This is a genomic window from Streptomyces inhibens, assembly GCF_003389455.1.
GTDB classification, from domain to species: Bacteria; Actinomycetota; Actinomycetes; order Streptomycetales; family Streptomycetaceae; genus Streptomyces; species Streptomyces inhibens.
The window spans coordinates 1-54,721 of record NZ_QUAC01000095.1; the positions used below are offsets into that span (position 1 = coordinate 1).

Consider the following 54,721-nt stretch of genomic DNA (forward strand, 5'->3'; position numbering starts at 1 on the left):
CGCAAAGGGGGCACCCGGCCACTACGGCCGGGTGCCCCCTCGTCGTGTCCCGGCGGCTCGCCCCTGGGGGGTGCCCTTGGGTGGTGCCCCTCCAGCAGCCCGACGCCCGGTTTGCCCGTAAAGTGAGGCCACCGGATAGCCCCTGCCGCCCGCCGGGTAAAGTAGGAGCCGCGTCAATGACACGCTAAGAAACTCTGGGTGCGCCGGGAAGTCTGGTCGGCAACTGCAACAGCCGTACACAGCTGCCGAAGGCCGGAGGTCACCCCCGTGAGCGCGCGAAGCAAGCGAACGATCAACAGGTGCGCGCTGCGCGAATGCCAGCCCGCCGAGCGCAGCGAGGCCGGCGCATGAGCGCCCCCAACAGCCGCCGTTCCATATTTCTCGGACGGATGTCCCTGCCCGAGCGGAACTTCATCGCGGATGCGCTCCGCGCCGAGACCGTGGGCGGCATTCTCCTCCTCGCCGCCGCCGTCGCGGCCCTGATCTGGGCAAACACCCTCGGCGCGAGCTACGAATCGGTCCGCGGCTTCCATCTCGGCCCGGCCTCGTTGGGCCTGGATCTGTCCATACAGCACTGGGTCGGCAACGGCCTGCTCGCGCTCTTCTTCTTCGTCGCCGGCATCGAGCTCAAGCGCGAACTCGTCGCCGGCGAGCTGCGCGACCGCCGGGCCGCCGCACTCCCCGTGATCGCCGCGGTCTGCGGAATGGCGATGCCGGCGGCCGTCTACTTCACCGTCAACAGCATCGGCGGCGGCTCACTGCAGGGCTGGGCGGTCCCCACCGCCACCGACATCGCCTTCGCGCTCGCCGTACTCGCCGTCATCGGTACATCCCTGCCCGCCGCGCTGCGCGCCTTCCTGCTCACGCTCGCCGTCGTCGACGACCTCTTCGCGATCCTGATCATCGCGATCTTCTTCACCTCGAAGATCAACTTCCTGGCGCTCGGCCTCGCCGTCGTCGGCCTGGCGATCTTCTATCTGCTGCTGCGCAAGGGCGTCCGGGGCTGGTACGTCTACGTCCCGCTCGCCCTGGTCATCTGGGCCCTGATGGAGAACAGCGGGGTGCACGCCACCATCGCCGGCGTCGCCATGGGCCTGATGCTGCGCTGCACCCGCCGCGACGGCGAGACCCGGTCCCCCGGCGAGCACATCGAGCACCTGGTCCGGCCGCTCTCGGCCGGTCTCGCCGTACCGCTGTTCGCCCTCTTCTCCGCCGGCGTGTCCATCTCCGGCGGCGCGGTCCATGACGTCTTCACCCGGCCGGAGACGCTCGGCGTCGTACTCGGCCTGATAGTCGGCAAGGCGCTGGGCATCTTCGGCGGTACGTGGCTCACCGCCCGCTTCACCAAGGCCGAACTCAACCCCGACCTCAAGTGGCCGGACGTCTTCGCCGTCGCCTCCCTGGCCGGTATCGGCTTCACCGTCTCCCTGCTCATCGGCGAACTCGCCTTCGCCAAGGACCTCGCACTGGCCGACGAGATCAAGGCCTCCGTGCTGATCGGTTCGCTGCTCGCGGCCGTCTTCGCGGGCATCCTCCTCAAGATCCGTAACGCCAAGTACCGGAAGCTGTGCGAGGAAGAGGAGCGGGACGAGGACCGGGACGGCATCCCCGACATCTACGAACTCGACAAGCCGGAGTACCACCTGCGGATGGCGGCGATCCACGAAGCCAAGGCCGCGGAACACCGGCGGCTTGCCGAAGTGGCCTCCAGCTCGCACGCCGGAGACGATGGTCCGGCATGATCTGAGAGGCTTTGCATCCGGGTGACGAGATGAGGGAGACGGCGATGAGCGCAGCCGACGACGGCGCGGACCGCAGCCTCGGGCAGCTGGTGGCCTCGGCCACCGCCGAGATGTCCGCACTGGTGCACGACGAGATCGCGCTGGCCAAGGCGGAGCTGCGGCAGGACGCCAAGCGGGCGGGCATCGGCAGCGCCGCGTTCATGGTGGCCGGGGCGCTGGCGCTGTTCGCGCTGCCGGTGCTGAGCTTCGCGGCGGCGTACGGCATCCACAACCTCGGCCTCGGGCTGGCCTGGTCCTTCCTGATCGTGGGCGGCGCCTTCCTGGTCCTCGCCGGGCTGCTGGCCCTCATCGCGATGGCCAAGATCAAGAAGATCAAGAAGCCGGAGAAGTCCATGATCTCCGCCAGGGAGACCGCGGCCGTGCTGCAGAAGGCCAAGCCGCACCCGCGCCTGGCGCCTGCGGAACACCCGGTGCTGGAGTCTGTGACACGCTCGTCGGTATGACAGCCCCTGACAGCACCGCCTCGGTCGTACGGCTCGGCATCCCCTGCGGGAAAGAGGTGTCGCACCGCGATGTCGCGGCCAATGGCGCGCGCTTCCACATCGCCGAGATGGGTGACGGCCCACTGGTGCTGCTGCTGCACGGCTTCCCACAGTTCTGGTGGACCTGGCGGCACCAGCTCCCGGCCCTCGCCGAGGCGGGCTTTCGCGCGGTGGCGATGGACCTGCGGGGCGTCGGCGGCAGCGACCGCACCCCGCGCGGCTACGACCCGGCGAACCTCGCCCTGGACATCACCGGCGTCATCCGGTCCCTGGGCGAGCCGGACGCCGCGCTCGTCGGGCACGACCTCGGGGGCTATCTCGCCTGGACGGCCGCGGTGATGCGGCCCAAGCTGGTGCGCCGGCTCGCGGTGGCCTCGATGCCGCACCCGCGGCGCTGGCGCTCGGCGATGCTCGCCGACGTCCGGCAGAGCGCCCAGAGTTCGCACATCTGGAACTTCCAGCGGCCCTGGCTGCCGGAGCGCCGGCTGGTGGCGGACGACGCGGCGCTGGTGGGCCGGATGATCCGCGACTGGTCCGGGCCCCGGCTGCCGGAGGACGACGCGATCGCCGTCTACCAGCGGGCGATGTGCATCCCCTCGACGGCGCACTGCTCGATCGAGCCGTACCGCTGGATGGTGCGGTCGATGGCCCGCCCCGACGGTATCCAGTTCAACCGCCGGATGAAGATGCCCGTACGGGTCCCGACGCTGCATCTGCACGGTTCGCTGGACCCGGTGATGCGCACCCGCAGCGCGGCCGGCTCCGGCGAGTACGTCGAAGCCCCCTACCGCTGGCGGCTGTTCGACGGGCTGGGGCACTTCCCGCACGAGGAGGACCCGGTGGCCTTCTCGACAGAGCTGATCAACTGGCTGAAGGACCCGGAACCGGACCGGTAACAGGCCGTTCGTCCCCGCTCGTTCGGGACGTCGCGCCCCGCTCAGCGGGCGGGGCGAACCGCTTGGCGGGACTGGTTCGCGTTCGGTTCGAACGTTCGTATGGCGAACGGCCACTTGCCCGGCGCATAGGCCAATTGGCGGTCCACGAGGCGGTTACGGACCTTGGGGCACGGGCAGAGTCGAGGGTATGGGCTGGACGCACGACTACCGTGACGTGGCACGCAACCGCCGCAGCAGTGCCGCTGCAGTGGGCACTCAGGACAGGGGCACTCCGGACCTCGGGCCCGGCGATTCCCCCGATCCGGGGCACCCGATGGGCATTCCGCGCATCCTGCGCCGCAGAGCGCGCTGGATGAGCGCGCGCCTGCGCCATCCCCGCACCTGAGCCACGGCACCGCCGGCAGGGCGCGGGAAGCCCTTCTCCCCGCGCCTGACGCGCCCCCGAAGACTCAGATCGCGCAGCCCTGGCTGTTGACCTGCTGCTGGGCCGTACGCCCCGTGAGAACGTCCTGACGGACCTCGTCGGCGGTCAGCGCGTAGCCGGTGCGCGAGTCGTCCAGCGACTTCGCGAAGACGACGCCGTAGACCTCACCCTTCGGGGTGAGCAGCGGGCCACCAGAGTTGCCCTGCCGGACCGTGGCGTAGAGCGAGTAGACATCGCGGCCGACCGTGCCGCGGTGGTAGATGTCCGGGCCGTTGGCCTGGATACGGCCGCGGATACGGGCGGCGCGGACGTCATAGCCACCGTTCTCCGGGAAGCCGGCGACGATGGCGTCCTTGCCACTGCTCGCGTCCGAGTCGGCGAACCGCAGTGCCGGGGCGTCCAGCGAGGGCACATCCAGGACAGCGATATCGCGCTGCCAGTCGTAGAGCACGACCTTGGCGTCGTACGTACGGCCCTCGCCGCCCACCTGGACGGTCGGCTCGCTCACGCCGCCGACGACATGGGCGTTGGTCATCACGCGGTGCCGCCCGAAGACGAAGCCGCTGCCTTCGAGGACCTTGCCGCAGCTGGGGGCCGTGCCGACGACCTTGACGATGCTGCGCCTGGCGTGCGCCGCCACCGGGCTGCTGGCCAACTGGGGGTCGGGCGCCGGCACATTGTTGATCGGTTCGTTGGAGAACGGCGTGAAGACCTGTGGGAAGCCGTTCTGCGCGAGCACCGAGGAGAAGTCCGCGAACCAGGTGCTGGCCTGTGGGGGCATCACCCGGGACACCCCGAGCAGCACCTTGGAGTTACGGACCTCCTTGCCGAGCGTCGGCAGGGACGTACCGGCCAGCGCGGAGCCGATCAGCCATGCGACCAGCAGCATCGCCAGGACGTTGACCAGCGCGCCACCGGTCGCGTCCAGCGCTCTCGCCGGTGACCAGGTGATGTGGCGGCGCAGTTTGTTGCCCAGATGGGTGGTGAGCGCCTGGCCCACCGATGCGCAGACGATCACGATGGCGACCGCCGCGATGGCCGCGAAGGTGTTGGGCGTCGCATCGCCGGTGATCTCGTTCCAGATCACGGGCAGCACATAGACCGCGATCAGGCCGCCTCCGAGGAAGCCGATCACGGACAGGATGCCGACGACAAAACCTTGCCGATAGCCGACGATCGCGAACCACACGGCCGCGACCAGCAGCAGGATGTCCAGGACGTTCACGCCGGACACCGTCTCACGAGCGCCAGTCGAGCGGGACCTGCTTGTCACGGTCCCACGGAATCTCCCACCCCGAGTAGTGCAGGATCCGGTCGATCACACCGGCCGTAAAGCCCCAGACCAGGGCGTTCTCGACAAGAAATGCCGGCCCGATGTGGCCACTGGGATGGCGCGTTGTCACACGATGGGCGGGGTCCGTGAGATCCGCCACGGGAACCGTGAACACCCGGGCGGTCTCGGCCTGGTCGACCGCGCCGACCGGGGTCGGCCGGCGCCACCACCCCAGGACGGGCGTCACCACGAAGCCGCTGACGGGGATGTAGAGCCGCGGCAGCACGCCGAAGACCTGCACACCGGACGGGTCGAGGCCGGTCTCCTCCTGGGCCTCACGCAGCGCCGCCCGCACCGGGCCGGGCCCGTCGGGGTCGCCGTCCTCCGGATCGAGGGCGCCACCGGGGAAGGAGGGCTGACCGGCATGCGAGCGCAGGGTGCCGGCCCGCTCCATCAGGAGCAGCTCGGGGCCGCGGGGGCCGTGGCCGAAGAGGATCAGCACCGCGGACTGCCGGCCGCCGCTCTCCGGCGGCAGAAAGCGGCTGAGCTGGCGCGGCTCGATCGTGCCGGCCGCGCGGGCCACCGGGGCCAGCCACTCGGGCAGACCGTCGGCGGTGACCGTGACCTCCCGGCCGGATGCCGCGCCGGTCGCCGCCTCGCGGACGCCCGCCTCCTCGCCGTACTGCTGCTCCCGTGCACTCCTCATACGCGCCTCTCAGGTCTGGCTTCGGTCGTCGGTCCCCCGAGGGGGTGTCGCGGCTGCCGTCATGAAGCGCCCACCGGGGGCGCCATCGGAGGCGCGGGCTGCCCCGGATAGTCGGCCGGTGGCTTCAGCCGCTGCCCCGGCTGGCCGCCCAGCTCGTACTTGAGCAGCTTCTTCGCCTTCTCCGGGTCCGTCTCGCCCTCGCCGTACGCGGGGCACAGCGGGGCGATGGCGCAGGCGCCGCAGGCGGGCTTGCGGGAGTGGCAGACGCGGCGGCCGTGGAAGACGACACGGTGCGAGAGCATCGTCCACTCGCTCTCGGGGAAGATCGCGGCGACATCCGCCTCGACCTTCTCGGCGTCCTCGGCGGTGGTCCAGCCGAAGCGGCGGGCCAGGCGGCCGAAATGGGTGTCGACGGTGATGCCGGGGACACCGAAGGCGTTGCCCAGCACCACATTGGCGGTCTTGCGGCCGACCCCGGGGAGCGTCACAAGATCCTCCAGGCGGCCCGGCACCTCGCCGCCGAAGCGGTCGCGCAGTGCGGCCGACAGCCCCAGCAGCGACTTCGTCTTGGCCCGGAAGAAGCCGGTCGGCCGGATCAGCTCCTCCAGCCGCTCCGGGTCCATCGCGGCCATGTCCTCGGGCGTCGGGCAGACCGCGAACAGGCGCGGGGTGGTCTGGTTGACCCTCAGGTCGGTGGTCTGCGCGGACAGCACCGTGGCGACCAGCAGCTCGAAGGGGTTGGTGAAGTCCAGCTCGGGATGGGCGTACGGATACAGCTCGGCCAGCTCGTGGTTGATCTGGTGGGCCCGCCGCACCATGGCGGCCCGCGACTCGCGCTTGAACGCGGGGGCCTTCTTGGCCGGGGTCTTCTTGGCGGGGGTCTTCTTGGCGGCTGTCTTTTTCGCCGCGGCGCTCTTGGCGGCCGTCTTCTTCGCCGCGGCGCTCTTAGCGGCCGTCTTCTTCGCAGCGGTCTTCTTGGCGGGAGCCGGCTCAGCGGCCACGGCGGTCTTCTTGGCTACGGCCTTCTTCACAGCGGCCTTCTTCGTGACGGCCTTCTTCGCCGCGGCCTTCTTGGCCGCCGCCGGCTTCTCGGGGGTTGCGTTCACGGCGGCCTTCTTCCCTGCCGAGGTCTTGCCTACCGGGCTCGTGTCCTGCGCCGCCGGCCGCGACGCGCCGGATTTCCGGACTGTAGGCTTCCGGTCCGGCATCACCCCGGAGGGCGATTTGTTACTTTTATCCGAATTCGAGGCTTCGCCGGACGGCTGTTCGCCCACAGCGGAATCACGCCCTGCGCTCACTCGTCCGGCCCCCCAGTCCTCTGCTCTCACCGGCGTATTGGACACTCGGCCAGACTAAGGCCACCCACTGACATCCGGCTTGATCACCAGGATTCGTGACCCCAATCGGCCCCCTGCCTTATGGCGCGGGGCACCGGTCCGGCAAACTTGTGATTGATCGCACTGTTTTGCATTCCGGCATGATGGGGACCACAGTCCCCCGGAGCATGTCGACAAGGAGAGATCTCGTGGACGACGTTCTGCGGCGCGCACCGCTCTTCGCGGCGCTCGATGACGAGCAGGCGGCTGAGCTGCGCGCCTCTATGGGAGAGGTCACGCTTGCCCGCGGCGACGCCCTGTTCCACGAAGGGGACCCCGGCGACCGCCTGTACGTGGTCACCGAGGGCAAGGTGAAGCTGCACCGCACCTCACCGGACGGCCGGGAGAACATGCTCGCCGTCCTCGGCCCCGGAGAGCTGATCGGTGAGCTCTCGCTCTTCGACCCGGGCCCGCGCACGGCCACCGCATCCGCGCTCACCGAGGTCAAGCTCCTCGGCCTGGGCCACGGTGACCTTCAGCCCTGGCTCAATGCCCGGCCCGAGGTCGCCACCGCGCTGCTGCGCGCGGTCGCCCGCCGGCTGCGCAAGACCAACGACCAGATGTCCGACCTGGTCTTCTCGGACGTGCCGGGCCGCGTGGCGCGCGCCCTGCTCGACCTGTCGCGCCGCTTCGGCGTGCAGTCCGAAGAAGGCATCCACGTCGTGCACGACCTGACGCAGGAGGAGCTGGCCCAGCTGGTCGGCGCCTCCCGCGAGACGGTCAACAAGGCCCTCGCCGACTTCGCGGGCCGCGGCTGGCTGCGCCTGGAGGCGCGCGCCGTGATCCTGCTGGACGTCGAGCGGCTGGCCAAGCGCTCGCGCTGACGCCGGCTCGTAGACAGCCGCGAAGGGCCCCGCTCCGGCGGGGCCCTTCGCAATTGGCTCGCGGGACCGCCCACCCCCTCGCGATAGTTGCGCCATGACCAACGGGACGGGGCTCGACCAGGACGGCTACTTCGTACGGGAAGGGTCCCTGGACCGCGTATCCGCGCGGTTCGCGCCCGTCGTGGCGGAGCTCCGCGCGCGGCTCACCGACCACTTCGGCCCCGACCGCCTGCACAGCAGCTATCTCTACGGCAGCATCCCGCGCGGCACCGCCGTCCCCGGCGTCTCCGACCTCGATGCGCTGCTCGCCCTGCGGGAGGAGCCCACCGACGCCGACCGCGCCGCCGCCCGCGCCATCGAGGACGCGCTGGACGCCGCCTTCCCGCAGGTCGACGGCGCGGGGATCCTGCTGTGCGGCGTGGACCACGTGCTGAGCGAGCTGGAGCGCTACGACGCGGCGTGGTTCGTGGCCTGTCTGTGCACCCCGCTCAGCGGCCCGGACCTCGCCGCGCGGCTGCCCCGCTACCGCCCCACCTCGCTCCTCGCCCGCGAGACCAACGGCGACCTCTTCCGCGGCCTGCCCGGTCTGCGCGAGAAGGCCGCGGCGGCCACCACGGAGGCCGAACGCACCCGGCTGACCCGGGGCGTGGCGCGTCGGCTCGTACGGACCGGATTCACGCTGGTCATGCCGCGCTGGGGCGGCTGGACGAGCGATCTCACCGAGTCCGCCGAGGTGTTCGCCCGCTACTACCCGGCGCACGCCGATCAGATGCGCGCCGCGGCGCGCGCCGCCCGGACGCCGGCCGCGTACCCCGCGCTGCTCGACGAGCTGCTCACCGGCCTCGCGCCCTGGCTGGCCGACACGTACCTGGCCGTCCACGGGGCGAAGGCCCCCCGCCCGTAGGGACGCTGACGGAGCCTCTCAGCCGCCCTCTGGGAGCTCTACGGCCCCGCCCCGGGATCACCCCCCGGACCAGCTCAGATCAGCCCGTGCTCGCCCAGATACTCCAGCTGTGCCCGCACCGACAGCTCGGCGGCCGGCCACAAGGAGCGGTCGACGTCGGCGTAGACGCTCGCCACGACCTCGGCGGGGGTGCGATGGCCCGCCTCGACCGCGGTCTCCACCTGGGCGAGCCGGTGGGCACGGTGCGCCAGATAGAACTCCACCGCCCCCTGGGCGTCGTTCAGCACCGGCCCATGGCCCGGCAGGACCGTCGACACACCGTCGTCGACCGTGAGGGAGCGCAGCCGGCGCAGCGAGTCCAGGTAGTCGCCCAGCCGCCCGTCGGGGTGCGCGACCATGGTGGTGCCGCGCCCCAGGATCGTGTCGCCGGTCAGGACCGCGCCGTCGGCCGGGAGGTGGAAGGACAGTGAGTCCGCGGTGTGGCCCGGTGTGGGCACCACGCGCAGTTCCAGGCCTCCGCTGGTGATGACCTCGCCCGCGTCGAGCCCCTCGTCGCCGAGGCGCAGCGCAGGGTCCAGCGCCCGTACGGCCGAACGGGTCAGCTCGGCGAACCGGGCGGCTCCGTCGGAGTGGTCCGGGTGACCGTGGGTCAGCAGGGTCAGCGCGATGCGTTTGCCGGCCCGCTCGGCGGTGTCGATGACGGCCCGGAGGTGGCCCTCGTCGAGCGGCCCCGGGTCGATGACGACGGCGAGGTCGGAGTCCGGCTCGGCGACGATCCAGGTGTTGGTGCCGTCCAGCGTCATCGCCGACGGGTTGGGCGCCAGCACACAGTGGGCGCGCGCGGTGGCCGGCCCGGAGATCACTCCGCCACGGGGCTGGCCGGGAAGGGCGGCTGCTTCGGTCATGTGGGGGTCCCTCCCGAGGGGCCGGGGCTGTCTGAGGGGCCGTCGGGTCCGCCGCCCCCAGGAGCACCGGTCGCAGCGTCGTTCTGCGTGATGTGCTTGGTGAATTCGTCGTGCCCAGGCCAGCTCAGCTCGATCGCGCCGTTCACGAGCCGCGCACGGGCCAGCACCGGCGTCAGGTCCTGGGCCTCCGCGGCGGCCAGCGCGTCCGCGGTGGTGGCGTACGGCTGGAGCCCGCGCAGCGTCGCGATCGTCGGCGGCATCATCAGCAGCTCACCGCGGTCGTAGCCGGCAGCTGCCTCCTCCGGGCGGATCCACACGGCGAGGTCCGCCTCTGAGGAGGCGATGGGGGTGCCCCCGGTCGAACGCAGTTGAGACTGGGGGATTGTCGGAGGTCCTTGGGGGAGGGTGCGCTGGCCCTCGGGCAGCGCGGCGACGAAGAACCAGGTGTCGTAACGCCGCGGCTCGAACTCCGGGGTGATCCACCGGGCCCAGGCGCCCAGCAGGTCGGAGCGCAGGACCAGGCCGCGGCGGCCCAGGAAGTCGGCGAAGGACAGCTCATGGGCGACCAGCGCCGCGCGGTCCCGCTCCCAGTCCTCGCCCGTCGTGTCCGCGACGACCGTGTCGGCCGAGGCGCCCGCGAGCAGCACCCCCGCCTCCTCGAACGTCTCGCGTACCGCCGCGCAGACGATGGCCTGGGCGGTGGCCGGATCGACGCCCATACGGACCGCCCACTGGGCCCGCGAGGGACCGGCCCAGGCCACCGGCCGTTCGTCGCGTGGATCGACGGAGCCGCCCGGATAGGCGTACGCGCCTCCGGCGAAGGCCATGGAGGCGCGTCTGCGCAGCATATGGACGGCGGGGCCGCCGGAGCCGTCCCGCAGCAGCAGGACGGTCGCGGCCCGCCGGGGCTCGGCAGGGGTCAGCTCGCCGTTCGCGAGTGCCCGGATGCGGTCCGGCCACTCCGGCGGGTACCACTGGCCATTGGTCGTGGACGACATGGCCGGATGCTATGCGCTCGCGCGCGGATGTTCGAGGGGCATTTTCCCGCCGGGTTCCTCGCCGGTTTCCTCGCCGGTTCCTCACCGGTCCTCGTCCGGTTCCTCACCGGGGGCCCCTGCAACGAGGGACCCCCTGGCGTGAGGCGCGCGCTCCGGGCGTGCCCGGCCTCGCGCACCGCCTATTCGGCGATCTCGACCTGGATCTCGACCTCGACCGGCGCGTCGAGCGGCAGCACCGCCACGCCCACCGCGGACCGGGCGTGCACGCCCTTGTCGCCGAGGATCTCGCCCAGCAGCTCACTGGCGCCGTTGAGGACGGCCGGCTGGCCGGTGAAGTCCGGCGCGGAGGCCACGAAACCGACGACCTTCACGACCCGCTGGATCTTGTCGAGGTCGCCGATGACGGACTTCACGGCGGCCAGCGCGTTGAGCGCGCAGGTCGCGGCGAGTTCCTTGGCCTGCTCCGCGCCGACCTCGGCGCCGACCTTGCCGGTGGCCGGCAGCGCGCCGTCCACCATGGGCAGCTGGCCGGAGGTGAAGACGTACGAGCCGGAGCGCACCGCGGGCTGGTACGTGGCCAGCGGCGGCACGACGTGCGGCAGCTTCAGGCCGAGCGATGCGATCTTGTCCTCTACCGCGCTCACGCCTGCTTCTCCCGCTTCAGGTAGGCCACCAACTGCTCAGGGTTGTTCGGGCCCGGCACGACCTGGACCAGCTCCCAGCCGTCCTCGCCCCAGGTGTCCAGAATCTGCTTCGTCGCGTGCACGAGCAGCGGCACGGTCACGTATTCCCACTTGGTCATGGGCCGAGCGTAATGCCTGTCCACGGCGGCGGTGGACGCCGTCCGCCGTGGCCCGCCCGCGCCCGCCCGACGCGGCGTACGGCCAGGCAGCCGCCGAGCCCCTACGGCGCATCCCTGACCGGACCCGGACCCCTCACGGGCGGATCTCCGGGTCATTCCAGGCGTATCCCGTGCGTAGCCGGGACGCGGACTGGTTAGGCTCCTTGGCGTGAGCAGGCTCCATGTCGTCAGCGGCAAGGGCGGCACCGGCAAGACCACGGTCGCCGCTGCCCTCGCCCTCGCCCTGGCCACCGAGGGGCGCCGTACCCTCCTGGTCGAGGTCGAGGGCCGGCAGGGCATTGCCCAGCTGTTCGAGACCGAAGCGCTTCCGTACGAGGAACGCAAGATCGCCGTAGGACCCGCGTCCGAGGACGCCTCGCGATGGGGGTCCCCCCGGACGGAGTCCGGCAGAGATTCCCCTCGGGGCGGTGGCGGGAGACGGGCGGGCGGCGAGGTCCACGCCCTGGCCATCGATGCCGAACGCGCCCTCCTGGACTACCTCCAGATGTTCTACAAGCTCGGCAGCGCCGGCCGGGCGCTCAAGAAGCTCGGCGCGATCGACTTCGCCACGACCATCGCGCCGGGCCTGCGGGACGTCCTGCTGACCGGCAAGGCGTGCGAGGCGGTCCGCCGCAAGGACAAGAGCGGCAAGTTCGTCTACGACGCGGTCGTGATGGACGCCCCGCCGACCGGCCGCATCACCCGCTTCCTGAACGTCAACGACGAGGTGGCCGGACTCGCCAAGATCGGCCCGATCCACAATCAGGCGCAGGCCGTGATGCGGGTCCTCAAGTCGCCCGAGACCGCGGTGCATCTGGTGACGCTCCTGGAGGAGATGCCGGTCCAGGAGACCGCGGACGGCGTCGAGGAGCTGCGCGCCGCCGGCATCTCCGTGGGCAGCATCGTCATCAACATGACCCGCCCGGCCCTGCTGGACAACGGCGACCTCGACATCATCGCCGCCCGTGGGGCCCGTACGGGCGTCGCCAAGGCGCTCTCCCAGGCCGGACTGGGCGGTGCCCGCCGCGGCGGCCTGGCGGACCGGCTGATCGACCCCCTGCTGGAGCAGGCGCGCGAACACGCCGAACGGGTCGAGCTGGAGCGCGCCGAGCACGCCGAGCTGACCGCAATCGGCCTGCCCACCTACGAGTTGGAGCTGCTCCCCGAGGGAGTGGACCTCGCCGGGCTCTACCACCTGGCGAGAGACCTTCGGAAACAGAGGCCCATATGACCTCGGACGACACGACGCTGGACGCCTCGGCCCCGTGGCTCGAGGTCGATGCGCTGATCGACAACCCGCGCACCCGCATCGTGGTGTGCTGCGGCTCGGGCGGCGTCGGCAAGACCACGACCGCCGCGGCGCTGGGTGTACGCGCCGCCGAGCGCGGCCGCAAGGTCGTCGTGCTGACCATCGACCCGGCCAGGCGGCTGGCGCAGTCGATGGGCATCTCCGAGCTCGACAACGTCCCGCGCCAGGTCAAGGGCGTGGACGAGACCGCGGGCGGCGAACTGCACGCGATGATGCTGGACATGAAGCGCACCTTCGACGAGATCGTCGAGGGCCATGCGGACGCCGACCGCGCCCGCGCCATCCTGGAGAACCCCTTCTACCAATCCCTGTCGGCCGGTTTCGCGGGCACGCAGGAGTACATGGCCATGGAGAAGCTCGGCCAGCTCCGCGCGAGCGACGAGTGGGATCTGATCATTGTCGACACTCCTCCGAGCCGCTCCGCACTGGACTTCCTGGATGCGCCCAAGCGCCTCGGCTCCTTCCTGGACGGCAAGTTCATCCGGGTACTGATGGCGCCGGCGAAGGTCGGCGGCCGGGCCGGCATGAAGTTCCTCAACGTCGGCATGTCGATGATGACCGGCACCCTCAGCAAGCTCATGGGCGGTCAACTGCTGCGCGATGTGCAGACGTTCGTCGCCGCGATGGACACCATGTTCGGCGGCTTCCGCACCCGCGCGGACGCCACCTACCGCCTGTTGCAGGCGCCCGGCACGGCGTTCCTCGTGGTGGCCGCTCCGGAGCGGGACGCGCTGCGGGAGGCGGCGTACTTCGTCGAGCGGCTGGCCGCCGAACAGATGCCGCTGGCCGGCCTCGTACTCAACCGGGTGCACGGCAGCGGCGCCGCGCAACTGAGCGCCGAGCGCGCGCTGGCCGCCGCGGAGGCCCTGACGGAGCGGATGGCGGAGGACGCCGACGCCGATCCCGACCGTGCCGAAAATAATCTTGAACCAACCGGCATTGTGGATCTCGACGGCGGGAAGGCTGGATCACGTAACGCCGGCGGCCTCTCCCCCGCTGCCGCGGCGGAGCATGTGGCACCCACTTCGGCCTCGGCGGCTCAACTGGCCGCCGGGCTGCTACGACTGCACGCGGAACGTATGCAGGTCCTCTCACGCGAACGCCGCACCCGGGACCGCTTCACCGCACTGCATCCCGAGGTCCCGGTGACGGAGGTCGCCGCGCTGCCCGGCGATGTCCATGACCTTGCCGGCCTGCGCGCAATCGGCGACCGCCTGGCACTGAACGGCACGGACACCGACGACACGCACAGCGACAACACCGACAGCCACGACGCACACAGCGACGACACGCACGGCAACGACTGAAGCCGTACAGCCGGCCCAGGCACCCCACCCACCGCACCACGGCGATGTGACGCACTCAACAGCGCACGCCCACAAGGGCACACACCCTCAACAGCGCACGCCCACAAGGGCACACACCCTCAACAGCGCACGCCCACAAGGGCACAGACCCTCAACAGCGCACGCACCAAACGGCGCACGCACTCGCCGGTGCGACCGTCCCGAACGCCGCGGCCGACCCCTACAACACAGCCGGCCGGTCGGCCTGCCGACCCCAGGGCACACCCCAGTCGCTGACGGCACCCAGCGTCTGACCGATCAGACCGCGCCACCAGCCGATAGCTTCTCGGCCAACTTCGGCCGCGGAGCCCTCAGTTATCCGACCGCGGCGTACTCGTCGAAGGTCTCGTCCTCGCAGTCCATCGGCAGAATGCCGGTGCTGCGCTCGTATTCCGTACGTGCTGTCTCCAACAGGCGACGCCATGACGTCACGGTCGGGCGGCGGCGCAGCAGCGCCCTCCGCTCGCGCTCGGTCATCCCGCCCCACACGCCGAACTCCACCCGGTTGTCCAGGGCGTCGGCCAGGCACTCCGTGCGCACCGGACATCCGGTGCACACCGCCTTGGCGCGGTTTTGCGCCGCCCCTTGAACGAACAGTTCATCCGGATCGGTAGTGCGGCAGGCTGCCTGTGCACTCCAGTCGGTTACCCAGCTCATGCTGGCGCCGTCCTCTCCCGAATCGAGGCTCCCCCACGGCGGCAATCGGCATATTCACCGTTGCCAGTTGAGGACGTTACGGAAGGCAGGCAGGGCGCAACACCCCCTTCGGGCCCAATCTTGAATGGCCCGAACGGACTATGCGTACGCGGCAGATCACCCAACGGAGTGACCGCACGACATACGTCACTTTGCTCACAAGGCAGGACGGTTCATCGTCCTGACGCGGGATTTCTGTCGACACACGCGGGCACGTGGGGGCGCGGTCCGCACGGGAGTAGGGGTTGACGAACTGACGCGTAACCATTCCGCTGTGGCAGCTGAGAACAGGCTAAACGAACAGGTGCGCCCCTGTCCGGCGATTGAGGACGTAGGCGCCTCACGTTGCCAAGCTGTCAAGTCTCCGGTGATCAGACCTCCATTGACCGCCCGCTGCCAGAGCCTGTGGTGCCATTCGTTGGCGTCGGGCTCGGGCTTGGTGACGAGCACCGGATTCGGACCGGTCTCGATGAGGTGCAGCAGTGACCAGGCGACGCCGTAGCAGTCGTCCGGGCCGAAGCACGCGACCAGCGCCCTGGCCTCTTGCGCCGTGACCGGCCTGGAGATCGCCTCAAGCTGGCGGACCCTCCTGTCTATCTCTTCCTCGCTCGCATCCCAGTCAGGGAGAGGGCCATCGGCAACGAACTCCTGCACTTCCGGTCTCATGTTCGAATGATCAGCTGCCGTCGCTCTCCACAGCAGGGCAGCCTGGATCTGCGTGCGGGTCAGCCGTGCGGCCCTTACGGGAGTCGGTGCGGCCTGTCCAGCGGGAGCGGGGAGCCGGCCGCGTCGTCGGTGACGGGGTGCTTTGCCGGCAGCCGGCCAAAGGCGTCGGCCAGGGCGACGTCGTGATGGCGTTCGGCCGGTCGATTCCGCCACAGATCACGTTGCCCCTCCCCAGGGTGCAGGTGTTTGCGCTGGTCACGAGCGCATGCGGGCCGCGCAGCGACCTGATCGCCGGCCTCAACCGCCACCACCATGAACCAGGACCGCGCAGCGATCTTCCTTCAGGCGTTGTTGCCTGCCCGGCTGCCCTTGGATGTCACGGTCCGGTACTCGAACATCCCGAAGAGCCCCTGCCCCTGCGGAACGTCGCCAACAACGGATTAGGCTGCCCTCATGCCTAAGAAGCGCGATGGCGGAGGTCTGTCCAAGACGCAGCAGGCCGCCAAGTTCCTCGGTGTCAGCGTCCTGGCCGGAGCGGTGCTTGCCGGCCTCGCGCTCCCGGCGGCCGGGGCGCTCGGCCTGACGGCCAAGGGGTCGGTCGAGGGCTTCGACGACATCCCGGCGAACCTCAAGACGCCGCCGCTCAGCCAGCGGACCACCATTCTGGACGCCGACGGCGGCGAGATCGCCAAGACCTACTCCCGCGACCGCACGGTCATCGGCCTCAAGGACATGTCGCCGTACATCCAGAAGGCGATCGTCGCGATCGAGGACGCGCGCTTCTACGAGCACGGCGCCATCGATATGAAGGGCATCCTGCGCGCGCTCAACAAGAACGCGCAGACAGGCGGCGTCTCCGAGGGCGCCTCGACGCTGACCCAGCAGTATGTGAAGAACGTCTTCATCGAGGAGGCGGGCGACAACGCGGACAAGGTTGCGCAGGCCACCCAGCAGACGATCGGCCGCAAGGTCAAAGAGCTCAAGTACGCGATCCAGATCGAGAAGGAGCTCGGCAAGCGCAAGATCTTGCAGAACTACCTCAACATCACGTTCTTCGGGCAGCAGGCCTACGGCATCGAGGCGGCCGCCCAGCGCTACTTCAGCAAGCACGCCAAGGACCTGAGCTTGGAGGAGTCGGCCCTGCTGGCCGGCATCGTCCAGTCGCCGAGCCGCTACGACCCGGTCAACGACCCGCAGGAAGCCACCCGGCGGCGCAACACCGTCCTTCAGCGGATGGCCGATCTCAAGGACATCACCCAGGAGCAGGCCGACGCCGCCGCCAAGAAGCCGATCAAGCTCGCGGTCAGCCGCCCCAAGAACGGCTGCATCACCGCCACCAACGGCGCCGGCTTCTTCTGTGACTACATCCGCAAGGTCTTTCTCAACGACAAGGCTTTCGGAAAGAACCGGAAAGTCCGCTTGCAGCGCTGGAACGAGGGCGGCATGACCATCCGCACCACCCTCGACCCGCAGACCCAGAAGTCGATCCAGGCGTCGATCAGCGATCACGTCTACGACGACGACCCGGTCGCCAGCGCCGCCACCATCGTCGAACCGGGCACCGGCAAGATCCTCGGCATGGGCCAGTCGCGCCCGTACGGCTTCCGCGAGAACCAGACCGTGATCAACCTCTCGGTGGACCACGACATGGGCGGTGGCGCCGGATACCAGCCCGGATCGACCTTCAAGCCGGTGATCGCGGCGGCCGCCCTCGAACAGGGGACGAGCCCGGAGCAGGAGTACCCCTCGCCGTACCGGATGCCGTATCCGAGCCCCGTCCAGACCTGCGACGGCGAGTGGCAGGGCACGGACACCACCAAGAACGAGAACAAGGAAGAGGTCGGCCCGTACGCCATGAAGGAGGCGACCGCGAAGTCGGTCAACACCTACTTCGTGCAGCTGATCAGCGATATGGGCATCTGCCCCGCGGTCAAGATGGCCCAGAAGATGGGCATCGAGCGGGCCGACGGCAAGCCGTTGCAGCAAGTTCCGTCGATGACGCTCGGCGTGCAGGAGATGTCACCGCTGACGATGGCGACCGGTTACGCCGCCTTCGCCAACGGCGGCCAGTACTGCTCTCCCGTCGCCATCGAGTCGATCACCGACGCGCGGGGCCGGGCGATGAAGGTCCCGCAGACCAGCTGCCACAGCGCGATGTCCAAGAAGACCGCGGACACGATCAACACCCTCCTCAAGGGCGTCGTCGAGGACGGCACCGGCAAGGAGGCCGGCCTCAAGGGCCGCGACAGCGCCGGCAAGACCGGCACCAGCGACAGCCGCTACGCCGCCTGGTTCGTCGGCTACACCCCGAACGCGGCCGGCGCGGTCTGGGTCGGCGACCCGCAGCACAAGCGCAAGATGTACAACATCACCATCGGCGGCGTCCCGCACGACAAGGTCTACGGCGCCGACACCCCCGGCCCCATCTGGCGCGATGCGATGACCGGCGCCCTGGCCAACCGGCCCGCGCCCGCCCTGCCCACCGTCCCGATCGACGACCCCGCCAAGGACACGGAAAAGAACCAGGGCGACGACGGCGACAAGGGCGGCAAGCACAAGCCCGGCCGCGGCGGCCACGGCGGCGACAACAAGCCGGGCGGCGGCTGGCACATTCCGGGCTGGCCCGACGTACTGGGCGGCGGCAACGGCGGCTGATAACCCGCTGGTTGGCCCGTACGAGCCCATAGCGCACGAACAAGCAGGGGCGCCCCCACACCACCGGGGGCGCCCCTCACCTTTCCCTGACGTCCCTCAAGACGTCATCCGACTGATCAGACGGCCAACAGCTTCTTCACCACCGCGGCCACCCGGCCGCCCTCGGCCCGGCCCGCCACCTTCGGGTTGACGATCTTCATGACGGCGCCCATCGCCCGCGGCCCCTCGGCGCCGGCACCCTTGGCCTCTGCCACGGCCGCCGCGACCAGCTGCTCCAGCTCGTCGTCGGTCAGCTGCTTGGGCAGATACTCCGCGAGCACCTCACCCTCGGCGCGCTCCCGCTCGGCCTGCGCGGCGCGGCCGCCCTTCTCGAAGGCGTCAGCGGCCTCGCGGCGCTTCTTCGCCTCCCGCGTGATGATCTTCTCGACCTCGCCGTCGGACAGCTCGCGCGCCTCGGTGCCCGCGACCTCCTCCTTCTGGATCGCGGTCAGCGTGAGACGAAGGGTGGAGGAACGCAGCTCGTCGCGCGCCTTGATCGCGATGGTGAGGTCGTCCTTCAGCTTGGACTTGAGCGTGGTCATGCCGTCGAGTATGCCCCCACCCACCGACAATCGCCGCGCCTTTTCCCCCCACGCCCCGCCGCGCCCGCCGCCCGCCCTCCCGCTGCAGCCACCCCCGCCACTCTGCGACGATGGGAACCATGCGCGCGCGATACGGAGTACCTCTGACCCTGACCGCAGTCGGCGCGGCCGGCCTGGCCTACGCCGCCGGCTTCGAAGTCCGCTCGTTCCGCCTCCGGCGCGTCACCGTGCCCGTACTGCCCCGCGGCATGCGGCCGTTGCGCGTCCTGCAGGTCTCCGACATCCACATGGTCAGCGGCCAGCGCAAGAAGCAGCGCTGGCTCCAGTCGCTCGCCGGACTGCGCCCCGACTTCGTCATCAACACGGGCGACAACCTCTCCGACCCCGAAGGCGTCCCCGAGACGCTGGACGCGCTCGGCCCGCTGATGGAGTTCCCCGGCGCGTACGTCTTCGGCTCCAACGACTACTACGGCCCCAAGCTGCGCAACCCCGCGCGCTATCTGATCGAACGCGCCCAGGGCCGGCACGGCCTCAACGGCAACGCGCCCGTCGTGGGCGCCGTCCACAACCCGTGGGAAGACCTGCGCGACGCCTTCGACACGGCCGGCTGGGTCGGCCTGTCCAATTCCCGCGGCCGCCTCAAGCTGGACGGCATCGAGATCGCCCTGACCGGCCTGGACGACCCGCACATCAAGCGCGACCGCTACGCCGAGGTGGCCGGCGGCCCGGAATCCGGCGCCGATCTCTCCCTGGCCGTGGTGCACGCCCCCTACCTGCGCACCCTGGACGCCTTCACCGCCGACGGCTATCCGCTGATCCTGGCCGGCCACACCCACGGCGGCCAGCTCTGCATCCCCTTCTACGGCGCCCTGGTCACCAACTGCGACATCGACACCGACCGCGTCAAGGGCCTGTCCACCCACACCGCCGGCGCCCACACCTCCTACCTCCACGTCTCCGCAGGCTGCGGCACCAACCGCTACACCCCGGTCCGCTTCGCCTGCCCCCCGGAGGCGACACTGCTGACACTTACGGCGCGGGGCTGAGGCGGGGCTAGGAGCCGACGGGCGGGTGGACCGGCTGAGGCGTAGGGGTCACGCGCGTACGGAGTGATGCGGCGAGGGATCTCCCAGCCCGGGCTCTCCTCCTGGCCCGGGGTCTCCTCCCGGCCCGGGGCCTCCTCTTCTGGCCGGGGCCTCCTCCCTGCCCGGGAAGGCTCGCCTCCCCCCGAGACTCGCCCCGATCGGAGCTCCCCACCCGCCGATCATCCCCCTAACGTGGAGGAATGTCCGACCCCACCCGGACCTCGCAGTCCGCACGCCACGCCACCGGCCCGGCCGGAGCCGCCGCCCGCACCCCGGCAGCAGCCGTAGCCCCTGCCATCCGCCGCCCCCGAGTGGCCGCCTTCCGCATCCTGATCACCCTGGCCGCCCTGACCGGCCTCCTCCTGGAAGCCCTCAGCACCCCCGGCGCGGCCCCCGCTCATCTCCTGGCCTCCTTCACCGTGCAGGCCAACATCGCCGTAGCGCTGGTCTCCGTCTGCTCCGCCCACCGCGCCTGGACCGGCCGCAGCCCCGTGAGCCCCCGCATCACGGGCGCACTCCTCTCCTTCCTCACCCTCACGGCCCTCCTCCACCACGCCCTCCCGGCCCCCGACTCCACCGCCTTCACGCTGCCCGCCGGCACCGGCCCCATCACCACCGCCCAAGCCATCTCCCACCAGCTCCTCCACACACTCACCCCCCTCGCCGCCCTCGCCGACTGGCTGCTGTTCACCACCCCCCGCGGCTTCCGCCTGCCCCACGCCTGGCAGTGGCCGGCCTACCCCCTCCTCTACCTCTCCTTCACCCTCGCCTTCCCCACCACCACAGGCACGCCCTCCCCCACCCTCACCACCGCCCTGACCATCGCCCTGGCGATCTGCCTCCTCCCCTTGATCACCATCGCGATCGACCAGGTCAGGCCCTCTCCCCGGCTCCACAACAACCGGATTTCGCCTACGGGGATCGGTCCGCTAAAGTAGAGCTCGTTGCTTCGGGGTGTAGCGCAGCTTGGCAGCGCGCTTCGTTCGGGACGAAGAGGTCGTGGGTTCAAATCCCGCCACCCCGACTGAAGGAACAACAGGTCAGGGGCCTGATCCGCTCAGCGGGTCGGGCCCCTGATTCGTTCCTGGAGATCGTTTGGGAGAAATCCGGGAGAAGATCTTGGTCAAGGTCTCCCAGTGCGCAATCACCGGGAAGGCGTGACGCACGCCTCACGCAACTGACCGCACCTGCGCGTTCGCAAACCCAGCCGCCAACTCGCCTCTGAGGACTGCTTGTGGACGAGGACTTAGCCGCTGAGGCCGCCAACGCCGCAGAGCCGGCGGGGCGCTCCTGCGCGATCTGCGGCACGGCGATGGAGTACTGGCGGCCGCGCAGCCAGAAGTACTGCTCCGACCCGTGCCGCACCGCGGCCGCCAAGAAGCAGCGGACGGAACGGCCGAAGGGGGACTCGCCGAAGGTGCGCCGCCCCAAGGCGACACTCACACCGGGTACGCCGCCAGTTCCTGACCCAGCCAGGACCCGCAAGGTCCCTGGAGACCCGCACTGGAATCCCATCCTGGCAGCTGCCGGGCGCGCCATCGGCGGCGAACCGTGCCGGATCTGCGGGGAGCCCGTGCCGAGGAAGGCCCACTGGGAACACCGGGACCGCCATGTCTGCTCCAGCCGGTGCAACGACAACCTCAAGCGCCTCACGAAGACCAGGATCCGGCGCGGTGAGATCGACCTCCTTGCCATACCCGAGCCGGCTGACCGGTCCGCCGCCAAGTCCGAGCAGCGCGCTCAGCTCAGCCAGGAGCGGGCGCCACAGGTCTTTCGTACGCGGGAAGCGGACGCCGACTTCCCGTACGAGTTTCGCGGGCTCGGCCCCATATCCGGCGACATCGTCGAGCGGAACGGGTCAGTCACCGCTTACGCCACTGCCGCCAGTCTGGCAGCCGACCACATCGTCGCTCTCGTACGAAACCACTCGGACGGCGACGAGGAGCCCATGATCGCGCTGCATGAGCAGAGCGGTTCCTGTCTCGCCTATACCGACAGCGTGGTGTGGTGGGGCGGAGCGGCTGACCACCGGGACCGGCTGCATCTGGGGCAGCGGTTCCGAGGCATCGACGGCAACAGCTGGATCTGGCAGAACGAAGCGATCCGTGATCTGGACTCCGAGGGCCGGAAGTACACGTGGGAGGCGTACGTCTGTCTCGCCGAGACGACCACGCCCATTCTCTGGACTCCGGCCTACTCGGCTCGCTCCGCCAAGCAGCTGCGCATCAGACGTGCCCGCAACAGCTACCAGGCCCGCATGCGGGAGCGAGGAGTGCTCAACGCGGCGGCGGACGGCGTCGACCCGTACGAGATCTACGAACGCGACCAGTGGATCTGCCAGTTGTGCCATCAGACCATCGATTCGGCCGTGCAGTGGCCCGATTTGAGGTCCGCCACTCTCGATCACATCAAGCCGGTCACGCTGGGAGGTGCACACACAGTCGTGAACCTCCAAGCCGCCCACTGGGTCTGCAACGTCCGCAAGGGGGATGCCTGGGGGCCAGGCGCGCAACAGGGCAGCGCAACGGGAACACCCTTTCAGGTGAGGGAAGTTGACTGATCAGTAGAGTTGCCAGAGCCTCGTTCCATTCGAGGCAACGGCGCCTGGAAATTGCTTCTCAAAGGAAGTGAGGATCACGGCTCATGTCGAGTCATCCACCCGCGAACCCTCGTGACCACGCTCGTGCGCACGCGCTGGCCCGCCGCGTACGCGCGCTGCGGGAGGAACACGGCTGGTCGCGTGAACGACTCGCCAAGGAAGCTGGTGTCGGGACCGGTACGCTCGCTCGGCTGGAGAGCGAGGGAGCAATCCAGCCAGGTTTCTTTACTGTAGGAGTGCTGGCCGAGGCACTGGGTGTCTCCCTCGATGCCTTGTTCCACGAGTCCACGTCGAAGTGCGTACCTGGGCTGTGGTCCGCCGGGTACGAGGGGCGCGACATCGACTCGTTCGTCGCTTCGCTGCTGGAGTCCCGTATCGACGTCGTGGCCGATGTGCGGCTCACGCCGATCAGCCGTAAGCCGGGCTTCAGCAAGACCCGCCTCGGGCTGGCGCTCGCCGAGGCCAGCATCGCCTATGACCACCTTCGCAGCCTGGGGAATCCCAAGGACAATCGGGCTCCGTTCTGGGACGGTCGCGTCGTCGAGGGGCGGGCACGGTTTCGGAGCGTGCTGCGTTCCGACGAGGCCCGATCGGATCTCGACCGTCTCGCCGAGCACGCCGGCCGGTCTCGGGTAGCGGTGCTGTGCTTCGAGCGGGACGAGGAGCGCTGCCATCGCCAAGTGGTCCTGGAGGCCGTCCGGAAGCGGCTCTCTGTGCCAGTGACGCCCCTGGCCTGACCTCGTCGCTCAAGGCAGTAGGCGCCCTTGCCCGGGTCAATTGGCTCCCCTCCAATCGGTTGGGTCCGAGTCTGATCAGGACGATCAGCCAGGGGGGCTGTCATGGGGGACGCCATGGCTCAGGCGTGGCAACGGGGACGGATCATGATCACGGTCAAGACGTATCCGGAACTGTCCATGAAGTACCGCGAGACCAGCTGCGTAGCCGGCATCCGTCTGGACCGCGGAAGACCGCACCACGTGCGCCTCTTCCCCGTCCCGTTCCGGCTGCTTGCAGGGGGCAGCCAGTTCGCGAAGTATGCGATCGTCGAGGTCGACGTCCGGCGGCACAGCCGAGACCGGCGGCCGGAGAGCCTCCGGCCCAACCTCGACACCCTTGAAGTCGTGGGCCAGGTCCCGTCCTCCAACGGGTGGAAGCAGCGCTACACATACATAGAGCCGCTCGTTGCGCCGTCCCTGTGCGCAATCAAACGGGATCAGGAGGAACGGGACACCTCCTTGGGCATCTTCCGCCCCGCCGAGGTCACGGACTTCCGCCTGGCTCCGGCCGAGCCCTGGCCAGCCTCCAAGGCTGCCCTCACCGACCAGTTGGACCTGTTCGACCAGGATCTCCGACGCCTTGAGTGGGTGCCGCTGGAGTTCCGGTACCGCTTCCGCTGCGCGGACAAGCAGTGCACCGGTCATGACATGGCGCTCAAGGACTGGGAGGCGGGAGAGTCCTATCGCAAGTTCCTGCGGAGGTACGGCGAGCACGCTCTCCGCGAAAAGCTACGAGAGCGCTGGTACGAGCAGATGTTCACCGCCGATCGTGCGGTCCATTGCTTCGTCGGCAACATCGCGGCGCACCCCAAGACCTTCATGCTGCTGGGGCTGTTCTACCCGCGACGCGACGTCGTCGAGTGCGTACAGGCAGAGCTCTTTTCGCTGTGATGGCGGCGTGCAGGGCGGTCCCCGGCGCGCCTCGCGCCAGGGACCGCATGACTCCTCACCCGCCTCGTCGCCGTGTGAGGAGCAGCCGGTCGAGTACCGCAACCGGAGACCTCGGTGACATCACGCGGCGGGCGTCGAGAGCTGCCTCCCACTGCTCGGTGAAACCGAGCATGAGACGCCTGCGCATGCCGGGGGTGACGTGGGCGTAGCGCGCGGAGACAGAGCCGTCGAGGTGACCCATGCGTTCGTCCATGAGCACCTTCTCGGTGCCCAGGTTCTCCATCATCGTGCGGTGGGTGTGGCGGAGGCCGTGGGGCGTGAGGCCCTTGGCTATCGGGAGCCAGCAGGCGTCTGCCCGCTCGCCGGCGTTACGGCCCTGTGCCGGGACGCCGGGCCACGGCTCGCCGAGCACCGGCACGGGACGGGCCTCCTGCGGCGCCTTCTTCGGGTACCAGCCGGAGGCCGCAGGGGTGAACAGCCAGGTCGCATAACCGTTCCTGCGCCAGTGGGCGGCGTGCCCCGACACTGCACCGCCCCGCACGAACCCGAGGTCGACGATGGCCTTCTCGACCCGCACCCGCGCAGCCTCCTTGGGCGGGCAGCGCAGCAGCTCGCCGGTGTCGAGTTCTGCAGCAGGCGCAGCCACACGTGGGGCAGTTGCATCTCCGGGATCAGTACCACCAAGCGGTCGTGTTCCGTCTCGGCGTAGACGGCGCGCAGGTGGTCCACGATCGGCCGGGTCAGCGAACGTGTCCGGCTGTTCAACACGGTCAGCGGGACATTCGCGTGCCATGCGTTCCACGCGTTGCGTACCTCATCGGCAGTCTTCGCATCCTGGTGATCAGGTCGGGCCCGCAGGTATTCGGACTGACTCGTCTACCACCCGCAAACATCCCGTCTGGCCTGCCGCCGCCGACCCAGACAAGTCGCGCCGTGGGCACGGCCAGGAGGGTATGCGTGAGCCACGTCACTTGTCGGGGGTGCATAGCGGGGCAGGGGCCAGTGTCTTTATTGAGGGTGTAGGGGCCTGTTGAGGTGAGGGGTGACGCTGATGGGGCAGTTGCGGGCCGATGAGTTCGACCGGTTCGTGGCGGCTCGGTGGTCGGCGTTGCTTCACCTGGCGCGGCTGTTCACCGGTGGAGACCGGCACCGGGCCGAGGACCTGCTGCAGGAAGCGCTCGTCAAACTGTGGTTTGCCTGGCCGAAGGTGGCCAAGGAGGCGCCCGAGGCGTATGTGCGCAGGGTCTTGGCCCGTGCTGCGGCTCGCTCGGCACGGCGTCGCTGGTGGGGCGAGCACCCTGTGGACCAACTGCCCGACCCGCCCGAGGTGGCAGATGAGACCGCTGCCGTGGACGAACAGACCCGGTTGGAGGCTGTGTTGGCGTTGCTGCCGGCGCGGCAGCGGGCTGCGGTGGTGCTGCGCTACTACCAGGACCTGCCTGAGCGGGATGTCGCGGAGGCACTGGGCTGCCCGGTGGGTACCGCCCGTTCACTGACGGCACGCGGCGTTGCACGGTTGCGTCAGCTTCTGGCTGAGGCAGAGCCGGTGGAGTGAAGAGGGAGCCATGGACAACTTCGAGCAGGAGCTGGCGCGGATGATGCGCGACAGCCAGGAGGACACGCTCTATGAGGACCGGCACCGAGACCGACTGCACGCCGGCGTTCGCGCACGCCGGCGGGCTCGAGCGGCCTGGACGGCCACCGGATCCGTGCTGACCGTTGCCGGACTCGGAGTCGGACTGATGGTCCTGCCAAGCTCCTTCGCTCAGGACGGCCCCACCGGCCCTCAGCGCCGCCCCGGCACCCCCGCCGAGTCGGTCCCGATGCCGTCGACGCCCCGCCCCGTGCCCCCTGCCACGAAGGCGCCGATGCCGACCTGCACGTCAACCACCCGGCTGGTTCCGATGCCGACCTGCGCCTCAACTACCGGCCCGGTGCCGATGCCGTACCGTCCCTCAACCGCCGAGCCGGTTCCGACGCCGACACAAACCTCGACCGTCAGGTAGCGCCTTGGCCGCGTTCAAGCGGTCCCGATGGGTGTGTACGGAAGCCCCGTGTCCGTACACCTGGGCGAGAGGGAGACGGCGACTTCGTTTGCGCGCGCACCGCGCCCTGGGCAACCAAGTCGGCCACGGGGGCCTGCCTCGGAACCCGCCGTGCGGGCGAGCTCCGCGCAGTACAGCCGCTACGTATTCGTTGATCCTCAAGACCGTCGCCTCCCTGCCCTGAAAGTGGCGGGAGGCGCAGGAGGCACCGTGCTCACCGCGTTCGCCCGAGCGTTCAAGACGCCCGACCTGCGCAAGAAGCTGCTGTTCACGTTGGGCATCATCGTGCTCTACCGGATCGGAGTGCACATCCCGGTCCCAGGGGTGAACTACGCGAACGTCGAGCTCTGCATGAAGCAGGCCGGCGGCAACAGCGGGTTGTTCGGCCTGGTGAACATGTTCAGCGGTGGAGCGCTGCTGCAGATCACGATCTTCGCGCTGGGGATCATGCCGTACATCACGGCGAGCATCATCCTCCAGCTGCTGACCGTGGTGATCCCGCGGCTGGAGGCCCTCAAGAAGGAGGGCCAGTCCGGCCAGGCGAAGATCACCCAGTACACCCGCTATCTGACGGTGGCGCTCGCCGCCCTGGAGGGCACCGCCCTGGTAACCGCCGCCCGCGCCGGTTCGCTCTTCCAGGGCTGCACGCGCCAGATCGTGCCCAGCGACTCGGCCTTCACCACCATCACGATGGTCATCACCATGACCGCCGGCACCTGCCTGACCATGTGGCTCGGTGAGCTGGTCACCGACCGCGGTATCGGCAACGGCATGTCGATCCTGATGTTCATCTCGATCGCCGCCCGCTTCCCGGGCGCGCTGTGGCAGATCAAGCTCCAGGGCAAGCTCGCCGACGGCTGGATCGAGTTCTTCGCGGTGATCCTGGTGGGTCTGGCGATGGTCGCCCTGGTGGTCTTCGTCGAGCAGGCACAGCGGCGCATCCCGGTGCAGTACGCGAAGCGCATGATCGGGCGCCGGTCCTATGGCGGTACGTCCACTTACATCCCGCTCAAGGTGAACCAGGCAGGTGTGATTCCCGTCATCTTCGCGTCGTCGCTGCTCTCCATCCCGGCGCTCATCGCACAGTTCAGCGGGTCGAAGGCGGCATGGGCGACCTGGATCGCCGCCATCTTCACCAAGGGAGACCACCCCGTTTACATCGCCGCGTACGTCTTGTTGATCGTGTTCTTCGCCTTCTTCTACGTGGCCATCAGCTTCAACCCCGAAGAAGTCGCCGACAACATGAAGAAGCACGGTGGCTTCATCCCGGGTATCCGGGCTGGTCGCCCGACGGCCGAATACCTCAGCTACGTGCTCAACCGGATCACGTGGCCGGGCTCGCTGTACCTGGGGCTGATAGCGCTCGTACCAACAGTGGAGTTGGTGCTGTTCAACGCGAACCAGAACTTCCCGTTCGGCGGGACGAGCATCCTCATCATCGTGAGTGTGGGCCTGGAGACCGTGAAGCAGATCGAGAGCCAGCTTCAGCAGCGCAACTACGAAGGGTTCCTCCGCTGATGCGAATCGTCCTCGTCGGACCCCCGGGGGCCGGCAAGGGTACCCCGGCCGCGTACCTCGCAACGAGGGCCCCTGCTGGGTTTCGGGGCACTCTTGGGAGCCGGATCCGGAAGAGGGGTAAACCGCCATCCCATGCGCGGCTCCACCGAAGGCACCGCCGTCACCCATCGTCGTCACGCGTCGTTGACCGGCTCCTGTGCCCAGGCGTCGTCATCCCAGCACCAACACTCCTTCGGATCGCCAAGCGCCATCGGGACATCGGGGTCTCTCCAAGGCACGACGTGATCTCGAAGGAAGTGCTCGGCCGCGCTCATGGCTGCCCACCGGACGGTATACGCCTCCTCCGCCTCGCGGCGTGTCCCATCGTTGCCGTGAGCAGTCCAGCCCCAAGCACATCGGTCTGGAAGGTAAGTGATCTCGGCGACCCCGCCGTACTTTTCCACCGTGATCTTCTCTGGTTGCCCCGAGCCGTCGTCGACCGCGCCGGGCCACTTCTTTCGCGCTGCCTGCTTGGAGATCCCCCATGCAGATCCCAGATGGCCATAGGTAGCACCCATCCCCCCGCCCATCAGCGCAGCCTCAGCGGCAAGGACGTCGGCGGCTTCATGCACCTGCCGCAGGGCGTGCAGGTAGGCGAGCTGCCAGTATGTGAACAACTCCGCCATAGCCGAGGGTTTGTGTCCGTTATCCAGGCATTTCTGACCACGCGCCGAGGTCCGCCCCGCGACATAGCAGGCGAGTTCCCTCAAATGGTCGCGTATTAGCGCGACTTCGACAGCGCAAGGCGAACGCCATGGCTCCGCCATGAGGTCCGAATCGAACCAGAACTCGTCACCGCTCACTGAATGCATGAGGACAACCGTGGTTGTCGCAACATGCCCTCCGTAGAACGAACTTCGAAAGTTGATGTGCTCGGCTACTCGACTCGAAGCCGCAAAGCAGTACAAGAAACTGCAGGTCACGCACGTATGGCCTGGACTGCAGGAAGTGGCCAGAGTCGACAGCAAGGGCGGGAAGCGGGCCGGATCGACTTGCGGTGCTAGGTAGCAGCTGCTCCAAGGTGGGCGCGCTCGAATCACCGAGCCATCCGCTTTGCTTACGGCCGGCATGTGCCGTAGGCCCGAAGAATCGGAGAAGTCATGGCCAAGCACTTCAACTCTCACGTTGTTCCTGACGCTCAAGCCGCCTACGATTGAGAGTCCCGAGCCACGAGCCTTCGTCTCCTACTGGCGTGCGCGCAGTAGATCATTAAGCACGCGCACTGGCGACATGGAGCACAGCCCGAGCCGTACGCGACGGATCGAGGCAGCCGCCAAGGCTCGGGCCGAAGGGCGGATGGCCTATCTGGAGCATGGCCTAGAGGCCGAACGCACCGACTGACCACGCCTTGCCGCTAGCCGCATGGATCCACAGACTTATCGCCCCCCTTACCGCCCATATCGCCCCAACTGCAGCCGGACACACGTCCCGTCTACCGGAAACGGCAGCTGGGCAGGGCGCTGGCGGCCAGGACATCCGGTCTCGGAGGCCAGCGTCGCCCGCGAGGTCCTGGAGGAGACAGGCATCAACGTCGAGATGGACGAACTCACTGGGGTGTGCAAGAACCACGCGAGGGACAGATGCAAACCTTGCGGCGGGACCGCGCGCACGTCCGATGAGCCGACGACCGTGGACTGGTTCACGCCCGAAGAGGTCAGCGAGCGCATGTCCGTCGACGGTTGACTCGCTTAGCTGACACTTGCGGACCTGAGCGCTCGCTGCACACTTACTCCATGGATCAAGGGGTGGCAGCACTGGTCGCTGGTGTTGTGGGCATGATCGGAGCCCTCGGTGGCGCAGTAGCAGGCGGGTATGCGGCAGTTCGGGGAGCACGTATCGGAGCTGAGAACGCCGCCGAGGTGACTCGACAACAGGTCAAGGATCAGGCGGCCGCAACCCACGCGCAATGGCTGACGGATCTACGCAGGGCAAAGTACTCCGCCCTAGTGCAAACAAGTGTCGCCTTTGCCATGCAGATCGGACCGCTCATCTCCTTCGAAAGCCGACGGGACGATCCCAGCTCACAGCTCAACGAGGTGCGTCGCAGCTACTTCGACCAGCTCTACGAGGCCCGCTTCCTCGCGGGTCGCGAGCTCCAGCAGGCAATCGATCAAGCTGCCGATCTCGCCGAGAACGTTGGACACGAACCGTACGACAATCCCAGCGAGAGGATGGAGTACCGCCATCGTCTGCACCGGGAAGGCTTCGGACGCGCCCAAGCTATCGAAGACGCGGCGAGAGCGGAGCTCGGTCTACCACCTCGTGAGCGCACCCGAGCATAGGTTCGGCCGCGCGCACCTCAGGGAGCGAACCTGTCCGGAGCGGCGACTTCTACAGATCCGGCCACAGGCGCCAACTGCGGCCGGACACGCTCAGGAATCGTCGCGCCACCACCAATTCGGCACCCGTCGCCGTTGGCTCCAGACACGTGACTGCTTTTCCGCTCCCGCCAGAACTTGGTCGGCTGAGATGTTCGCTGCGACATGCAAGTAACGGGTTCGGCTGTGCACGTCCGCCTCATGCAGCTCGATGTACCTCTGTGCGTACTCGATGTAGCTGTCCACGTCTTTGGCCAGTCGACGATGCACGGACTGCTTCGAAACGCCGTAGAAGCTGGCAAGGGCATCCCAGGACACACCTCCTTGCCTGTGTACCGCGCAGTTCAGCCGTTCCAAGGAAGCAATCTCGCCCCTGATCGAGGGCCAGAGACGAGGACTGTTGGCGGCCTCTGTTGTGGGTTCAGCGAGGCTTCCGAATGTGGAGGCCAAGGCCAACGCGGCTGCTGAACGGGCAACAAGCAGGTTTCGCATGCGCTCTTCGTAAGACGTCGCATTCATAGCAGCACTGTGCCTGAGCGACGTCAGCTTTTTGCTGACTTCGCGGAAGCCGCGTTGGCTCCAGGCTGATGTCACGAAGAAACCCCCTGCTGCAACAGGGGGCCATGTTCCATCACGTCTGGAGACAAGATGAACAGCCACCACGTTACCCCTGGCGGGTCCGTTCCGCAGGACCGTATGCGCACGGCAGTCGCTCGCCTGCTGGATCAGGAGATGTCAGCGACGGGGCCTGTGTCCGCAACGCTCACCCTGTGCGTCATCGGGAACTCGCAAGAACTTGCGCCGGCTACCGTGCGTCTGACCCTCATCGCGGTCCTCTTGGTGATCGTCCTTGGAATGCAGTACACCTGAGCCCTGGTCTCTTGAGTTCGGGCTGAGTGTCCAACTGCGCTACCACCGCGGCGTACGACGCCGAACAACCACGGACACTCAGGGACAGCCACTCCAGCTCAACGGGCTTACGACCGCCGGTCGGACTGGCGATCGAATTGCTTCGGGACGAAGAGGTCGTGGGTTCAAATCCCGCCACCCCGACTGAAGGAACAAAGGTCAGGGCCTGATCCGCATCGCGGGTCGGGCCCTGACCTGTTCGTGGGGCCGTCTTGGGCGCCACTTGGGAGCCGACTTCGAAAGTGGCTGCCCAACGGAGGGCGAACTGTGGGCTGTCTTCCGGCGTTTCGCTCGTCCCCTCCCCCTGGTTCCGGTCGCGGCGGAGAGCGCGGTGAACCGTGGAGCGGGTCAGCTGCCGGAGGCCAGGGCAAGGAACACGGCGGTGACCGCCGGCAGCAGCAGAAGAGTGGCGTACCGCACACACCGGTTCTTGGCTCGGGCGATCCGGCTGGTTCCTGTCAGGGCCCGGGACAGCCGGGGCTGCGGGTCGGAACTGCCCAGCCGTAGCCCCGCCGACAGCTCCGCGCGGCTCTCGGCCCGCACCACGTCTTCGTAGTAGGCGAGGATGCGCGCGCTCTCCCTCATCCTGGCTCCGCGGCGTGGCACGAGGGCCACGAGCAGGCACAGGAGCGCCCCGGTCGTGGTGACCGCCGCTGTCCACCACAGGGGGAGGGCCCACGAGGCTCCGGGCGGGCGGCGGATCAGCAGGAGCCCGAGAAGTGCTCCCCCGGTGGCCAGCAGGGTGGCGGCCTTGCCGTCGGCGCGGCCGATCTCCAGGTGATTCTGGGCGATCAACTCACGCGACAGTGCCGCCACGTCGTCCGGGTCGTCGTACGGGGCGGTGCTGAGCCGGCGCCGCCCGTGCTGGGAGGGACCGAAGAGTGTGGGGCGCGTCATGGCGTCGCTCCGTACGCACCCTTCGTGTCGCGGTGCGGACCGTCGTGCCCGATCCGCGTCAGGATCTCCTCGCCCTGAGGTACGCCGACCTCGCTGAGGACACGGGCCAGGTTCACGCCGACGAAACTCCGGTCCTCTTCCGTCAGTCCCTGGAGCGTCGCCGCCAGAGTCCTTTCCCAGCCGTCCCGGTCGGTGAGCAGACTGCTGTGGGCCACCGTCCAGTCGAGCACCTCCCTTGCCTGCTCGGGCTGGTGCAGCAGCCAGAGAGCGGCCAGGCCGACCGGCCCGCCTGCCACCACCTCCCGGTAGAAGCGGTAGGCCTCACGGTGTGCTTCGCCGAATCCCGGCGGAAGGGTGGGCACCGCTCCGGTGCCCGGCGCGGCCTGGAACGCGGCCGGCGGGTCCAGGAACCAGTAGATAAGGCCCGTACCCTCGATCACCCGCGGCCGGCCGGGCGGCTCGACCTCGGCGGTCCCATGGTGCGGCGGTGGCTTTTTCAGCGGGTCGGAAACGCCGGGCAGCGACGCGTTCTCCCCGATGTGCCGGACGATCATCTGACGGGCCTCTTCCTCGGTGGCCCGGCTCCTCGCGGCGACCACGGGGTTGCTGACCTTCCAGGCGACCTCGTAACGGGACTGCGGGCGGGCCGACGAAGTCGCGGTGCGCCGGGGGATGTCGACCCAGAACCGCCGTTCCGTGAGGGAGACCCACACGACATCGAAGAACTCCCCGCGCCGCACTTCCCGCGCGGTCGGACGCGGATAGCCCCAGAAGTCACCGCCGCGCGGCGGCTCCAGCCGATCCGCACCGTGATCCGAGAGAAATGCCAGGGCGCGTTCCTCTTGCGAGCTGAAGCGGAGGCGAAGGAACTGCCAGGTGGGTGAGGAGGTCACCGGTGTGATCAGTGGTTCCGTCATGAGGCGAACCCTTCTGGTGGGGTGGACGTGCGATGGCGGTGGCGGCGCAGCATGAAGCGCATGACGCCTCGGTGTTCGCGGGCCATGCCGGACAGCGCGCTCAGGAAGGGAGCGAAGGCGGTCCGGCGCCGCAGAGCGGGGTCACCCTCGATCTGGAGCAGTCGCTGCACCGTCGCCTCATGTGCGGACGGGGCGTCGAGGGCGAGAATCACCAGGTTGAGGGCCTGGCCCGGGTGCTCCACCATTACGTCGGCCAAGCTGACACGTCTGGTGCCGGACGTGCCGGGTTGGGGAAACGTCGAAAGGCTCATCGACTCGACCACATGAGCCGCCAAGGTGTGACGCGGTGTTCCCTGCTCCGATTCCAGCCACTCCGCCACCTTGTCGAAGACGAGGGTGTGGTTCGCGTCCTCGGTGAGGAGTGCGCCGAGCGCGAAGGAGACCGCGGTCCGCAGGCTGCGTTCCGCGTCCGCTTTCGGCCCGTCGAGGACCGCGTCCAGGAGCTTCAGGGCGGCTGCGGGCCGCGCCAGGCCGTAGCTGCCCGCGCAGGTTTCGGCGACCGTGCACCGGACGAGGCCGGAGCGCGCCCGGCTCCACTGCCGTAGTTGTTCACGCACCGCACCGGCGAGGACGGCGTGCTGGACCAGCTCGCCGAGTGCGAACGCGACCAAGCGGCGCCGCCAGCGCCGGTCCGAGGCGGCGAAGGGAACCAGCTGGCGCAGCGTGCTCGGTCCGGTCGCGTGCGTCAGTACGCGGCCGATCGCCCGACCTGCTGTCAGGTCGATGCCGGGTTGATAGGGCAGTGCGTCAAGGGCCTTCCACAGCAGCTCCGACATGCCCTCGTGTTCCAGCCACAGGTGCCGGAGCAGCGCGTCCGCCCGGTGCCGGCCCGAGAAGGCGACCGGCTGGACCGGGAAGCGGTACCGCGATGTCGAGCCGAACTCCGTCGGCAGGGGGCGCGCGCCCACCGCCTCCAGCCGGTCCTCGAAGGCCGGGCCAAGCACATCGGCCCGTTCCGGCAGCTCGCTCCCCGGCCTTGGCCCCGCTCGTTCGCCGATCAGCGGGCGGAGCACCGCGGTGAACTGCTCGATCACCGTGCGGTCTTGTCGCGACAGGAGTGCGATGGCGGCCATGAGGGAGAGGTCGTCGGCGCTGTGGCGTGCCTCCGCCAGGGCCGCGCGGGCGGCCGAGGCGCTGCCGACCAGCAGATCGTCGAGCACGGAGGCGGCAGACGTTCCCGTAACGACCGCCTCGCGCAGGCCGTCGGCCACGTCAACTCCGTCATCGGGCAGAGGGTGTGCGCCCAGATAGTCGGTGAACTCACGAGAGGCAAGGTGCTCCAGTGCGTCGTTCAGTTGCGCACCGGTGAGGTCGCCCGACTCGGCCATCGTCTGCAGCCGCTTGGCGGCCACTTCACCCGGCGAGGGCGGCAGATGCCTCACCTGCCACGGCAAGGTGTCGGCGGGCAGCTGCGTCTCCTTGGCCACTGTGACGACCAGGTGGGCCCCGGAGCGCCTCAGCAGATCGCCCAGGCTGGTGAGCGCCACCTCGCCGAGTGAGTCGGCGGCTGCCTGGGAGAGCCCTTGCAGCAGATAGCCGCGTCCGCCCTTCGGGCGCCACACCGCCGGGTTCTCCATGGAGTCCAGGCCGGTGATGCCGTCGGCTCCGTACCGTTCCGCCAGCAGGGCGAACGCGGCCGTACTCGCACCTGTCCCGCCTCCCGCCCGCATGACGAGGACCCGGCGGTCCAGCACCTTTCGGCACCTCAGGTAGGAAGGCGGTTCGACGAAGCCGCACAGCCTCTTGCGTACCTCGTCCGCCGGATAAGGCCCCTCGCGCAGCCGGGGCTTGATGATCTTCTCTGTGACGTCGTCGTCGAGCAGCTCGGTGCCGGCCAGGTAGTAGACATCGCCCTGGACGCCGCCCATGAACGCCATGCCGTGGCCCACCCGCTGCTGGTTGTCCCGGAAGGAGTTCTCCGGCCGCCCTGCGGCATGGACACCGTCCTCGGCGGGAGTGCCCCCGCCGTCCGGACCGGGTGACGCGCCCTGTTCGGCGCTCATCGGCGGTCCCCGGGACCGCCGACCTGCTTGTCACCCGTCACGTTGTCGCCGCTGCCCCAGTGCTGATTGCTGCCGTGATACGAGGTCGAGCGGCCGGTATAGGTGAAGTCTCCGCCGACGTTGCCCATCAGGGCGGCGCCTTCATTCACTTGCTGGGAGTTCCCGCTGTACCGGGTGCCTGGCTGCGTCGCGGGCGCCGCCTCGCGGGAAGCGGCGTCGGCTTCGGCATTGGCTTCGGCATCGGCGGTTTCCTCGCGGGGTTGGACTCCGGCCTGCACGAGGTTCCCGGACGGCGACGGGACGTACAGCCACGCCTGCTGCGAGAAACTCTTCCCTTCCACAGTGGCCGGCACTTCGACGCAGCGGTCGGGGTGCAGCCCGGTGTAGGCGCCGAGCACCACGTCCTCGTAGACCCGCTGGGAGATGACCGCGGCGAGGTGGGTGATCTGCTCGCTCGCCGCGGCGAGGATCGCCTTGACCGGCCGCGAGTCCAGGAGCCGGTGTGTGTCGTTGCGGGCCGTGCCGTTGCCGTCGCCGGGCCGGTCGGCATCCGGCAGCGGTCCGACGTGGACGCTGGCCCGGAGGCGGATACGAGGCCCCACGGACTGCCGGTTGTACGCGCCGAGGACGTCGTCCAGGACACCCAGGAACGGCCAGAGGACGTAGGGGAGGAACACCGGATCGAAGCCGAACACCACGCCATCCCCCGTATTGGCGGGAAACCTCTTGGAGTCGCGCAGTGCATGCAGGCCGGCACGTTCGAGGGCCTGGTCGACGAGTTCGGGGATCAACTGGCTGACCGGGCCGTGCTGCACCGCGGGAAGGCCGGTGAAGTCCTTGGCGTCCACGGCGAACAGGGCACGGTAGGGAGGTAGCGGTCGGCTCTCGGTGTACGGGGCAGGCAGGAGCGTGGACATGCGTGGTCTCCTTGCGGATGGCGCGGGTGGCTTTCCGTAGCCGCTGTGCGGCTGCTTCGAGGTTCCGCCCGTTCCGTCCGGCCGAGTGCACAGCGCAGGGCAGTTCGCCGGTGGCCCGCGTCACAACGCGCGGGCGTTCAGTCGGCCGACGCCCAGTGCCGCAGGGTCTTCATGTCCTTGATGACGATCACTCGTCGTGCCGTCTCGACCGCGCCGGCGTCCCGCAATCGCTGCAGACCGGCGATGACGGAGTTACGCGTCACTCCGGTGGCCTGGGCGATCTCCTCCTGGCTCAGTCCGGTCAGCTGGACGACATCCGGCTCGGCAGCCGGGGCGGTCAGTTCAGCCAGTCGCAGCAGTGCGCGCGCCAGCCGTACGACCAGCGGCAGCGTCAGCAGTTCGGTGCGATGCACATCGGATTCCCGCAGCCTGGACAGCGCTTGGCGCATCAGGTCCATCACCAGCCCGCGCTGCTCGACGAACCTGCGAAACCGCTGAGCCTCCAGAACGACGGCCGTGCAGGGGGTGAGGGCGACCACTTCCGCCGTGCGCGAGGTGCCGTTGAAGACCGACACCTCCCCGAGCAGATCGCCCGGTCCCCGAAAGGCCAGCCAGGTCACGGCACCGCTGGGCTCCCGGCACACGACCTTGGCGAGACCGTCCGTGAGCGCGAGCAGATGCGTCCCGGGAGAGCCTTGCCGCAGCATCACGCTGCGTTCGCGGAAGATCCGGGATGTGCCTTGGCTTTGCAGCTCACGCCACACTTCTTCGGACAGCACTCGTCGCCTTCCCGGTGCGCACCCTCGCCGGCACATCCCACCCTCATGAGTTGTACGTGGCCGGAAGCCGCCTGCGCCGCGAGTCGGTTGACGATGGCCGAGAACGTTCGTCGGTTGCGTTGATGTGGTGGACGCCGGCCGCCCGCGGTGCGGGCTCGGCTGGCTGCTGGCTGGAAAGTTTCTTATGCCGTGGCGGCGTCCGGCCTAGCGTTGACTGCGTGACCGGATTCGATATCTGGTCACGGAGTCAAGGGGGGGCACGCCGTGGAACGGGCGGAGCGTGGTGAGCGGATCCTGGAGGCGGCAGGGGAGTTGCTGCTCGCCTGGGGCTATCGGCGAGTGACGATCGACGAGATCGCCCGCCGTGCCAAGGTCGGCAAGGGCACGGTCTATCTGCACTGGAAGACCAAGGATTCGCTGCTCCTGGCCGTTGTGCTCAGGGTGCAGTCCCGTAGCCATCAGCGGCAGTTGGCGCGCATGCGCTCCGACCCGCTGGAGATCCTGCCGAGCCGGGCGCTGCGTGGACACTTCCTCGACTTCCTGGGTGAACCGGTACTGCGCGCCCTCTACACCGACGACGTCGACATCCTCGGCCGGCTCAACGACACCGCCAAGAAGGAGCTTGCTGAGCTGATGGCCCAGGGCGACCGCGTCCTGCGGCGCCATCTCGAAATACTGCGCGAACACGGTCTGGTGCGCGACGACATGGACGTGCACCACCAGCAGTACGCGTTGATGGCGATGGCCACCGGCTTCTTCACATCCGAAGCGCTGCTCTCCGGCCGTGCCCCGGACGACCCGGAGGCACGCGCCGAGATCCTCGCCCATACGGTGCGGAGCGCGTTGGAGACGTGCCCCGGATCTGGTGCGGGTGCGGATCCCGGGGTGGATCTCGGTGCGGATCCCGGGGTGAGTCTTGGCGCGGATCCTGCCTCCGTTGGCGTACGCCTCGCCGCTGCCACCGCTGCGGCTGCGCCCGAGGTCATCGCTCTCTACGAGCATCTGGCGGAGGTCAGCGCGCAGGAGATGCGCCGGCAGATACGTACCTGACCGACCATCACGTCACATGCCACGCCATGTGCCGAGTCACGTCCCGAACCACCATCCAAGCCATGCCAAGCCACGCCACGCCAAGCCACGCCACGCCACGACCGAAGTTGAGCGACCCCCGAGTCCCACCCTGACTCCCGAACCGACTCCCAACCCGGAGGAGCACGAAAGATGTCAGCCTTATCCAGCTCTCCGTTCGCCGAGCACATAGGGAAACACCCGGGCGAGCCGAACGTGATGGAACCGGCACTGATCAAGGATCCGTTCGGCGGCTACGGCGCGCTGCGCGAGCAGGGACCGGTCGTGCGTGGCCGGTTCATGGACGACTCGCCCGTATGGTTCGTGACCCGTTTCGAGGAGGTCCGCCAAGTCCTGCGCGACCAGCGGTTCGTGAACAATCCGGCGTCGCCGCTCCTGGGCAGTCAGGCCGAGGAGATGCCGATGCTCAGGCTGCTGGAGCAGATGGGCCTCCCCGAGCACCTTCGGGTCTATCTGCTCGGATCGATCCTCAACAGCGACGCCCCCGATCACACCCGGCTTCGCCGCCTCGTCTCGCGGGCCTTCACCGCACGCAAGATCACCGATCTGCGGCCGCGCGTCGAGCAGATCGCCGACGAGCTGCTGGCCCGGCTCCCCGAGCACGCCGAGGACGGCATCGTCGACCTCATCCAGCACTTCGCCTACCCGCTGCCGATCACGGTCATCTGCGAACTGGTCGGCATACCCGAAGCCGATCGCCCGCAATGGCGCGCATGGGGCGCCGACCTCGTGTCACTGGAGCCGGACCGGCTCAGCACGTCGTTCCCGGCGATGATCGACCACACCCATGAACTGATCCGCGAACGGCGCGGCGCGCTCACCGATGATCTGCTCAGCGAGCTGATCCGTGCCCAAGACGACGACGGCAGCCGGCTCAGCGACGTCGAGATGGTCACCATGGTGTTCGCCCTCGTCTTCGCCGGTCACGAGACCACCGCCCACCTCATAGGCAACGGCACGGCGGCGCTGCTCACCCACCCCGACCAGCTGCGCCTGCTCAAGGACGACCCGGCCCTGCTCCCGCGTGCCGTCCATGAGCTGATGCGCTGGTGCGGGCCGGTGCACATGACCCAGTTGCGTTACGCCTCCGAGGACATCGACCTCGCCGGTACGCCGATCCGGAAGGGAGACGCCGTACAACTCATCCTGGTATCGGCGAACTTCGATCCCCGCCACTACAGCGACCCCGATCGTCTCGACCTGACCCGTCACCCCGCAGGCCACGCCGAGAACCACGTGGGCTTCGGCCATGGGATGCACTACTGCTTGGGCGCCACGCTCGCCAGGCAGGAGGGCGAAGTGGCGTTCGGCAAGCTGCTCGCGCACTACCCGGACGTAGCGCTGGGCGTCGAACCGGAAGCCCTGGAGCGGGCGCCGATGCCCGGCAGTTGGCGGCTGAATTCTTTGCTGCTGCGGTTGGCGAAGCGCTAAGGCTGCACGCCGGTACTGCGTGCCGGTACTGGCGGGCCGGTCTGTGCGTAATGCCCGCCAGTACAGCGCGCGGCGGTCGCCGCAGCGCTCGGCCGGGGCCCGCCCGTATGGCGTGCCCCGGCCGACGCGCCGGATGAGGTGACCGGCGATCCGTTGGCGCTCCGGCGGGCGGCTACTTGCCGCCGTCCACCGACACCCGCCAGGTGACCGACCGCGCGCCCTCACCCTCGCCGTCGAAGATGACGGCCACCGGGGCGTCGCCCTTCGGCAGCAGGTGGATGGAGCACTCGGTCACCGTGCCGTTCGGCTTCACCATCTTGTGCGGGACGGCTTCGGGGCACTGGCCGACCCCGGGGCCGCCGATGGCGAGGAGAATCATCTTCTTCACGGTCTGACCGCCGGCGGTCCGCAGCGCCACCCCCTCGTTCATGTCGGGCAGCAGGTCGTACTTGCCGCTGTTGCGGTACTGCATCGTCACGTAATACGGGATGAGCTTCTTCTCGTCCGCGTCCAGGTCGAAGCGGCTCAGGTCGGCGATGTCGCCGGTGCGCACGCTCTTCGGCGTGATGCGCAGCGGGACGGGGCGGCTGCGGCTGTCCTCCGTGATGCCGTCGGCGGGCTTGCCGGCGGGCAGCACCCCGTTGGAGCCGCCGCTCTTGGCCCCGCCGACCTGCCAGATGAGGGTGTCGCCGCCGTCGTCCTTGTACGAGACGGTCGCCGGCTGCCGGCCCTTCGGCAGCATGTAGATCTGGCAGTTCGCCGCCGTGGCACCTGCCGCCAGTTGGGGCGCGCCGCTCGCACGGCACTCGGGCGGCAGACCCGAGCTGGTGGCCAACGGGTTCGACTGGAACAGCGAGACCTGCTGGGCGGCCTGGCCGTCCGCCCCGTTGACCGAGAAGTTCCGCGCCGGGTCCGCTCCGCTCACCGTGTCCTTGCCGGTGTTGGTGTAGGTGACGGTGAGGTAGTACGGCACCATCCCCTTGAGGTCGTCGTCCAGCCGTATGTGCTTGAGGTCGGAGTCCGAGCCGCGGGCCAGCCGGATTGGCGTGATCCGCAGGGCGTGCGCCGTGTGGTCGGAGCCGGTCCAGGTGGCCGGGCGGGGCGTGGCCTTCATCGGCAGCGGTTCGGCGGACGTGACGGCTTCCGAGGCGCCCGGCGATGCCTTGCCGGCGTGGGGTCCGCCGGCGCACCCCACGGTCAGCAGCATGAGCGCGCTGAGGCCCGCGGCACCAGCAATACGTATAGGCACCCGCATGGTGAACCCCCGTTGATGTGCGTCGCATGGCGCCTCACCACACGACCGTTGACAGTCGACGCCCGACATTCGGTCGCCCGCCGGGCTCGCCCCCCGGCACCGGCCGGGCCGGTCCGTCACATTAGCCGCCCGGGGGACGGGCGGATGGCGGCCGGCCTCGGGGCGGTTCTTGATGCGTACGGCTTGTCCCCGTGCTTGCTTTCAGCTTGCCCGGCTTGCCTTCAGCGAGTACATGAGGGGGATGCGGGGGCGGTCGCCGGGGAAGCGGTAGTAGCCGTCGTCGTCGCGGCGCAGTGCGCTGAAGCGCTGGAACATGGTCATGTCGTGTTCGTGCAGGAAGTCGATGCGCAGGCCGGCGCCGGCCAGGGCGGAGACGACCTCGCCGATCGGGTGCTGCCATTCGACGCTGCGGTTGTTGACCGTGGGCGCACCGAAGTCCGTGTAGGTACCGGGGGTTTCGTCGACCCATGCATCGCGGCTGAAGTAGTCGTGGATGATGCGCGATCCGGTCTCGTCGTCCAGGGCATCGCAGAGCGGGTGGAATTCGGCGAGGTAGAGAAAGCCGCCGGGGGCGACGAGGGAGGCGGCCGTATCGGCCCAGCGTTCCAGGTCGGGGAGCCAGTTCAGGGCGCCGATGCCGGTGTAGACGATGTCGTACGAGTCGTCGGGGACGGCTTCGGCGGCGTCATAGACGTCGGCGGCGACGAATGCTGCGCGGTCCGGGCGGTAGCCGAGCTCGGCGGCGAGCTCGCGGGCCGCTTCGACGGCCGGTTCGGAGAAGTCCAGGCCGACGACGCGGGCCGCGCCGCGGTGTACCCAGGAGAGGGTGTCCTGGCCGAAGTGGCACTGGAGGTGGAGCAGGGAGCGGCCGGTGACATCGCCGACCTCCGCGGCCTCGAAGTCGCGGATCACGTCCCGGACCCGGCGGAATCGGTCCTGGTCGTAATAATCGCTCGCGGTGTGGATAGCGACGCGCTCGTCCCACTTCGCGCGATTGGCCTCCCGCCAGTCATCGGGGCCCGGGTGTCTTCGCATACGACGAAGTTATCCACAGGCTGGTGACCCTCGCCAACGCAATTTGGGGGCCGGGCGCAGAATGGGCCCATGACTGACGAGACGACCGCAGGCCGCGACCACTCCACCGATCCGACCCCTTCGACGAGAGCTGCCGACCAGTCGGCCGAGACGAGGACGGGCTCGGCCAACCCGATAGCGGGCTCGGGCGGGTCGACGGCGGGCTCGGACGCATCGGCGAGGGTCGCGGACGGGTCGACGGCGGACGCGGCAGCCTCAGCGGACTCAGCCTTCTCGGTGGACTCGGTGGACTCGGTGGACTCGGTGGACTCGGTGGCCTCGGCGGATTCCAGCGGCGCGGACGTCGCGATGCCGGACTGGGAGAAGCGCTTCCGTGCGCCGCGGATCGGGCTGCCGGACTGGGCCGAGGAAGCCCCCGACCGCTCCCTGTTCGTCTCGAACGCCACCGGCACCTTCGAGCTGTACGCCTGGGACCGGGCGACCGGCGGCCAGCGGCAGGCCACGGACCGGCCGAACGGCACGACGGACGGGACGCTGTCGCCGGACGGCGAGTGGATCTGGTGGTTCTCGGACACCGACGGGGACGAGTTCGGCGTCTGGATGCGGCAGCCGTTCGCCGGCGGCCCGGATGAACCGGCCACCCCGGGCCTCGCCCCCTCGTATCCAGGAGGCCTGGCCATCGGCCGGGACGGAACGGCGGTCGCCGGGTGCTCAACGGACGAGGAGGGCTCGACGGTCCATGTCGTACGGCCGGGTGAACCGCCGGTCGAGATCTACCGCCACCGCGAGTCGGCAGGCGTCGGCGATCTCTCGCACGACGGCTCGCTGATCGCCATCGAGCACACCGAGCACGGCGACGCGATGCACTCCGCGATCCGCGTCGTACGGCCCGACGGCTCGACGGTCGCGGAGTTGGACGACACCAACGGCGGGACCGAGGAGCTGGGCCTGTCGGTGATGGGCTTCGCGCCGGTGGACGGTGACACCAGGCTGCTCGTGGGGCATCAGCGGCGGGGCCGCTGGGAGCCGATGATCTGGGATCCGCTGACCGGGGTGGAGACGGCCCTGGAGATCGACCTGCCGGGCGATGTGGGCGCCGACTGGTATCCGGACGGGTCCGCGCTGCTGGTCGAGCACGAGTACCAGGCGCGAAGCGAGCTGTGGCGCTACGAGCTCGGTGCGCCAGGCGGCGCGGGCGCACCGGCCGAAGCGGCGGCCGCGACCGCTGCGGGCGGCCCGGTGCTGACCCGGGTCGAGACCCCGGCCGGCACGGTCTCGGGCGCGACGGCGCGGCCGGACGGAACGATCGAGTTCCTGTGGTCGTCGGCCGCGCAGCCCCCGGAGGTGCGGTCGACCAGCGGCAAGGTCGTGCTGGACCCGCCCGGCATGAAGGCGCCGGGCTCGGTGCCCGTGCGGGACATCTGGGTGGAGGGCCCCGGCGGCCGTATCCATGCGCTGGTCCAGCAGCCTGCGGGTGAGGGCCCCTTCCCGACGGTCTTCGACATACACGGCGGCCCGACCTGGCACGACAGCGACGCGTTCGCCTCGTCGCCCGCGGCCTGGGTGGACCACGGCTTCGCGGTCGTACGGGTCAACTACCGCGGCTCGACCGGCTACGGCCGCGCCTGGACGGACGCGCTCAAGCACCGCGTCGGGCTGATCGAGCTGGAGGACATCGCCGCGGTGCGCGAGTGGGCGGTCTCGTCCGGGCTGGCCGATCCGGAGCGGCTGGTGCTGGCCGGCGGCTCGTGGGGCGGCTATCTGACGCTGCTGGGGCTCGGTACGCAGCCGGAGGCCTGGGCGGTGGGCCTGGCAGCGGTTCCGGTCGCGGACTATGTCACGGCGTACAACGACGAGATGGAAGCCCTCAAGGCGATGGACCGGACCCTGCTGGGCGGCACCCCTGAGGAGGTCCCGGAGCGCTTCGAGGCGTCGTCCCCACTGACGTACGTGGACGCGGTGCGGGCCCCGGTCTACATCTCCGCGGGCGTCAACGACCCGCGCTGCCCGATCCAGCAGGTGGAGAACTATGTCCAGCGGCTGGAGGGACGCGGCCATCCGCACGAGGTCTACCGCTATGACGCCGGCCATGGCTCGCTGGTCGTCGAGGAGCGCATCAAGCAGGTCCGTCTGGAGCTCGACTTCGCCCAGCGGTATGTGATCGAGAAGGCACGGGAGGGCTAAGGCTCGGGGGGCTGAGGCCCAGGAGGCCTGAGGCCCAGGAGAGCTCACGCCGGGAGGGGCTGCACCCCCAGAGGAGCTGGAACCCGGAAGGGCTGGAACCCGGAAGAGCTGGATGGGCAGGACCGGCACGACACGGCGAGGGGTGGTGATCGACTCAGAGCGCGGCGGAGGTGGGCGGAGGTGGGCTGAGCACGCCCGGCCCGCACTCGGCCCACACCCGACTCACACCCGACCCAGCCGACCCAGCCGACCCAGCCGACCCTGCGCCCGGCCGGGACCTGCGCGCGGATCTCGGTCAGGCGGCAGCGTGATGGGCCAGGACGGCATGCGGGTCGGTGCCGATGCTGGTGTGGTCGGTGTGGACGGTCGCGGCGGTGAGACGGGGGACGGCATGGATGAGGGCGTGCTCGGCAGCGACGGCGAGTGCGTGGGCCTGCACAACGGTCAGCTCGGAGTCGACGACGATGTCGGCCTCGGCCCGCAGGGTGTGGCCTATCCAGCGCATACGGACCTGTCCGACGCCGCGGACACCGTCCACGGTGCGCAGGGTGGTCTCGGCGGTGTCGATGAGCTGGGGGTCGACGGAGTCCATCAAGCGTCGGTAGACCTCACAGGCGGCGTCGCGCAGGACCAGGAGGATGGCGGCGGTGATGAGCAGGCCGATGAGGGGGTCGGCCAGGCGCCAGCCCAGGGCGGCGCCGCCGGCGCCGAGGAGAACGGCAAGGGAGGTGAAGCCATCGGTGCGGGCGTGCAGACCATCGGCGACCAGGGCTGCTGAGCCGATCTTGCGGCCGGTGCGGATGCGGTAGCGGGCCACCCACTCGTTGCCGAGGAAACCGACCACGGCGGCCACGGCCACCGCCCACAAGTGCGTGACATCACGGGGGTTCAGCAAGCGGTCGACGGCCTCGTAGGCGGCCAGGGCGGAGGAGGCGGCGATTGTCAGCACGATGACGATGCCCGCGAGGTCCTCGGCGCGGCCGTAGCCGTAGGTGTAGCGGCGGTTCGCCGCCCGGCGTCCGAGCACGAAGGCGATGCCCAGCGGAACGGCGGTCAGGGCGTCGGCGCCGTTGTGGATCGTGTCGCCCAGCAGCGCCACGGAGCCCGACAGCGCGACGATCGCCGCCTGGATCACGCTGGTCAGGCCCAGGATGCCGAGCGAGAGCCACAGGGTGCGCATGCCCTCGCGGGAGGCTTCCATCGCGGCGTCGACCTTGTCCGCGGCCTCATGGCTGTGCGGGGTGACCAGGTGGGCGAGCTGGTGCCGCATCCGTGCCCACCGGCCGGCACGGTGGCGGTCAGGGTGGTCAGAGTGACGGTCATGGTGGTCAGGCGCGTGGGCGTGGCTATGGGCGTCGGTGTGCGCGTGGGCATGGCCGTGCGGAGGGGTGTGGTTGCCTGCCATATGGCCTACGGTGGCACGCCGATTCGATTGCAGCTACCACCGTCGTACGCCCTCTGACCAGGTGCGACAGCGTTGCAGGTGCGAGGCGGAGGCGGGGAGGGGTGGGGAGGGCGGGGGGCGGGGCCCCCGAAGGGGACGCAGCCTCATCCGCTCCCTCGGCTCAGTCCCGCCCCGCCCGCACCGCCTCGCCCTGACCCTCGGCCTCACCAGCGCCCGCCGCAGTGCCGCTTCCGGCCCCGTCCGTCGCGGCCTCGCCCGTCGCGGCCCCGCCCGTCACAGCCCCGCCCGACGCGGCCTCGCCCGCCGCGGCCCCGTCTGCCGCGACTCCGTCTCCCGCGGCTCCGTCTCCCGCGGCTCCGTCTCCCGCAGTCTCACCCGCCGCAGCTCCCTCCCCCGCAGCCTCGCCCCCCGGAGTCCCGCTCGTGTCCCCCTGCGGCAGGATGCCGAGCGCCGCGTCCTTGGCGGCTTCGGCCTCGCGGCGGAAGAGGCGGAACCACATGAAGACGACGAAGCCGGCGAAGACGAACCACTCGCCGGTGTAGCCGAGGTTCTGGAAGGCCTTGAGGTCCAGGCCGCTGCCCTCGGCGGCGGCCGGAGGAACGGCGTGCAGCGGTGCCTGGGCGTCGGTGAGCGTGATCCAGGCGTCGTAGACCTCGTACGGCACGATGTTGACCAGCGACGCCGCGCTGATCATGCCGAGCTGTCCCTGGGGCAGCCCGCCGCCGGCCTGTACGCCGTCGGTGCCCTGGTTCTCGGAGGCCTGCAGCGCGCCGGTGACCGTCACTTCGCCCTTGGGCGGCGCGGGCACCTTCGCCGTGTCGGCCTTCGCGTTCGCGTCGCCGGGCAGCCAGCCCCGTACGACGGGGAGGGCCTTGCCACTGTCCGTACGCAGCAGGTTGAGGACGTAGAAGCCCTGCTGTTCGCCATGCTTGTCCTTCAACGTGCGGCCCGGTACGAGCAGTTGGTGCCCGGTGTCGTAGCGCCCGCGGGCGCTGGCCTGGCGGCCGGAGGTGACCTTGTCGACGGGCAGCAGACGCTCCAGGGGGCGGGCGGCCGCGGCCTTGGCCTGGGCGGAGCGGTCCTCCTGCTGCTGGTGGGTGTCGACGCGGTCCTCGAAGCGGCTCAGCTGCCAGCTGCCCATGAAGATGCAGAAGGGAATCGCCAGTACGGCGAAGACGTTGATCCCCCACCACCGCGGGGTCAGCAGGAACCGGTACACACCATCAACGGTACGGGGCCCGAACGGCGGGGCCGCACCGCCCCCTACACGGCACAGCCGCAGCCGCCAGGACCTGGGCTGTCCTGCCCGATACCGGGGCGGCCGACCAGGGCGACCGTCCTTGAGTCGGCCGTGACCCGGTCGACCGTCCTTGAGTCGGTCGTTGCCCGGTCGACCGCTACTGAGTCGACCGCTACCAGGTCGGCCGATGCCGGTGCGCCCGCTACTGCGTCGCCAGCGCCTCGGTGCGGTACACCGTGCCGGCGCAGGCATCCGCGACCTTGGCGTCGGCCGCCGCGGGCTCGCCCGCCTCCGGCGTATGACTGAGCACGATGCCTCCGGACGCGGCCCCGCCCTCGCCCGAACCGGTGTCACCGCCCGCCTGGCCGCCGCTGTCGCTCGCTGCCGTGGCCCCGGCGTCCGGGGCCTGCCCCGGATCCTTGGAGGGGTCGGGCGTCGGCGAGGGCCCCGGGGCAACGCATCCGGTGGTGCCGCCGCCGGCCTGCGGGATCCAGGCGAACTTGACCTCGTACGCCTCGCCCGGCTTGAGAACCAGCTGGTCAGGGGTGGTGGCCGGGTCGGGCAGACCGGTGGCCTCATCGCCCGAGGTGTGGTCGACGACATGGATCCGGTCGGGGCTCGTGGAGCCCTGTGCGACCAGGCCGACGGTGCCGCCGCCCTCGACGGAGCAGGCGGTCGCGGAGGTGTTGACCACCCGGAACGAGCCGTAAACGCGCCCCTCGGAGTCCGCGGTACCGACCGCGCTGCTGCCCTGGCCGAGCTGTGCGCGCGCGCAGACCGGTGAGGTGACGTCCATGGTCTCGTCCGGAGCGGGAGTACCGGCGCCCGCGCCGTGGCCCGCGCCGCTCTTCTCCGTGGCCTTGCCCCTGCCCGCGGGCTCGTCCTCGCCCGACTTCCGGCCGTCCTTGCCGGTCGGCCGCGGGCCGGCCTGTTCGGTGCCCTCGCCGTGTGCGCCCTCGGAGTTGTCCTGGGCGCGCTGGCTGCTCGCGGCGTTGGCGGGGCGGTCCGTGGAGCCGTCGGCCAGGTTCGCCACGTGGACCATGGCGGGGATGGACGTACCGCCGAGCAGCAGCACGGCAGCCGCGCCCACGACGGCATGGCGACGGCGCTGACGGCGGGCGGGCACCGCGCGGCGCAGCATCTCCAGCGCCTCCGGCGCGGGTTCGAGGTCGCCGACGCGGGACTGCAGCAGCCGCCTCAGATCGTCCTCGCCGCCGAAACCGTCGCCGAAGCCGCCCGTGGGGTGGCTGCGACCGTGGCCGTTGCCGTCACCGTCGTCGTCACCGGTGCTGCCGCCGAAGGCGACGCCGGCCTGCGCATCGCGCTCCCGCTCGTGCTCGCGCTCATATTCGTGCACATCACTGTCGTGCACATCACTGTCGTACGCCTCGCTGACGTACGCATCACTGTCGTACGCATCGCCATCGGCCCCGTCACGGGCACCGACTCCGGCTCCACCTTCCGTACCGGCCCCGGCACCATCCACGACGCCATCCGCTGCGCCGTCCACAGCACCCTTAGTGACACCAACTACGGCGCCATCCACGGCATCACCCACGACACCGATGTCATCGCCGTTCCCGGACGCGGCGCCCCATCGACGTCCGCCCCCCGACGCGCCTTCCGAACGGCCCTGCGCCTCACGCGCCGCGTACAGCCCACGCACGACATCGCCCGGCTTCCCACGGGAGCCGTACGCGCCCCCCGGGCCACAATCGCCCGAACCAACCGAACCGACCGAGCCAAACGAACCGACCGAACCGACCGAACCGCGCCGATCAAACGAATCCCGCCGACCAAACGATTCCCGCCGATCGAACGGCCCCTGCCGACCAAACTTCGTGCCACTCATGCTGGAGCCTCCATCGCGACGCGGAGCGCCGCGATACCCCGCGACCCGTACGCCTTGACCGAGCCGAGCGATATGCCCAGCGTCTCGGCGACCTGCGCCTCGGTCATATCGGCGAAATAGCGCAGCACCAGCACCTCGCGCTGCCGGCGCTGCAGCCCGCGCATCGCCTGGATCAGCTGGTCGCGCTCCAGCAGGTCGTACGCGCCCTCCTCGGCGCTCGCCATGTCGGGCATCGGCTTGGAGAGCAGCTTGAGCCCGAGGATGCGGCGACGCAGCGCGGAGCGCGAGAGGTTGACGACGGTCTGCCGGAGATAGGCGAGGGTCTTCTCGGGGTCGCGCACCCGTCCGCGCGCGGAGTGCACCCGGATGAAGGCCTCCTGGACGACGTCCTCGCAGGAGGCGGTGTCGTCGAGGAGCAGCGCGGCGAGGCCGAGCAGTGAGCGGTAGTGCGCGCGGTAGGTCTCGGTGAGGTGGTCGACTGTGGTGCCCGCTGCCATCGCGTCGTCAGTGTCCCCACGCTGAGGAGGAATCTGCGCGGGACGCGTGGTGGGCCAGGGGGCGATCACTGGCATGCCCCCGGACACACGGGGCCGCTGCGGACGCACTGTTGCGCCTGCTGCGCCCGCTGGGGCGATGGTGAATCCGAGTACCTCTGCCACGCCTGTTGGACACGCTTCCCCCCATAAGGGTTGTACGCGCAAGGCATCGCTTTTGACGATGCATCAAATGCCCTCATGCGTACCAGCTCTTCCTGAATGCCCCATTTATCCCGACGCGCCTACCCCGCTACCCGCGGGCTCGCCATGCGGCCCACGGACACCCTTCGAGCCACCCCTAAGGGCGGCCACAAAGACGCTCCCCGCCCAACTGCCGGTTGCAGTGTGGCGGGGAGCGAATGGTCGAACAGATCGTCAGCCCAGATCAAGAGGTTTGGACCAGCAATTCGCTCACAGGATCTTCACACGTCCCACAAAGTATCTCCCAGGAGGTCGGCCCGCGACGGCCAATCCCGCCAAGTCACCCACGCCTCACGCCCCGTGCCACCCCGGGCGGACACACCCTGGAGCGTCTCCACAAAGTCCCGCCCGGCTCGCGATGCCTGCCCCGGGGCCCCTGCACAACAGGCCCGGCCCGAGCTACCCGCGCAGCTCCGCCGCCACCAACTCCCCTATCTGCGCCGTGTTCAACGCCGCTCCCTTGCGCAGATTGTCCCCGCACACGAACAGCTCCAGCGCCCGCGGATCGTCCAGCGAACGCCGCACCCGCCCGACCCACGTCGGGTCCGTACCGACGACATCGGACGGGGTGGGGTACTCGCCCTCGGCCGGATCGTCGCTGAGGACGACCCCGGGAGCCGCGGCCAGGATCTCGTGCGCGCCGGCGACCGTGACCTCGTTCTCGAACCGGGCGTGCACGGCCAGCGAGTGAGTCGTGATCACCGGCACCCGCACACAGGTCGCGGTCACCGGCAGATCCGGCAGCCCCAGGATCTTGCGGGACTCGTTACGGACCTTGAGCTCCTCCGAGGACCAGCCGTCCTCCTGGAGCGAGCCGGCCCAGGGCACGACATTGAGCGCGATCGGCGCCGGGAACGGCCCCAGGGTGTCACCGACGGCCCGCCGTACGTCACCGGGCGTCGTCCCCAGCTCCGTACCGGACACCGCGGACAGCTGCGCCCGCAACGTGTCGATGCCGGCCTTGCCCGCCCCGGAAACGGCTTGGTACGAGGAGACGATCAGCTCGCTCAGCCCGTACTCGGCATGCAGCGCGCCCAGCGCGACGATCATCGAGAGCGTCGTGCAGTTGGGGTTGGCGATGATGCCGCGCGGGCGCACCCGTGCCGTATGCGCATTGACCTCGGGCACGACCAGCGGTACGTCCGGGTCCATCCGGAACGCGCCGGAGTTGTCCACGACCACCGCGCCCTTGGACACCGCGACCGGCGCCCACTGTGCGGAGACCTCGTCGGGGACGTCGAACATCGCGACGTCGATACCGTCGAAGGCCTCCTCGCTCAGCGCGACGACCTCGACCTCTTCGCCCCGTACGGTCAGCTTGCGGCCGGCCGAGCGGGGAGAGGCGATCAGCCGGATCTCGCCCCAGATGTCGGCCCGCTCGGACAGGATGCCCAGCAGGACCGAGCCGACGGCGCCGGTGGCACCGACGACGGCGAGATGCGGCTTGCGGGCCGTACGGGCGTCCGCCCCCGCCGTGTCAGCGAGGGACGGACGGCCCGCCTCGGCCGGAATCATCGTCCGGTGCCGCCATAGACCACGGCCTCGTCACTCTCCGTGTCGAGACCGAAGGCGGTGTGCACGGCGCGCACGGCCTCGTTCACGTCATCGGCGCGAGTGACGACCGAGATGCGGATCTCGGAGGTCGAGATGAGCTCGATGTTCACGCCCGCGTTCGACAGCGCCTCGAAGAACGTCGCCGTGACGCCCGGGTTGGTCTTCATACCCGCGCCGACCAGCGAGATCTTGGCGATCTGGTCGTCGTAGCGCAGCGAGTCGAAGCCGACCGCCGCACGGGTCTTCTCCAGGGCCGCGACGGCCTTGCGGCCCTCGGCCTTCGGCAGCGTGAAGGAGATGTCGGTCAGACCGGTGGACGCGGCGGACACGTTCTGGACCACCATGTCGATGTTGACCTCGGAGTCCGCGATGGCACGGAAGATCCGCGCGGCCTCGCCCGGCTTGTCCGGAACCCCGACGACCGTGACCTTCGCCTCGGAGGTGTCGTGTGCGACGCCCGAGATGATTGCCTGCTCCATCGGCTGGTCCCCTTGCGGTTCGTTGCTGACCCACGTGCCCTGCAGCCCCGAGAAGGACGAGCGGACGTGGATCGGGATGTTGTAACGGCGTGCGTACTCGACGCACCGGTGCAGCAGCACCTTGGAGCCGGAGCTGGCCAGCTCCAGCATGTCCTCGAAGGAGATCCAGTCGATCTTCCGGGCCTTCTTCACGACCCGCGGGTCGGCGGTGAAGACACCGTCCACATCGGTGTAGATCTCACAGACCTCGGCGTCCAGCGCGGCCGCCAGCGCCACAGCGGTGGTGTCCGAGCCACCCCGCCCCAGCGTCGTGATGTCCTTCTTGTCCTGGGAAACGCCCTGGAAGCCGGCGACGATGGCGATATTGCCCTCGTCGACCGAGCTCTTGATGCGGCCCGGCGTGACATCGATGATCCGTGCCTTGTTGTGCACGGAGTCGGTGATGACACCGGCCTGGCTACCGGTGAAGGACTGCGCCTCGTGACCGAGGTTTTTGATCGCCATCGCCAGCAGGGCCATGGAGATCCGCTCTCCGGCGGTCAGCAGCATGTCGAACTCGCGCCCCGACGGAATCGGGGACACTTCCTGAGCGAGATCGATCAGCTCGTCCGTCGTGTCGCCCATCGCCGAAACCACGACGACCACCTGGTGGCCGTTCTTCTTGGCTTCGACGACTCGCTTGGCAACGCGCTTGATGCCCTCGGCATCCGCAACGGATGAGCCGCCGTACTTCTGCACGACAAGGCCCACGTGCGCTCCTCGCAACTGTCTCTTCGGGAGTTTCCTCCCGGACCCCCGGAAATGGGGGTACTGCGGTCGGCTCAGTCTAACGAGCAAGCGGAGTCCGCCCTGCTGATACCACATCGTGAGACACAAAACTCACTGGTCGATCACCACACGATCACCAGGATCACCGTGGCGCAGCCACAGTAACCACCTGACCCATGAGTTCCACGTCTCCGCGGCGGCTCCGCATGACGCCCCTTCGCGCCCGCTCGGCTGGCACATGCCCGCTCAGCACCGGTACACACGAAAACGTAACCCAGGTCACAGCGCTCGGGCCCGGGGACGGCCGCCGCGGCGGCCGTCCCCGGGCCCGAGCGCTGTGACCTGGGTTACGTTTTCGTGTGTACCGGTGCTNCCGGGCTCACCTCCCGTGCAGTCCCAGCGGTCCCGCGATCTCGGCCGCCATGACCTTTCCGGCCTCCTCGGCGAGCCGTTCCTCGTCGCCGGCGACGTCACTGTCGATGTCCAGGCCGTCCAACTCGTCCAGCGGCTGGTCGAGGCGTACGTGGGCGACCAGCGACTGCAGCGCGCGCAGGGCGGCCGAGGCGGTCGGGCCCCAGTTGGAGAGGTAGGAGAACTGCCACCACCACAGGGCCTCGCTGACCCGGCCCGCCCGGTAGTGCGCCAGGCCGTGCCGCAGGTCGGTGATGATGTCGGCCAGGTCGTCGGAGATCCGGCTGGCGACCGGCTCGCTACGCGGCACGTACGGGTCGAAGACCTCGGAGTAGACATCCACCGGGTCGAGCAGGTTCGCAAAGCGCTCACGCAGCTCGTCGACGTCCGGCTCCGGACCGGTGTCCGGCTCGTACCGCTCGTCGGGAACGATGTCCTCGTGGGCACCCAGCCGGCCGCCGGTGAGCAGCAGCTGGGAGATCTCCAGCAGCAGGAAGGGCACCGCGCTGTCCGGCTCGTCGCCCTTGGCGACCTCCGTCACCGCGACGATGAAACTCTCGATCGAGTCGGAGATCGATACGGCGAAGTCGTCCGGGTCCTGTGTCGCGTTGTGCAGCGTGGCATCAGACATCGAGAAGTCTCCTCCCTTCGAAGGCCCGCCCCAGCGTGACCTCGTCCGCGTACTCCAGATCGCCGCCGACCGGCAGACCGCTCGCCAGTCGCGTCACTCTCAGGCCCATGGGTTTGATCATGCGGGCCAGATACGTGGCCGTGGCCTCGCCCTCCAGATTCGGGTCGGTGGCCAGGATCAGCTCGGTGACGGTGCCGTCCGCGAGCCTGGCCAGCAGTTCCCTTATCCGCAGGTCATCGGGGCCGACGCCCTCGATCGGGCTGATCGCCCCACCGAGGACGTGGTAGCGACCGCGGAACTCACGCGTCCGCTCGATCGCCACGACGTCCTTGGGCTCCTCCACGACGCAGATGACCGCCCGATCACGCCGCGGGTCCAGACAGACCCGGCACTGCTCCTCCTGCGCCACATTGCCGCAGACGCTGCAGAACCGGACCTTTGCCTTGACCTCCATCAGCGCATTCGCGAGCCGGCGGACATCGGTCGGCTCGGCCTGAAGAATGTGGAAGGCGATCCGCTGCGCGCTCTTGGGACCGACGCCGGGCAGCCTGCCCAACTCGTCGATCAGATCCTGAACCACGCCTTCATACACGGAACGTCTTCTCTCTCTTCTGCCGTGATGCGTACGCTAGTTGGCTACTCCTCAGAAAGGGAGACCGGGGATGCCGCCACCGCCCAGACCCTGGGCGAGCGGACCGAGCTTCTGCTGCTGAAGCTGCTGGGCACTGGCGTTGGCATCGCGGACCGCCGCGAGGACGAGGTCGGCGATGGTCTCGGCCGTCTCCTCCGCGGAGTCGGTGTCGACCGCCTTGGGGTCGATGACCAGGCCCTGAAGCTCACCGGAGCCGGTCACCGTCGCCTTGACCAGACCGCCGCCCGCGGAACCCTCGACGGGCGTCTCCGCCAGCTCCTGCTGGGCGGCCGCGAGATCCTGCTGCATCTTCTGGGCCTGCTGGAGCAGCTGCTGCATATTGGGCTGACCACCGGGGATCACGACGTGACTCCTGCCATACGACAACGATTGGTGCGGTAGCCCGAGCCTACGTGTTTCACGGGCCCGGCGCCCTACGCCGTAGGGAGGAGCACGGGTGTACGCCTGGTGTACGCCCGCTCACCCGCCGTCCGGCTCCGCACCGTCCCGTACCCCCCTACTCGTTGTTGAACTCCTCCACGACGGTGGCGCCGAGTTCGCGGACGATCAGGTCGTGGCCGCTGAGCGCGGAGTCGACGAGATCGGGGTCGTCCTCGGCCGGCATGTCGTACTCGATCGACATCGGCGGGGGCTCCGGCGGGGTGTACGAGGGCTCCGCCGCGGGACCGCCCTGGCCGCCGCCCGCGGACGCCGACGGGGACACCGCCTCCCGGGCCATCCGGGCACCCTGACTGCCGCCGCCGCCCGGCCCGTACTGCCCGCCGGTCGACTGGGCCCCCGGGCCGCTCTGCTGCTGCGGCGCCTGCGACGCGCCCTGCTGCGGTGCGGCGGGCGCGCCACCACCGAAGCCACCGCCCCCTCCGCCGCCGAAGCCGCCACCGCCACTACGGGGAGCGCCGCCGGCCGGCGGATTGGCGCCGCCCGACGGGTCGACGATCGCCTCGACCCGCCACTGCAGCTGGAACCGCTCGGCCAGCACGTCCTTGAGGACGTCCTCGCTTCCCCCGTTGGCGAAGCTGTCGCGGGCACCGGCATTGGGGAAGCCGATCTGCAGCGTCGTCCCGTCGAAGCCGGAGACCTGCGCGTTCTGACTCAGCAGGATCCAGGTGAAACGCCGGCGGTCCTTGACCGCCTCAAGAATGTCCGGCCACATCTGCCGCACCTGAGCGGCGCCTTGGGCAGCCCCAGGGGCCGCGGCGGCCGGCTGCTGCACGGGCGCGGGCGCACCACTCTGCGGCTGCTGCTGTACGGGTGCGGGGGCGCCGGAACCGGGTCCGGACGCGGCCGGCCAGGCACCGGCCGCCCCGCCCTGGGCCGGCTGCTGCTGTACGGATTCGGGCGCACCTGCCGACGGCGCGGCGGGCGCACGGCCCTGAGCCCCCTGGCCACCCTGCCCCGGGGCCACGGCCGTGGGCCAGCCACCGGGCTGCCGCCCGCCGTCGCCGCCACCATTGCCTCCGCCGGCGGCGGTCCCCCTGCCGGCAGCTCCGGGCCACGCCCCATGCTCCGCGCAGGGCAGGCCCGGCGGCCCAGACCGTTCGCGCGAGCCGGCCCGGCAGGG

General features: G+C 69.5%; 48 protein-coding genes, 1 tRNA gene and 3 pseudogenes. 22 read left to right on the forward strand and 30 right to left on the reverse strand.

Annotated features, from left to right (window positions below; genetic code table 11):
* The first annotated feature begins 347 nt into the window (after positions 1–347).
* From nhaA to DY245_RS46195, 4 genes are all read left to right on the forward strand, one after another.
* Positions 348–1,742, forward strand: coding sequence for a Na+/H+ antiporter NhaA (nhaA, locus tag DY245_RS12655; protein ID WP_128506738.1), 1,395 nt, complete (start codon positions 348–350; stop codon positions 1,740–1,742).
* Positions 1,743–1,786: 44 nt separating this feature from the next.
* On the forward strand, positions 1,787–2,245 hold the full coding sequence (locus DY245_RS12660; RefSeq protein WP_128506740.1) for a phage holin family protein: 459 nt from the start codon (positions 1,787–1,789) through the stop codon (positions 2,243–2,245).
* On the forward strand, positions 2,242–3,180 hold the full coding sequence (locus DY245_RS12665) for an alpha/beta fold hydrolase (RefSeq protein ID WP_128506742.1): 939 nt from the start codon (positions 2,242–2,244) through the stop codon (positions 3,178–3,180). Before DY245_RS12660 ends, DY245_RS12665 begins: the two co-directional genes overlap by 4 nt.
* Positions 3,181–3,367: 187 nt before the next feature.
* Complete coding sequence (locus DY245_RS46195; protein WP_128506744.1) at positions 3,368–3,565, forward strand: hypothetical protein; 198 nt, start codon at positions 3,368–3,370, stop codon at positions 3,563–3,565.
* Positions 3,566–3,629: 64 nt separating this feature from the next.
* Here the strand turns inward: DY245_RS46195 and DY245_RS12675 are convergent, their stop codons facing one another.
* From DY245_RS12675 to nth, 3 genes are read right to left on the reverse strand one after another with little or no spacing between them, the layout of a single operon-like run.
* Positions 3,630–4,829 carry a MarP family serine protease gene (locus DY245_RS12675; RefSeq protein WP_128506746.1) on the reverse strand — a complete coding sequence of 400 codons (1,200 nt, stop codon included), beginning with the start codon at positions 4,827–4,829 and terminating at the stop codon, positions 3,630–3,632.
* A gap of 13 nt (positions 4,830–4,842) precedes the next feature.
* Complete coding sequence (locus tag DY245_RS12680) at positions 4,843–5,583, reverse strand: NUDIX hydrolase (RefSeq protein WP_128506748.1); 741 nt, start codon at positions 5,581–5,583, stop codon at positions 4,843–4,845.
* A gap of 59 nt (positions 5,584–5,642) precedes the next feature.
* Positions 5,643–6,791 carry an endonuclease III gene (gene nth, locus DY245_RS12685; protein ID WP_128506751.1) on the reverse strand — a complete coding sequence of 383 codons (1,149 nt, stop codon included), beginning with the start codon at positions 6,789–6,791 and terminating at the stop codon, positions 5,643–5,645.
* Positions 6,792–7,108: 317 nt separating this feature from the next.
* On the opposite strand from nth, the gene DY245_RS12690 reads away from it, so the two are divergent.
* Together DY245_RS12690 and DY245_RS12695 are read left to right on the forward strand one after the other, a co-directional pair.
* A complete protein-coding gene (locus DY245_RS12690) occupies positions 7,109–7,783 on the forward strand; it encodes a Crp/Fnr family transcriptional regulator (protein ID WP_006604164.1) in 675 nt (224 codons plus the stop codon).
* Between the two features lie 94 nt (positions 7,784–7,877).
* Entirely contained in the window at positions 7,878–8,687 is an 810-nt protein-coding gene (locus tag DY245_RS12695) for a nucleotidyltransferase domain-containing protein (RefSeq protein ID WP_128506753.1), read from the forward strand.
* A 74-nt stretch (positions 8,688–8,761) separates the two neighbouring features.
* Here the strand turns inward: DY245_RS12695 and DY245_RS12700 are convergent, their stop codons facing one another.
* From DY245_RS12700 to sp36, 4 genes are all read right to left on the reverse strand, one after another.
* A complete protein-coding gene (locus tag DY245_RS12700; protein WP_128506755.1) occupies positions 8,762–9,592 on the reverse strand; it encodes an MBL fold metallo-hydrolase in 831 nt (276 codons plus the stop codon).
* Positions 9,589–10,590 carry an NUDIX hydrolase gene (locus DY245_RS12705; protein WP_128506757.1) on the reverse strand — a complete coding sequence of 334 codons (1,002 nt, stop codon included), beginning with the start codon at positions 10,588–10,590 and terminating at the stop codon, positions 9,589–9,591. The genes DY245_RS12700 and DY245_RS12705 overlap by 4 nt, the downstream gene beginning before the upstream one ends.
* A 179-nt stretch (positions 10,591–10,769) precedes the next feature.
* Entirely contained in the window at positions 10,770–11,234 is a 465-nt protein-coding gene (locus DY245_RS12710) for a RidA family protein (RefSeq protein WP_128506759.1), read from the reverse strand.
* The gene (sp36, locus tag DY245_RS12715; protein WP_003981536.1) at positions 11,231–11,392 is read right to left on the reverse strand and encodes a Sp36 family protein; all 162 of its coding nucleotides are present in this window, start codon (positions 11,390–11,392) and stop codon (positions 11,231–11,233) included. The genes DY245_RS12710 and sp36 overlap by 4 nt, the downstream gene beginning before the upstream one ends.
* Before the next feature lie 208 nt (positions 11,393–11,600).
* On the opposite strand from sp36, the gene bagA reads away from it, so the two are divergent.
* Both bagA and bagB read left to right on the forward strand, forming a co-directional pair.
* The gene (bagA, locus tag DY245_RS12720) at positions 11,601–12,662 is read left to right on the forward strand and encodes an ATPase BagA (protein ID WP_128506761.1); all 1,062 of its coding nucleotides are present in this window, start codon (positions 11,601–11,603) and stop codon (positions 12,660–12,662) included.
* Positions 12,659–14,047 carry an ATPase BagB gene (gene bagB, locus DY245_RS12725; protein WP_128506764.1) on the forward strand — a complete coding sequence of 463 codons (1,389 nt, stop codon included), beginning with the start codon at positions 12,659–12,661 and terminating at the stop codon, positions 14,045–14,047. The genes bagA and bagB overlap by 4 nt, the downstream gene beginning before the upstream one ends.
* A gap of 354 nt (positions 14,048–14,401) precedes the next feature.
* Here the strand turns inward: bagB and DY245_RS12730 are convergent, their stop codons facing one another.
* Together DY245_RS12730 and DY245_RS46200 are read right to left on the reverse strand one after the other, a co-directional pair.
* A complete protein-coding gene (locus DY245_RS12730; protein ID WP_030412585.1) occupies positions 14,402–14,743 on the reverse strand; it encodes a WhiB family transcriptional regulator in 342 nt (113 codons plus the stop codon).
* Positions 14,744–14,938: 195 nt separating this feature from the next.
* Positions 14,939–15,448 carry a hypothetical protein gene (locus tag DY245_RS46200; protein ID WP_244943005.1) on the reverse strand — a complete coding sequence of 170 codons (510 nt, stop codon included), beginning with the start codon at positions 15,446–15,448 and terminating at the stop codon, positions 14,939–14,941.
* Positions 15,449–15,901: 453 nt separating this feature from the next.
* Here DY245_RS46200 and DY245_RS12745 point away from each other — a divergent pair, with 453 nt between their 5' ends.
* Positions 15,902–18,103: a transglycosylase domain-containing protein gene (locus DY245_RS12745; RefSeq protein WP_128506766.1), complete on the forward strand. Its 2,202-nt coding sequence runs from the start codon at positions 15,902–15,904 to the stop codon at positions 18,101–18,103.
* A gap of 116 nt (positions 18,104–18,219) precedes the next feature.
* Here the strand turns inward: DY245_RS12745 and DY245_RS12750 are convergent, their stop codons facing one another.
* Complete coding sequence (locus DY245_RS12750; RefSeq protein ID WP_128506768.1) at positions 18,220–18,684, reverse strand: GatB/YqeY domain-containing protein; 465 nt, start codon at positions 18,682–18,684, stop codon at positions 18,220–18,222.
* Between the two features lie 119 nt (positions 18,685–18,803).
* On the opposite strand from DY245_RS12750, the gene DY245_RS12755 reads away from it, so the two are divergent.
* From DY245_RS12755 to DY245_RS12780, 6 genes are all read left to right on the forward strand, one after another.
* Entirely contained in the window at positions 18,804–19,730 is a 927-nt protein-coding gene (locus DY245_RS12755) for a metallophosphoesterase (protein WP_181923651.1), read from the forward strand.
* A gap of 239 nt (positions 19,731–19,969) precedes the next feature.
* Complete coding sequence (locus DY245_RS12760; protein ID WP_128506772.1) at positions 19,970–20,707, forward strand: Pr6Pr family membrane protein; 738 nt, start codon at positions 19,970–19,972, stop codon at positions 20,705–20,707.
* A 12-nt stretch (positions 20,708–20,719) separates the two neighbouring features.
* Positions 20,720–20,793 (forward strand) — tRNA-Pro (locus tag DY245_RS12765).
* Positions 20,794–21,003: 210 nt separating this feature from the next.
* Entirely contained in the window at positions 21,004–22,329 is a 1,326-nt protein-coding gene (locus DY245_RS12770) for an HNH endonuclease (RefSeq protein ID WP_128506774.1), read from the forward strand.
* An 83-nt stretch (positions 22,330–22,412) separates the two neighbouring features.
* Positions 22,413–23,105, forward strand: a complete 693-nt coding sequence (locus DY245_RS12775; protein ID WP_128506776.1) for a DUF488 family protein, N3 subclade — start codon at positions 22,413–22,415, stop codon at positions 23,103–23,105.
* A 144-nt stretch (positions 23,106–23,249) separates the two neighbouring features.
* A complete protein-coding gene (locus DY245_RS12780; RefSeq protein WP_128506778.1) occupies positions 23,250–24,035 on the forward strand; it encodes a hypothetical protein in 786 nt (261 codons plus the stop codon).
* A gap of 55 nt (positions 24,036–24,090) precedes the next feature.
* Here DY245_RS12780 and DY245_RS12785 read toward each other — a convergent pair.
* Positions 24,091–24,675 (reverse strand): annotated as a pseudogene (locus DY245_RS12785) (LacI family transcriptional regulator); the annotation flags it as partial.
* Between the two features lie 411 nt (positions 24,676–25,086).
* Here DY245_RS12785 and DY245_RS12790 point away from each other — a divergent pair.
* Together DY245_RS12790 and secY are read left to right on the forward strand one after the other, a co-directional pair.
* Positions 25,087–25,590, forward strand: a complete 504-nt coding sequence (locus DY245_RS12790) for a SigE family RNA polymerase sigma factor (RefSeq protein WP_128506813.1) — start codon at positions 25,087–25,089, stop codon at positions 25,588–25,590.
* Positions 25,591–26,290: 700 nt separating this feature from the next.
* Positions 26,291–27,598 carry a preprotein translocase subunit SecY gene (gene secY, locus DY245_RS12795; RefSeq protein ID WP_128506780.1) on the forward strand — a complete coding sequence of 436 codons (1,308 nt, stop codon included), beginning with the start codon at positions 26,291–26,293 and terminating at the stop codon, positions 27,596–27,598.
* A 173-nt stretch (positions 27,599–27,771) separates the two neighbouring features.
* On the opposite strand, the gene DY245_RS44320 is transcribed toward secY, so the two are convergent.
* Positions 27,772–28,440, reverse strand: a complete 669-nt coding sequence (locus DY245_RS44320) for a hypothetical protein (protein ID WP_181923654.1) — start codon at positions 28,438–28,440, stop codon at positions 27,772–27,774.
* 637 nt (positions 28,441–29,077) lie between these two features.
* On the opposite strand from DY245_RS44320, the pseudogene DY245_RS47835 reads away from it, so the two are divergent.
* A pseudogene (locus DY245_RS47835) lies at positions 29,078–29,308 on the forward strand (NUDIX hydrolase); the annotation flags it as partial.
* A 74-nt stretch (positions 29,309–29,382) separates the two neighbouring features.
* Complete coding sequence (locus DY245_RS12810; protein WP_220377883.1) at positions 29,383–29,919, forward strand: hypothetical protein; 537 nt, start codon at positions 29,383–29,385, stop codon at positions 29,917–29,919.
* Between the two features lie 90 nt (positions 29,920–30,009).
* Here DY245_RS12810 and DY245_RS12815 read toward each other — a convergent pair whose 3' ends face one another.
* From DY245_RS12815 to DY245_RS12840, 6 genes are all read right to left on the reverse strand, one after another.
* On the reverse strand, positions 30,010–30,549 hold the full coding sequence (locus DY245_RS12815; protein ID WP_128506787.1) for a hypothetical protein: 540 nt from the start codon (positions 30,547–30,549) through the stop codon (positions 30,010–30,012).
* A gap of 663 nt (positions 30,550–31,212) precedes the next feature.
* Positions 31,213–31,761 carry a Pycsar system effector family protein gene (locus DY245_RS12820; protein ID WP_220377884.1) on the reverse strand — a complete coding sequence of 183 codons (549 nt, stop codon included), beginning with the start codon at positions 31,759–31,761 and terminating at the stop codon, positions 31,213–31,215.
* Positions 31,758–32,678: a hypothetical protein gene (locus tag DY245_RS12825; protein WP_128506789.1), complete on the reverse strand. Its 921-nt coding sequence runs from the start codon at positions 32,676–32,678 to the stop codon at positions 31,758–31,760. The genes DY245_RS12820 and DY245_RS12825 overlap by 4 nt, the downstream gene beginning before the upstream one ends.
* Complete coding sequence (locus tag DY245_RS12830) at positions 32,675–34,741, reverse strand: hypothetical protein (RefSeq protein ID WP_128506791.1); 2,067 nt, start codon at positions 34,739–34,741, stop codon at positions 32,675–32,677. Before DY245_RS12830 ends, DY245_RS12825 begins: the two co-directional genes overlap by 4 nt.
* Entirely contained in the window at positions 34,738–35,658 is a 921-nt protein-coding gene (locus DY245_RS12835) for a hypothetical protein (RefSeq protein ID WP_244943006.1), read from the reverse strand. Before DY245_RS12835 ends, DY245_RS12830 begins: the two co-directional genes overlap by 4 nt.
* A 137-nt stretch (positions 35,659–35,795) precedes the next feature.
* Positions 35,796–36,437 carry a Crp/Fnr family transcriptional regulator gene (locus tag DY245_RS12840; protein ID WP_181923652.1) on the reverse strand — a complete coding sequence of 214 codons (642 nt, stop codon included), beginning with the start codon at positions 36,435–36,437 and terminating at the stop codon, positions 35,796–35,798.
* Between the two features lie 264 nt (positions 36,438–36,701).
* On the opposite strand from DY245_RS12840, the gene DY245_RS12845 reads away from it, so the two are divergent.
* Complete coding sequence (locus DY245_RS12845; RefSeq protein WP_128506795.1) at positions 36,702–37,487, forward strand: TetR/AcrR family transcriptional regulator; 786 nt, start codon at positions 36,702–36,704, stop codon at positions 37,485–37,487.
* A gap of 171 nt (positions 37,488–37,658) precedes the next feature.
* Positions 37,659–38,957, forward strand: a complete 1,299-nt coding sequence (locus tag DY245_RS12850) for a cytochrome P450 family protein (protein WP_128506797.1) — start codon at positions 37,659–37,661, stop codon at positions 38,955–38,957.
* 172 nt (positions 38,958–39,129) lie between these two features.
* Here DY245_RS12850 and DY245_RS12855 read toward each other — a convergent pair whose 3' ends face one another.
* Both DY245_RS12855 and DY245_RS12860 read right to left on the reverse strand, forming a co-directional pair.
* Entirely contained in the window at positions 39,130–40,206 is a 1,077-nt protein-coding gene (locus DY245_RS12855; protein ID WP_244943007.1) for a hypothetical protein, read from the reverse strand.
* Between the two features lie 207 nt (positions 40,207–40,413).
* Positions 40,414–41,247 (reverse strand): class I SAM-dependent methyltransferase, encoded by an 834-nt coding sequence (locus DY245_RS12860; RefSeq protein WP_128506799.1) that lies wholly within the window; start codon positions 41,245–41,247, stop codon positions 40,414–40,416.
* Between the two features lie 348 nt (positions 41,248–41,595).
* Between DY245_RS12860 and DY245_RS12865 the strand changes: the two genes are divergently transcribed.
* Complete coding sequence (locus DY245_RS12865; RefSeq protein WP_128506821.1) at positions 41,596–43,431, forward strand: S9 family peptidase; 1,836 nt, start codon at positions 41,596–41,598, stop codon at positions 43,429–43,431.
* A gap of 295 nt (positions 43,432–43,726) precedes the next feature.
* Here the strand turns inward: DY245_RS12865 and DY245_RS12870 are convergent, their stop codons facing one another.
* The 10 genes and pseudogenes from DY245_RS12870 to DY245_RS12915 form a co-directional block, all read right to left on the reverse strand.
* Positions 43,727–44,836, reverse strand: coding sequence for a cation diffusion facilitator family transporter (locus tag DY245_RS12870; protein ID WP_244943008.1), 1,110 nt, complete (start codon positions 44,834–44,836; stop codon positions 43,727–43,729).
* 160 nt (positions 44,837–44,996) lie between these two features.
* Positions 44,997–46,055: an SURF1 family protein gene (locus DY245_RS12875; protein ID WP_128506803.1), complete on the reverse strand. Its 1,059-nt coding sequence runs from the start codon at positions 46,053–46,055 to the stop codon at positions 44,997–44,999.
* A 223-nt stretch (positions 46,056–46,278) separates the two neighbouring features.
* Entirely contained in the window at positions 46,279–47,562 is a 1,284-nt protein-coding gene (locus DY245_RS12880) for a hypothetical protein (protein ID WP_244943009.1), read from the reverse strand.
* Between the two features lie 362 nt (positions 47,563–47,924).
* Positions 47,925–48,587 (reverse strand): SigE family RNA polymerase sigma factor, encoded by a 663-nt coding sequence (locus DY245_RS12885; protein ID WP_181923653.1) that lies wholly within the window; start codon positions 48,585–48,587, stop codon positions 47,925–47,927.
* Between the two features lie 477 nt (positions 48,588–49,064).
* Positions 49,065–50,180 carry an aspartate-semialdehyde dehydrogenase gene (locus DY245_RS12890; protein WP_128506807.1) on the reverse strand — a complete coding sequence of 372 codons (1,116 nt, stop codon included), beginning with the start codon at positions 50,178–50,180 and terminating at the stop codon, positions 49,065–49,067.
* Positions 50,177–51,448 (reverse strand): aspartate kinase, encoded by a 1,272-nt coding sequence (locus tag DY245_RS12895; RefSeq protein WP_128506809.1) that lies wholly within the window; start codon positions 51,446–51,448, stop codon positions 50,177–50,179. The genes DY245_RS12890 and DY245_RS12895 overlap by 4 nt, the downstream gene beginning before the upstream one ends.
* 397 nt (positions 51,449–51,845) lie before the next feature.
* Complete coding sequence (locus DY245_RS12900; RefSeq protein WP_128506811.1) at positions 51,846–52,508, reverse strand: DUF5063 domain-containing protein; 663 nt, start codon at positions 52,506–52,508, stop codon at positions 51,846–51,848.
* Positions 52,501–53,100, reverse strand: a complete 600-nt coding sequence (recR, locus tag DY245_RS12905; RefSeq protein WP_033270362.1) for a recombination mediator RecR — start codon at positions 53,098–53,100, stop codon at positions 52,501–52,503. Before recR ends, DY245_RS12900 begins: the two co-directional genes overlap by 8 nt.
* Positions 53,101–53,151: 51 nt before the next feature.
* Entirely contained in the window at positions 53,152–53,502 is a 351-nt protein-coding gene (locus DY245_RS12910) for a YbaB/EbfC family nucleoid-associated protein (protein WP_078889642.1), read from the reverse strand.
* A 154-nt stretch (positions 53,503–53,656) separates the two neighbouring features.
* Positions 53,657–54,721, reverse strand: a pseudogene (locus DY245_RS12915) (DNA polymerase III subunit gamma and tau); the annotation flags it as partial.

Bases quoted from the DNA above. Each gene is read 5' to 3' on its own strand.
- nth (WP_128506751.1), bottom strand. From the start codon at position 6,791: ATGCCGGACCGGAAGCCTACAGTCCGGAAATCCGGCGCGTCGCGGCCG.
- DY245_RS12900 (WP_128506811.1), bottom strand. From the start codon at position 52,508: ATGTCTGATGCCACGCTGCACAACGCGACACAGGACCCGGACGACTTC.
- DY245_RS12660 (WP_128506740.1), top strand. From the start codon at position 1,787: ATGAGCGCAGCCGACGACGGCGCGGACCGCAGCCTCGGGCAGCTGGTG.
- bagB (WP_128506764.1), top strand. From the start codon at position 12,659: ATGACCTCGGACGACACGACGCTGGACGCCTCGGCCCCGTGGCTCGAG.
- DY245_RS12865 (WP_128506821.1), top strand. From the start codon at position 41,596: ATGCCGGACTGGGAGAAGCGCTTCCGTGCGCCGCGGATCGGGCTGCCG.
- DY245_RS12830 (WP_128506791.1), bottom strand. From the start codon at position 34,741: ATGAGCGCCGAACAGGGCGCGTCACCCGGTCCGGACGGCGGGGGCACT.
- DY245_RS12835 (WP_244943006.1), bottom strand. From the start codon at position 35,658: ATGTCCACGCTCCTGCCTGCCCCGTACACCGAGAGCCGACCGCTACCT.
- DY245_RS12890 (WP_128506807.1), bottom strand. From the start codon at position 50,180: ATGATTCCGGCCGAGGCGGGCCGTCCGTCCCTCGCTGACACGGCGGGG.
- DY245_RS12790 (WP_128506813.1), top strand. From the start codon at position 25,087: ATGGGGCAGTTGCGGGCCGATGAGTTCGACCGGTTCGTGGCGGCTCGG.
- DY245_RS12820 (WP_220377884.1), bottom strand. From the start codon at position 31,761: ATGACGCGCCCCACACTCTTCGGTCCCTCCCAGCACGGGCGGCGCCGG.
- DY245_RS12700 (WP_128506755.1), bottom strand. From the start codon at position 9,592: ATGACCGAAGCAGCCGCCCTTCCCGGCCAGCCCCGTGGCGGAGTGATC.
- DY245_RS12750 (WP_128506768.1), bottom strand. From the start codon at position 18,684: ATGACCACGCTCAAGTCCAAGCTGAAGGACGACCTCACCATCGCGATC.
- sp36 (WP_003981536.1), bottom strand. From the start codon at position 11,392: ATGACCAAGTGGGAATACGTGACCGTGCCGCTGCTCGTGCACGCGACG.
- DY245_RS12755 (WP_181923651.1), top strand. From the start codon at position 18,804: ATGCGCGCGCGATACGGAGTACCTCTGACCCTGACCGCAGTCGGCGCG.
- DY245_RS12730 (WP_030412585.1), bottom strand. From the start codon at position 14,743: ATGAGCTGGGTAACCGACTGGAGTGCACAGGCAGCCTGCCGCACTACC.
- DY245_RS12680 (WP_128506748.1), bottom strand. From the start codon at position 5,583: ATGAGGAGTGCACGGGAGCAGCAGTACGGCGAGGAGGCGGGCGTCCGC.
- nhaA (WP_128506738.1), top strand. From the start codon at position 348: ATGAGCGCCCCCAACAGCCGCCGTTCCATATTTCTCGGACGGATGTCC.
- DY245_RS46200 (WP_244943005.1), bottom strand. From the start codon at position 15,448: ATGAGACCGGAAGTGCAGGAGTTCGTTGCCGATGGCCCTCTCCCTGAC.
- DY245_RS12850 (WP_128506797.1), top strand. From the start codon at position 37,659: ATGTCAGCCTTATCCAGCTCTCCGTTCGCCGAGCACATAGGGAAACAC.
- DY245_RS12870 (WP_244943008.1), bottom strand. From the start codon at position 44,836: ATGGCAGGCAACCACACCCCTCCGCACGGCCATGCCCACGCGCACACC.
- DY245_RS12665 (WP_128506742.1), top strand. From the start codon at position 2,242: ATGACAGCCCCTGACAGCACCGCCTCGGTCGTACGGCTCGGCATCCCC.
- DY245_RS12705 (WP_128506757.1), bottom strand. From the start codon at position 10,590: ATGTCGTCCACGACCAATGGCCAGTGGTACCCGCCGGAGTGGCCGGAC.
- DY245_RS12745 (WP_128506766.1), top strand. From the start codon at position 15,902: ATGCCTAAGAAGCGCGATGGCGGAGGTCTGTCCAAGACGCAGCAGGCC.
- DY245_RS12760 (WP_128506772.1), top strand. From the start codon at position 19,970: ATGTCCGACCCCACCCGGACCTCGCAGTCCGCACGCCACGCCACCGGC.
- DY245_RS12860 (WP_128506799.1), bottom strand. From the start codon at position 41,247: ATGCGAAGACACCCGGGCCCCGATGACTGGCGGGAGGCCAATCGCGCG.
- DY245_RS12780 (WP_128506778.1), top strand. From the start codon at position 23,250: ATGATCACGGTCAAGACGTATCCGGAACTGTCCATGAAGTACCGCGAG.
- DY245_RS12775 (WP_128506776.1), top strand. From the start codon at position 22,413: ATGTCGAGTCATCCACCCGCGAACCCTCGTGACCACGCTCGTGCGCAC.
- DY245_RS12825 (WP_128506789.1), bottom strand. From the start codon at position 32,678: ATGACGGAACCACTGATCACACCGGTGACCTCCTCACCCACCTGGCAG.
- DY245_RS46195 (WP_128506744.1), top strand. From the start codon at position 3,368: ATGGGCTGGACGCACGACTACCGTGACGTGGCACGCAACCGCCGCAGC.
- DY245_RS12695 (WP_128506753.1), top strand. From the start codon at position 7,878: ATGACCAACGGGACGGGGCTCGACCAGGACGGCTACTTCGTACGGGAA.